Annotated in this window: 59 protein-coding genes, 1 tRNA gene and 1 pseudogene (2 of these 61 cut by a window edge); 24 read left to right on the top strand and 37 right to left on the bottom strand. The window is 29.1% G+C overall.

Annotated features, from left to right (window positions below):
• Positions 1–121: the end of a vWA domain-containing protein gene (locus BTO07_RS14375; protein WP_087521891.1), read on the top strand. 1,010 nt of this gene lie to the left of the window's left edge; 121 of the gene's 1,131 nt are visible here — the last part of the coding sequence; its start codon lies beyond the left edge, outside the window; the stop codon is at positions 119–121.
• Positions 122–193: 72 nt separating this feature from the next.
• Here the strand turns inward: BTO07_RS14375 and BTO07_RS14370 are convergent, their stop codons facing one another.
• Together BTO07_RS14370 and BTO07_RS14365 are read right to left on the bottom strand one after the other, a co-directional pair.
• Positions 194–1,147 carry a carbon-nitrogen hydrolase family protein gene (locus BTO07_RS14370; RefSeq protein ID WP_087521890.1) on the bottom strand — a complete coding sequence of 318 codons (954 nt, stop codon included), beginning with the start codon at positions 1,145–1,147 and terminating at the stop codon, positions 194–196.
• Between the two features lie 68 nt (positions 1,148–1,215).
• Positions 1,216–2,007, bottom strand: coding sequence for a DUF2797 domain-containing protein (locus BTO07_RS14365; RefSeq protein WP_087522662.1), 792 nt, complete (start codon positions 2,005–2,007; stop codon positions 1,216–1,218).
• Positions 2,008–2,090: 83 nt separating this feature from the next.
• Between BTO07_RS14365 and BTO07_RS14360 the strand changes: the two genes are divergently transcribed.
• On the top strand, positions 2,091–3,599 hold the full coding sequence (locus tag BTO07_RS14360) for a GH3 auxin-responsive promoter family protein (RefSeq protein ID WP_087521889.1): 1,509 nt from the start codon (positions 2,091–2,093) through the stop codon (positions 3,597–3,599).
• A gap of 1 nt (position 3,600) precedes the next feature.
• Here the strand turns inward: BTO07_RS14360 and BTO07_RS14355 are convergent, their stop codons facing one another.
• Positions 3,601–5,478, bottom strand: a complete 1,878-nt coding sequence (locus BTO07_RS14355) for a hypothetical protein (protein ID WP_087521888.1) — start codon at positions 5,476–5,478, stop codon at positions 3,601–3,603.
• Positions 5,479–5,540: 62 nt separating this feature from the next.
• A complete protein-coding gene (locus tag BTO07_RS14350) occupies positions 5,541–6,518 on the bottom strand; it encodes a polyprenyl synthetase family protein (protein ID WP_087521887.1) in 978 nt (325 codons plus the stop codon).
• Positions 6,519–6,751: 233 nt separating this feature from the next.
• Between BTO07_RS14350 and BTO07_RS14345 the strand changes: the two genes are divergently transcribed.
• The 4 genes from BTO07_RS14345 to BTO07_RS14330 all read left to right on the top strand — a co-directional run bounded on the left by BTO07_RS14345 (position 6,752) and on the right by BTO07_RS14330 (position 8,849).
• Complete coding sequence (locus BTO07_RS14345) at positions 6,752–7,348, top strand: hypothetical protein (RefSeq protein ID WP_087521886.1); 597 nt, start codon at positions 6,752–6,754, stop codon at positions 7,346–7,348.
• Between the two features lie 104 nt (positions 7,349–7,452).
• Positions 7,453–7,959: a hypothetical protein gene (locus tag BTO07_RS14340; protein WP_087521885.1), complete on the top strand. Its 507-nt coding sequence runs from the start codon at positions 7,453–7,455 to the stop codon at positions 7,957–7,959.
• Positions 7,960–8,140: 181 nt separating this feature from the next.
• Positions 8,141–8,554 (top strand): hypothetical protein, encoded by a 414-nt coding sequence (locus tag BTO07_RS14335; RefSeq protein ID WP_087521884.1) that lies wholly within the window; start codon positions 8,141–8,143, stop codon positions 8,552–8,554.
• Positions 8,555–8,585: 31 nt separating this feature from the next.
• Positions 8,586–8,849 carry a DUF2492 family protein gene (locus BTO07_RS14330; protein WP_087521883.1) on the top strand — a complete coding sequence of 88 codons (264 nt, stop codon included), beginning with the start codon at positions 8,586–8,588 and terminating at the stop codon, positions 8,847–8,849.
• Positions 8,850–8,944: 95 nt separating this feature from the next.
• Here BTO07_RS14330 and rlmN read toward each other — a convergent pair whose 3' ends face one another.
• The 4 genes from rlmN to BTO07_RS14310 all read right to left on the bottom strand — a co-directional run bounded on the left by rlmN (position 8,945) and on the right by BTO07_RS14310 (position 13,391).
• The gene (gene rlmN / locus BTO07_RS14325; protein ID WP_087521882.1) at positions 8,945–9,982 is read right to left on the bottom strand and encodes a 23S rRNA (adenine(2503)-C(2))-methyltransferase RlmN; all 1,038 of its coding nucleotides are present in this window, start codon (positions 9,980–9,982) and stop codon (positions 8,945–8,947) included.
• 245 nt (positions 9,983–10,227) lie between these two features.
• The gene (gene queA, locus BTO07_RS14320) at positions 10,228–11,277 is read right to left on the bottom strand and encodes a tRNA preQ1(34) S-adenosylmethionine ribosyltransferase-isomerase QueA (RefSeq protein WP_087521881.1); all 1,050 of its coding nucleotides are present in this window, start codon (positions 11,275–11,277) and stop codon (positions 10,228–10,230) included.
• A gap of 73 nt (positions 11,278–11,350) precedes the next feature.
• A complete protein-coding gene (locus BTO07_RS14315; RefSeq protein ID WP_087521880.1) occupies positions 11,351–12,580 on the bottom strand; it encodes a 3-phosphoshikimate 1-carboxyvinyltransferase in 1,230 nt (409 codons plus the stop codon).
• Positions 12,581–12,689: 109 nt separating this feature from the next.
• Positions 12,690–13,391, bottom strand: a complete 702-nt coding sequence (locus BTO07_RS14310; RefSeq protein ID WP_087521879.1) for a crotonase/enoyl-CoA hydratase family protein — start codon at positions 13,389–13,391, stop codon at positions 12,690–12,692.
• 302 nt (positions 13,392–13,693) lie between these two features.
• Here BTO07_RS14310 and BTO07_RS14305 point away from each other — a divergent pair, with 302 nt between their 5' ends.
• Both BTO07_RS14305 and BTO07_RS14300 read left to right on the top strand, forming a co-directional pair.
• Positions 13,694–14,995, top strand: coding sequence for a voltage-gated chloride channel family protein (locus BTO07_RS14305; protein WP_087521878.1), 1,302 nt, complete (start codon positions 13,694–13,696; stop codon positions 14,993–14,995).
• 36 nt (positions 14,996–15,031) lie between these two features.
• The gene (locus BTO07_RS14300) at positions 15,032–15,484 is read left to right on the top strand and encodes a hypothetical protein (protein ID WP_087521877.1); all 453 of its coding nucleotides are present in this window, start codon (positions 15,032–15,034) and stop codon (positions 15,482–15,484) included.
• 148 nt (positions 15,485–15,632) lie between these two features.
• Here BTO07_RS14300 and BTO07_RS14295 read toward each other — a convergent pair whose 3' ends face one another.
• Together BTO07_RS14295 and BTO07_RS14290 are read right to left on the bottom strand one after the other, a co-directional pair.
• On the bottom strand, positions 15,633–16,601 hold the full coding sequence (locus BTO07_RS14295) for a MauE/DoxX family redox-associated membrane protein (protein ID WP_087521876.1): 969 nt from the start codon (positions 16,599–16,601) through the stop codon (positions 15,633–15,635).
• A gap of 103 nt (positions 16,602–16,704) precedes the next feature.
• Positions 16,705–17,241: a DUF1599 domain-containing protein gene (locus BTO07_RS14290; RefSeq protein ID WP_087521875.1), complete on the bottom strand. Its 537-nt coding sequence runs from the start codon at positions 17,239–17,241 to the stop codon at positions 16,705–16,707.
• Between the two features lie 83 nt (positions 17,242–17,324).
• Between BTO07_RS14290 and BTO07_RS14285 the strand changes: the two genes are divergently transcribed.
• The 6 genes from BTO07_RS14285 (at position 17,325) to cdaA (ending at position 21,807) form a co-directional block, all read left to right on the top strand.
• Complete coding sequence (locus BTO07_RS14285; RefSeq protein WP_087521874.1) at positions 17,325–17,906, top strand: TIGR00730 family Rossman fold protein; 582 nt, start codon at positions 17,325–17,327, stop codon at positions 17,904–17,906.
• Position 17,907: 1 nt separating this feature from the next.
• Positions 17,908–18,732, top strand: a complete 825-nt coding sequence (gene folP, locus BTO07_RS14280; RefSeq protein WP_087521873.1) for a dihydropteroate synthase — start codon at positions 17,908–17,910, stop codon at positions 18,730–18,732.
• Between the two features lie 411 nt (positions 18,733–19,143).
• Positions 19,144–20,115 carry an IS110 family transposase gene (locus BTO07_RS14275; protein WP_087519708.1) on the top strand — a complete coding sequence of 324 codons (972 nt, stop codon included), beginning with the start codon at positions 19,144–19,146 and terminating at the stop codon, positions 20,113–20,115.
• Positions 20,116–20,372: 257 nt separating this feature from the next.
• Positions 20,373–20,591, top strand: coding sequence for an ExbD/TolR family protein (locus BTO07_RS17600; protein WP_232457042.1), 219 nt, complete (start codon positions 20,373–20,375; stop codon positions 20,589–20,591).
• A 225-nt stretch (positions 20,592–20,816) separates the two neighbouring features.
• The gene (locus BTO07_RS17595; RefSeq protein WP_232457041.1) at positions 20,817–20,978 is read left to right on the top strand and encodes a hypothetical protein; all 162 of its coding nucleotides are present in this window, start codon (positions 20,817–20,819) and stop codon (positions 20,976–20,978) included.
• A gap of 52 nt (positions 20,979–21,030) precedes the next feature.
• A complete protein-coding gene (gene cdaA, locus BTO07_RS14265; protein ID WP_087521872.1) occupies positions 21,031–21,807 on the top strand; it encodes a diadenylate cyclase CdaA in 777 nt (258 codons plus the stop codon).
• A 79-nt stretch (positions 21,808–21,886) separates the two neighbouring features.
• Here the strand turns inward: cdaA and BTO07_RS14260 are convergent, their stop codons facing one another.
• The 3 genes from BTO07_RS14260 to truA all read right to left on the bottom strand — a co-directional run bounded on the left by BTO07_RS14260 (position 21,887) and on the right by truA (position 24,964).
• Positions 21,887–22,354, bottom strand: a complete 468-nt coding sequence (locus tag BTO07_RS14260) for a hypothetical protein (protein WP_087521871.1) — start codon at positions 22,352–22,354, stop codon at positions 21,887–21,889.
• A gap of 114 nt (positions 22,355–22,468) precedes the next feature.
• The gene (locus tag BTO07_RS14255; RefSeq protein WP_087521870.1) at positions 22,469–24,235 is read right to left on the bottom strand and encodes an ABC transporter ATP-binding protein; all 1,767 of its coding nucleotides are present in this window, start codon (positions 24,233–24,235) and stop codon (positions 22,469–22,471) included.
• Positions 24,236–24,238: 3 nt separating this feature from the next.
• Complete coding sequence (gene truA, locus BTO07_RS14250) at positions 24,239–24,964, bottom strand: tRNA pseudouridine(38-40) synthase TruA (protein WP_087521869.1); 726 nt, start codon at positions 24,962–24,964, stop codon at positions 24,239–24,241.
• Positions 24,965–25,127: 163 nt separating this feature from the next.
• On the opposite strand from truA, the gene BTO07_RS14245 reads away from it, so the two are divergent.
• Complete coding sequence (locus tag BTO07_RS14245; protein WP_087521868.1) at positions 25,128–25,625, top strand: metallophosphoesterase family protein; 498 nt, start codon at positions 25,128–25,130, stop codon at positions 25,623–25,625.
• On the opposite strand, the gene BTO07_RS14240 is transcribed toward BTO07_RS14245, so the two are convergent.
• The 4 genes from BTO07_RS14240 to BTO07_RS14225 form a co-directional block, all read right to left on the bottom strand.
• A complete protein-coding gene (locus BTO07_RS14240) occupies positions 25,612–27,411 on the bottom strand; it encodes a tetratricopeptide repeat-containing sensor histidine kinase (protein WP_232457040.1) in 1,800 nt (599 codons plus the stop codon). The two genes, BTO07_RS14245 and BTO07_RS14240, sit on opposite strands and share 14 nt — an antisense overlap.
• 30 nt (positions 27,412–27,441) lie before the next feature.
• Positions 27,442–28,113 carry a hypothetical protein gene (locus BTO07_RS14235; protein WP_087521866.1) on the bottom strand — a complete coding sequence of 224 codons (672 nt, stop codon included), beginning with the start codon at positions 28,111–28,113 and terminating at the stop codon, positions 27,442–27,444.
• A 192-nt stretch (positions 28,114–28,305) separates the two neighbouring features.
• On the bottom strand, positions 28,306–28,971 hold the full coding sequence (locus tag BTO07_RS14230) for a response regulator (protein ID WP_087521865.1): 666 nt from the start codon (positions 28,969–28,971) through the stop codon (positions 28,306–28,308).
• Between the two features lie 288 nt (positions 28,972–29,259).
• On the bottom strand, positions 29,260–29,691 hold the full coding sequence (locus tag BTO07_RS14225) for a DUF4293 domain-containing protein (protein ID WP_087521864.1): 432 nt from the start codon (positions 29,689–29,691) through the stop codon (positions 29,260–29,262).
• A gap of 196 nt (positions 29,692–29,887) precedes the next feature.
• Between BTO07_RS14225 and rho the strand changes: the two genes are divergently transcribed.
• Positions 29,888–31,651, top strand: a complete 1,764-nt coding sequence (gene rho / locus BTO07_RS14220; RefSeq protein ID WP_087521863.1) for a transcription termination factor Rho — start codon at positions 29,888–29,890, stop codon at positions 31,649–31,651.
• Between the two features lie 405 nt (positions 31,652–32,056).
• Here the strand turns inward: rho and BTO07_RS14215 are convergent, their stop codons facing one another.
• The 7 genes from BTO07_RS14215 to BTO07_RS14185 form a co-directional block, all read right to left on the bottom strand.
• Positions 32,057–34,147, bottom strand: coding sequence for a peptidylprolyl isomerase (locus BTO07_RS14215; RefSeq protein ID WP_087521862.1), 2,091 nt, complete (start codon positions 34,145–34,147; stop codon positions 32,057–32,059).
• 122 nt (positions 34,148–34,269) lie between these two features.
• Positions 34,270–35,535 (bottom strand): hemolysin family protein, encoded by a 1,266-nt coding sequence (locus BTO07_RS14210; RefSeq protein WP_087521861.1) that lies wholly within the window; start codon positions 35,533–35,535, stop codon positions 34,270–34,272.
• Positions 35,536–35,550: 15 nt separating this feature from the next.
• Positions 35,551–35,751, bottom strand: coding sequence for a hypothetical protein (locus tag BTO07_RS14205; protein ID WP_087521860.1), 201 nt, complete (start codon positions 35,749–35,751; stop codon positions 35,551–35,553).
• Positions 35,752–35,755: 4 nt separating this feature from the next.
• A complete protein-coding gene (gene lptC, locus BTO07_RS14200; RefSeq protein WP_087522661.1) occupies positions 35,756–36,316 on the bottom strand; it encodes an LPS export ABC transporter periplasmic protein LptC in 561 nt (186 codons plus the stop codon).
• A gap of 4 nt (positions 36,317–36,320) precedes the next feature.
• Positions 36,321–37,661, bottom strand: a complete 1,341-nt coding sequence (locus BTO07_RS14195) for a tetratricopeptide repeat protein (protein WP_087521859.1) — start codon at positions 37,659–37,661, stop codon at positions 36,321–36,323.
• Positions 37,662–37,676: 15 nt separating this feature from the next.
• On the bottom strand, positions 37,677–38,951 hold the full coding sequence (locus BTO07_RS14190; RefSeq protein ID WP_087521858.1) for a hypothetical protein: 1,275 nt from the start codon (positions 38,949–38,951) through the stop codon (positions 37,677–37,679).
• Positions 38,948–39,676 (bottom strand): type III pantothenate kinase, encoded by a 729-nt coding sequence (locus BTO07_RS14185; RefSeq protein ID WP_087521857.1) that lies wholly within the window; start codon positions 39,674–39,676, stop codon positions 38,948–38,950. The genes BTO07_RS14190 and BTO07_RS14185 overlap by 4 nt, the downstream gene beginning before the upstream one ends.
• Before the next feature lie 99 nt (positions 39,677–39,775).
• On the opposite strand from BTO07_RS14185, the gene BTO07_RS14180 reads away from it, so the two are divergent.
• Positions 39,776–39,848: transfer RNA gene (locus BTO07_RS14180), tRNA-Phe, on the top strand.
• A gap of 546 nt (positions 39,849–40,394) precedes the next feature.
• On the opposite strand, the gene BTO07_RS14175 is transcribed toward BTO07_RS14180, so the two are convergent.
• From BTO07_RS14175 to BTO07_RS14145, 7 genes are all read right to left on the bottom strand, one after another.
• Positions 40,395–41,252: a pseudouridine synthase gene (locus tag BTO07_RS14175; protein WP_087521856.1), complete on the bottom strand. Its 858-nt coding sequence runs from the start codon at positions 41,250–41,252 to the stop codon at positions 40,395–40,397.
• A 39-nt stretch (positions 41,253–41,291) separates the two neighbouring features.
• Positions 41,292–42,209 carry a geranylgeranylglycerol-phosphate geranylgeranyltransferase gene (locus BTO07_RS14170; RefSeq protein WP_087521855.1) on the bottom strand — a complete coding sequence of 306 codons (918 nt, stop codon included), beginning with the start codon at positions 42,207–42,209 and terminating at the stop codon, positions 41,292–41,294.
• A gap of 4 nt (positions 42,210–42,213) precedes the next feature.
• Positions 42,214–43,140: a mevalonate kinase family protein gene (locus tag BTO07_RS14165; protein WP_087521854.1), complete on the bottom strand. Its 927-nt coding sequence runs from the start codon at positions 43,138–43,140 to the stop codon at positions 42,214–42,216.
• Between the two features lie 53 nt (positions 43,141–43,193).
• A complete protein-coding gene (locus BTO07_RS14160; RefSeq protein ID WP_087521853.1) occupies positions 43,194–43,589 on the bottom strand; it encodes a hypothetical protein in 396 nt (131 codons plus the stop codon).
• A gap of 25 nt (positions 43,590–43,614) precedes the next feature.
• Positions 43,615–44,694, bottom strand: coding sequence for a diphosphomevalonate/mevalonate 3,5-bisphosphate decarboxylase family protein (locus BTO07_RS14155; protein ID WP_087521852.1), 1,080 nt, complete (start codon positions 44,692–44,694; stop codon positions 43,615–43,617).
• A 27-nt stretch (positions 44,695–44,721) separates the two neighbouring features.
• Complete coding sequence (locus BTO07_RS14150; RefSeq protein WP_087521851.1) at positions 44,722–45,444, bottom strand: LytR/AlgR family response regulator transcription factor; 723 nt, start codon at positions 45,442–45,444, stop codon at positions 44,722–44,724.
• 96 nt (positions 45,445–45,540) lie between these two features.
• Complete coding sequence (locus BTO07_RS14145; RefSeq protein WP_087521850.1) at positions 45,541–46,584, bottom strand: sensor histidine kinase; 1,044 nt, start codon at positions 46,582–46,584, stop codon at positions 45,541–45,543.
• Between the two features lie 204 nt (positions 46,585–46,788).
• Here BTO07_RS14145 and BTO07_RS14140 point away from each other — a divergent pair, with 204 nt between their 5' ends.
• The 5 genes from BTO07_RS14140 to BTO07_RS14120 all read left to right on the top strand — a co-directional run bounded on the left by BTO07_RS14140 (position 46,789) and on the right by BTO07_RS14120 (position 49,278).
• Positions 46,789–47,124, top strand: a complete 336-nt coding sequence (locus BTO07_RS14140; RefSeq protein ID WP_087521849.1) for a MotA/TolQ/ExbB proton channel family protein — start codon at positions 46,789–46,791, stop codon at positions 47,122–47,124.
• A gap of 67 nt (positions 47,125–47,191) precedes the next feature.
• Positions 47,192–47,797: a thiamine diphosphokinase gene (locus BTO07_RS14135; protein ID WP_087521848.1), complete on the top strand. Its 606-nt coding sequence runs from the start codon at positions 47,192–47,194 to the stop codon at positions 47,795–47,797.
• Positions 47,798–47,808: 11 nt separating this feature from the next.
• The gene (locus tag BTO07_RS14130) at positions 47,809–48,042 is read left to right on the top strand and encodes a hypothetical protein (RefSeq protein ID WP_087521847.1); all 234 of its coding nucleotides are present in this window, start codon (positions 47,809–47,811) and stop codon (positions 48,040–48,042) included.
• A 95-nt stretch (positions 48,043–48,137) separates the two neighbouring features.
• Positions 48,138–48,863, top strand: a complete 726-nt coding sequence (locus BTO07_RS14125; protein ID WP_087521846.1) for a hypothetical protein — start codon at positions 48,138–48,140, stop codon at positions 48,861–48,863.
• Between the two features lie 28 nt (positions 48,864–48,891).
• Positions 48,892–49,278, top strand: coding sequence for a VOC family protein (locus BTO07_RS14120; protein WP_087521845.1), 387 nt, complete (start codon positions 48,892–48,894; stop codon positions 49,276–49,278).
• Between the two features lie 10 nt (positions 49,279–49,288).
• On the opposite strand, the gene BTO07_RS14115 is transcribed toward BTO07_RS14120, so the two are convergent.
• The 6 genes and pseudogenes from BTO07_RS14115 to BTO07_RS14095 form a co-directional block, all read right to left on the bottom strand.
• Positions 49,289–49,843: a thioredoxin family protein gene (locus BTO07_RS14115; protein WP_087521844.1), complete on the bottom strand. Its 555-nt coding sequence runs from the start codon at positions 49,841–49,843 to the stop codon at positions 49,289–49,291.
• Positions 49,844–49,992: 149 nt separating this feature from the next.
• On the bottom strand, positions 49,993–50,433 hold the full coding sequence (locus BTO07_RS14110; protein WP_087521843.1) for a hypothetical protein: 441 nt from the start codon (positions 50,431–50,433) through the stop codon (positions 49,993–49,995).
• Between the two features lie 140 nt (positions 50,434–50,573).
• Positions 50,574–51,785 carry an NAD(P)/FAD-dependent oxidoreductase gene (locus BTO07_RS14105; RefSeq protein WP_087521842.1) on the bottom strand — a complete coding sequence of 404 codons (1,212 nt, stop codon included), beginning with the start codon at positions 51,783–51,785 and terminating at the stop codon, positions 50,574–50,576.
• Complete coding sequence (locus BTO07_RS14100) at positions 51,782–52,711, bottom strand: GYDIA family GHMP kinase (protein WP_087521841.1); 930 nt, start codon at positions 52,709–52,711, stop codon at positions 51,782–51,784. The genes BTO07_RS14105 and BTO07_RS14100 overlap by 4 nt, the downstream gene beginning before the upstream one ends.
• A 128-nt stretch (positions 52,712–52,839) precedes the next feature.
• Positions 52,840–53,049: a DUF1569 domain-containing protein gene (locus BTO07_RS17590; RefSeq protein WP_232457123.1), complete on the bottom strand. Its 210-nt coding sequence runs from the start codon at positions 53,047–53,049 to the stop codon at positions 52,840–52,842.
• A 249-nt stretch (positions 53,050–53,298) separates the two neighbouring features.
• Positions 53,299–54,567: pseudogene (locus BTO07_RS14095) on the bottom strand (hydroxymethylglutaryl-CoA reductase, degradative); the annotation flags it as partial.
• 143 nt (positions 54,568–54,710) lie between these two features.
• Between BTO07_RS14095 and BTO07_RS14090 the strand changes: the two are divergent.
• Entirely contained in the window at positions 54,711–56,912 is a 2,202-nt protein-coding gene (locus BTO07_RS14090; RefSeq protein WP_087521839.1) for a S9 family peptidase, read from the top strand.
• Positions 56,913–56,923: 11 nt separating this feature from the next.
• Positions 56,924–57,671: the 5' portion of a peptide MFS transporter gene (locus BTO07_RS14085; RefSeq protein ID WP_087521838.1), read on the top strand. The gene runs 677 nt beyond the window's last position; 748 of the gene's 1,425 nt are visible here — the first part of the coding sequence; the start codon lies at positions 56,924–56,926; its stop codon lies off the right edge, out of view.

Genomic DNA, 57,671 nt, shown 5'->3' with positions numbered 1-57,671 from the left:
TGCAAAAAGAAGGAGTTTTATTACCAAAAAACAAAAAGAAGGCTCAAAAAAAGATGAGCTTAACAACGTAATGATTAACGCTATTAAAAGACAAGCAAAATCAAAAAACTACTCTTGGTAATTATTTAGTTAGTTGATTCTTAAAAGTCCATAAAACTAAGTTTTATGGACTTTTTTATGAATTAAAAAACTTTTAATCGTTGTAAAAAACAGTGCTTTGTCTTTCTCTATTCACCTGTAATTTTGTTACATCTGGTCTCGAATAATGACCAACAACATCAAAATTTTGTCGTTCTTCTAAAACTCTATTAAAATCTAATGTTTCTATAATTAATCCTTCTTTATGTAAAACGGGTTCAACAAGCCATTCTCCATTTGGCGAAGCAATACAAGAACCTCCGTTTGCTAAAACATCTGGAGCATTTTCTACTATTTTATCAAAATGAGGAACGTCTTTTGGGAAATCTGACTTTGCCATTAAACTAGAAACTGAAATCACAAAAGAGCGAGATTCTCTTGCTATAAATCGTGTAATATCTTTGGTATTATGATCAGAACCTGGCCAAACTGCAATGTGTAAATTTTCTCCCAAACCATATAAAGCTGTTCTTGGTAAAGGCATCCAATTTTCCCAACAATTTAAACCACCAACTGTAAATTCTTTTAACGGATGTACTTGTAATCCATTTCCATCTCCAGGCGCCCAAGTTAAACGTTCATCATAAGTTGGTTGTAGTTTTCTATGAACAGATTTTATTTCTCCTTCTTTGTTTATATACACCAAAGAACAATAAATACTATGTCCGCCTCTGTTTTGTGCACGCTCCATAATTCCTAAATAAATAGAAATCTTATGTTCTTTTGCCAATTTACAAACGGAATCTAATTCGCCTTTTTCTAACGTTATAGAATTACGAACATAATGTGCGTGAATTTCTTTTTGAGTTTTAGAATCCCATTCTGCGCCATTTGTTAAAGCAATCCAAAAAGGATAACCTGGTAATAATGCTTCTCCAAAAACAATGAGTTCACAACTTTCTTTTGCAGCATCTACAATTGATTTCTCAATCTTTTCAAGTGTTTTTTCTTTATTCAACCAAACGGGTGAAATTTGCGCTAATGCTACTTTTAGGTTGTTGTTTTTCATTTTTTTTAGTTACAAAGTTTGAAAGTAACAAAGTATCAACGTTGACAATTTATTACTACAAGATTATTTTATATTGTAATTGAAACTACCAAACCTTCGTTACTTCTTACATTAAAAACGGTTTCGTCTTCAAAAATTAAATACTGTCCTTTTATTCCGACTAATGTTCCAGTATAATTTGGCGTTTTAATCAAGTTTAAACTTTTTGGTTTTAAAGGATATTTTAAAACAGGAAAATTTAAATGTGTTTCAACATTATCTTCAATAAAATACTGTTGTGCTTCTTCAGGGATAAATTCTCTTAATCGATCTCTCCATTCCATTAAACATTCATCTTTAACATCATTCTTCAGCATTTTACGCCAATTGGTTTTATCAGCTACATAATCTTTTAAAGCAACCTCCGTAATTCCTGCTAAATAACGATTAGGAACCTCAACAATTTCTATCGCTTCATGCGCTCCTTGATCTATCCAACGTGTTGGCACTTGTTGTTTTCTGGTAACTCCAACCTTTACATTGCTAGAATTTGCCAAATACACAATATGTGGTTTTAATTGCACAGATTGTTCATACGCTAAATCTCTATCTTCAATACCTAAATGTGCCTTACTTAATTCAGGTCGCATAATCCAATCTCCAGCATTTGGAGTATCAAAAAAACAAGATTTACAAAAACCTTGTCTATAAATTTGTTTTTCTAAATGACAATTTAAACATTCATACTTCACAAAACTTAGAGATACTTCTTTGTTTAACAACTGATTCATATTTATAAAATCAGTTTTCATATCTAAATAATACTGAATTTCATCCCCATTTTCAGTCAGCATTTTTTTTAAGACTCCTTGGTACTTCATATAAAATATTTTACTACTTTTAATATTCGATTTTGAAGGTATTTTCATTTTAAAAATCGAACTAAACAAACTTACGAATTTCTATGGCGTTTCAAATTATCAATTCTATAATTTCTTGGTTTTTAAAGAAACGAGAACATCAAATAGAGCTGTTTTTAAAATATCCTATTGATGTACAAGACGAATTACTTCTAAGGCTTTTAAACACAGCTAAAAACACGGAATTTGGTAAAGAAAACGGTTTTTCATCCATTAAAAACCATGAAGACTTTGCAGCAAATGTTCCTATTCAAAAATATGAAACTTTCGAACCTTTAATTGAACGTTGTAGAAAAGGTGAACAAAATTTATTTTGGCCAACAGAAATAAAATGGTTTGCAAAAAGTAGCGGAACCACAAATGCAAAAAGTAAATTTATTCCTGTTTCTGAAGATGCTCTTGAAGATTGCCATATGAAAGCGGGTAAAGACATGTTGTGTAATTACATAAACAACAATCCTGATGCGCAGTTATTTACAGGTAAAGGTTTACGATTAGGTGGAAGCTCTGAAGTGTATCAAGACAATGGTTCTTATTTTGGAGATTTATCTGCAATTATTATAGAAAACATGCCTTTTTGGGCAGATTTTAGTTCGGCTCCAAGTCAAGAAGTTGCTTTAATGAGCGATTGGGAGACAAAAATGGATGCAATTATTGATGAAACTATTGATGAAAACATTACAAGTTTAGCCGGTGTACCAAGTTGGATGTTGGTTTTATTAAATCGTGTTTTAGAAAGAACAGGTAAAGATAATATCTTAGAAGTTTGGCCAAATTTGGAAGTCTATTTTCATGGAGGTGTAAACTTTAATCCTTATAGAGAACAGTACAAAAAAATGATTCCGAATGCAGATTTCAAATACTATGAAATCTACAATGCTTCTGAAGGTTTTTTCGCAATTCAAGACGTAAATAATTCAAAAGAATTGTTGTTAATGTTAGATTACGGAATTTTCTATGAATTTATTCCGATGAGCGAATACAATGGCGAAAACTCAAAAACAATTACACTTGCTGATGTTAAAAAAGGAATCGATTATGCTTTAATTATTACTACAAATGGTGGTTTGTGGCGTTATTTAATTGGTGATACTATTCGTTTTACATCTTTAGATCCTTATCGAATTAAAATTACAGGTCGTACAAAACATTACATAAATGTTTTTGGTGAAGAGTTAAATATTGAAAATGTTGAAGATGCTTTAAAACTTGCTTGTGATAAAACGGAAGCTACAATTTCTGATTATACTGTTGGCCCAATTTTTATGCAAGGAAAAGAAAAAGGCGGACATGAATGGATGATTGAATTCAGTAAAAAACCAGCTTCTATGGGGTATTTTTCTGAAATTTTAGACAATGCTTTAAAATCTATTAATTCAGATTATGAAGCAAAACGTTATTTGAATATTACATTAATGGCACCAAAAGTACATCAAGCTAAAGATGGTTTATTCTATAGTTGGTTAAAGAAAAACAACAAATTAGGTGGCCAACATAAAGTACCTAGATTATCTAATTCAAGAAAATTTATTGAGGAATTATTAGAACTATAAATTACTTATTACAATTCTCACAATACGTTTTTTTCAAATATTTATTTTCTAACAACTGAAAAGTAACTCCATCATTCAAAGAAGAATTAAACAACTTACAAAACCTTTTTTTGTTCATATTAATAGCATTTAACATCACTGTTCTATAATTGCTAGAAGCAACACTGTACTCATCTGTTATTGTTAAATTTAAATAATAAAACAACAAATCTTCATCAATAGTAATTGTTCTTACCTTATCATACAAAACCTCTATTGCCTCATCTTTATTAGAATAAAAATTTAAAAATTGTGCTAAACTTAAATAATCATAATCAGACAAGTTAAAGTTTTCGTACGTATCAATAATGAATTCTATAGATTCGTCTTTTGCGTCATATTTTCTTTCTCTTAAATCTTTTTGAGCTTTAACAATATGAAAATTCACTAACATTCTGTCAATTAAGTTTTGTGTTATTCCAAATGATTTTAATTTTAAAATTTCTGACTTAAAGTCTGACATTTTTATTGGCATCCAATTGTTTTTCCAAATAATAAATTTCACAACAATTAGATTGTATTTAATTCTTTTATTTTTTGGATCTAATTTTTCTAACTTTTTTAACTCATCGAAAGCAGTTTTAGAATACCCCAAACTATACAAGTATTTAAACATACTATTCTCATTCAAGATAGGTACAAACTTAACTTGCTTTGGTATCGTTAAACGCCATAATTTATCTGGAGTTTTTTCTTCTTTTATCTTCTCGAAAAGTGAGTTTTGAACCACTAAAGCTTCTTTAACATTTTCTTCTTTTACCAATTGATTAAAAGTAGATATTAAAGTACTTGTAGTCATATCTTTGTACTTATCTTTCTTTTCTAAACTTAGCGTTATTACTGCCTTTCTATGATTTTTTAAATACATTTCTAATTCTTTAGAAACTGCACCAATAACTTTTTGTTTTACTTCTTTTTTAGAAAGGTTTTTAAGTGCTTTATATTTACTGTTTGTAACATCATTAAAAAACTCAACCCAATTTTCTGAAGATGAAATTTCTGTAACAATATCTGGTTTCTGAAAAGATTGTAAAGATTTTATAATACTATTTGCACGTTTTTCTTGCAACTCTAAATTCCTTTCTAAACTTCCTTCAATAGAAGAATAAGCTTGAATATTAATTTTCTTGATATTAAAATCTGTCAATCTTAATGAGTCATACAAAGGCTTAATATCTTCCGAAGAATATTCTGACTTGTTTTTTTGAAATGGAATTACAAACTTTAATTGCTTGTATTTAGTAATAAATTGATCTGTAGTATTTGTTATTTTCTTTGATTTATAAGTTAAGGAATCTAAATATACTCCCATATCTAGTAATTCCCAAGGATAAGATTCTAAATTATAAATTCTTTGATATCTACAAAGCACTTTATTATTTAAAAAAAGAATATTAAATTCTAATTCGTCCTCTCTTAAGTTCTCTGGAACGCTACCAATAAAGGTTTTAAATCTATTTCCAAGAGAAGGTTTAAATCCTCTTATTAATTGTTGTGCATACACAGGTTTTAAAAGAGTACCTCTTATTTGTACATCTTCAATTTCTTTATCACAATCATATCGAGATTTAGAAACTACGTCTAATGCAATTCCATCTCCAGATTTTTTAAATAACTGAATTGCCCAAGCTTTATCTGTTACTTGAAAATATAATTTGTCTCCTTCTCTTTTAATTGAAAAGCCTATTTCTTTTGGCGTGTTTTTAAAATAATTATCGAAGTAAGTACATTTATTTTCTTGATTAGAATACCTAGTCAAAACAATATCAAAAGCATCTTGTGCTTTTATTGAAGAATAGCAAAAAAAGGAAATTATAATAAAGAATGTGATTCTGTTCATAGCATTGATTTATCACGATTAATAATACATCAAAAATACTAAAAACTATGCGTTAATTATAACTAAATCTTACGTTCTACAACGTAATCTATCATGGTTAATAAAGAACTTTTATATTTAGATTCTGGGTAGTTTTCTAAAATAGCGATCGCTTTATCTTTGTAATCATTCATTTGGGTTGTCGTGTACTCTAACCCTCCGTTTTCTTTTACAAAAGCAATTACTTCTTTTACTCTTTTTTTATCTTTATTATGTTTTTTTATAGAATTGATCAACCAAGATTTCTCTTTTTTAGAACAATTATTTAAAGTATAAATTAAAGGCAACGTCATTTTTTGTTCTTTGATATCAATCCCTGTAGGTTTCCCTATTTTTTCATCAGAATAATCGAACAAATCATCTTTTATTTGAAAAGCAATACCAATATATTCACCAAACTTTCTCATTTGCTGAACAGTATCATTATTTGCACCAACAGAAGCTGCACCAATACCACAACAAGCAGCAATTAAAGTGGCCGTTTTTTTACGAATAATATCAAAATATATTGCTTCTGTAATATCTAATTTTCTTGCTTTTTCTATTTGAAGCAATTCACCTTCACTCATTTCGCGAACAGCAATAGAAATTAATTTTAGCAAATCAAAATCTTCATTATCTATTGATAATAACAAACCTTTAGACAATAAAAAATCACCAACAAGAACTGCAATTTTATTTTTCCAAAGTGCGTTTACAGAGAAAAAACCTCTACGTCTGTTACTTTCATCTACAACATCATCGTGTACTAAAGTTGCTGTATGAATCAATTCTACAACAGAAGCTCCTCTATAAGTTCTTTCATCGAAACCACCATCAGAAACTATTTTTGCAACTAAAAAAACAAACATTGGTCGCATTTGCTTTCCTTTTCTACGAACAATATAATAGGTAATTCTGTTTAAAAGCGGAACTTTAGACAACATAGAATCTTTGAATTTTTCCTCAAAGAGTTCCATCTCATTTTTAATGGGAAGTTTTATAAGTTCTACTGGTTTCATTAACGAATACTTTTCATAATAATTAATCAAAAGTAAAGAAATAAATTAATAAACTTTTAATTGAACTTAGAATCTTTCTAAATGACCATTTTTTAGCGTTTTAAAGCCTTCTTTTTACCAAAACAACACTTAGTTTCTCTATTATTATAATACATTTGAGATGTATTGAATTAGAATATTAACTTCTTTTTTAATCTTAAAAAACTATGAAATTTTAAACTTAATAAATTAAAATGCAAAACATTCATTTCCCCGTTACTTTTGAATTTAACATATCTACTTTTTCTAATGATTTTACAGCAAAAGATAGTAGTGGCAAACCTATTGCTTATGTGCGCCAAAAAATGTTTAAGCTTAAAGAAGATATTAGTATTTATGAGAATGATACCAGATCTAAATTAAACTATAAAATTAAAGCTGATAAATGGTTAGACTTTTCTACTGCTTATTCTTTTTATGATGAAAAAAATAAAGAGTTCGGAAAAGTTGCTAGAAAAGGATGGAAATCTATTTGGAATGCTCATTATGAAATTATTGATGAACATCAAAAACAACAATATGTAATTAACGAGAAAAACCCTTGGGTTAAAGTATTAGATTCTTTACTTGGTGAAATTCCTGTTTTAAGTTTTTTTACAGGATATCTTTTTAACCCAACCTACCTAGTAAAAAACAACGAAGGTAAAACGGTTGTTGAACTTAAAAAATTAAAATCCTTTTTTGGTAAAAACTTTGAAGTTTCTAAAACTGGTGAACTAGATAGTGATGACGACGATAGAGTGATGCTTTCTTTAATGATGTTTGTATTACTAGAAAGAAGAAGAGGTTAATAAAATATAAAAACAAGGAGATAAACTTAAGAAAGGTGAGTTTACCCCCAAGTTGGCAAATATTGTAGGAAAAATTAGTAACTATTAAATTAACTCTGAATAACTTGAAAAAGATAATAACTTTATATTTTATTCTAAATTGTTGGAATTTAGCTTTTGGTCAAAATGAAAAATTTGACTCAATTAATTCAATAATATTAAAAATTGAATCGAACAAAAATCTGAATAAATCTAAATTTGATTATAACAAACTAAATCCTGTTTTAATAACAAAAGGTTCAACATTAGAAGTCTGGAGTAAGAATGGTGAAATATTGAAAACAAAAGAAAGAATGCTTTTATCTTGGGGTATTTTTATTGGAGTAACTTATTTTTCAGAAAATAAACCAATTCAATATTTTGAAATTGAAAAGAATTTTGAAACAGAAGAAAAAAATTATAAAAAAACAATTCAAGTTTTTAAAATGGAATATTACTATTTAAACTGTAATAATCTTTTAAATTGTATAAAAATTGAAGGTCAAAGAAAAAATAGTTTTGGGTATCTAAAATATGCTCCTAAAGCACACATAACTCCTTTAAAATATGCGAAAAAAGCATTGAAAATTTAAAATTTTAATTAAAAACTGAAAAACAACAATTTGCCAACACCATATAAACTTTATTGCTGTTTTTAGCTCACTTGGGAAATTCCTTCGGAATTTCGCCGTTCGCGTTTTATTTAGTAAATTCATTGCTTAAACCATGCAACAAAGCTTATTCAACAACGTTATTTGTGACACATTAAATAAAATGGAAAACAATATTAAAGGAGCATATAAATCACCCAGAAAGACTCATGGATTCGACTTCATATTTGAAGGAGAAATACGATTTGGTCCTGAATATTATAAACTGAAATTAGATGGAATGTTAATTTCTAATAGGATTTTTGGATTTGAATTTAAATGGCAGCCAGAATCAAAGTATTTGGCATTGCAAGAATGGCTAACTACTGATGCCCAAAAAGGACCAATTACTGCTTTGACATTGGTGAACTTAGACACTAGAGAGTTTGCAAGAATCTCAAAAACAGAAAAAGGATTTGTAAAACCATTAAGATTTGAAAAAGAACTCATAATTTTTGAAAAAAAGTATTTGGCTACAGGCAAAACAGTAGAATATGAAATCAACTATCTACAAATCGAAAATTGGAAAAAAATATAAAAATAAAAGATAACAAATAACCCCCAATAAAATGAACGAATTACACATACACGACGTTTTACGCATGATGCAAGACACACAAAAGACTTACAATAGTAGAGACGCTTTTGTTGAAGATATAAAAGAACAATTTGGCTCAGATGTTAGTTTTAATGCTTGTTCTAGTACTAATATGGACGCAAATGAAGCATTTGATTTTTTAATTATGAAAAATAAAATAAGCATCGACACTTCTGAAAACCTGTCTTTAGACCCAAATATGAAAATGTGTGACGAGAATAAGCATAGTCATTAGAAGCTAAAAAAAAGTGATAAACATACATTGGTCCGTTTATCTCTTTTTTTATAAATCTATTTTATGCTCTTATTAAATTTGATACAACAAATTTCTTAAGATTTATTTGCTAATTGTCCGCAAGCAGCGTCGATATCTTTACCTCTACTTCTTCTTACATTTACAGTAATATCGTGCATTTCTAAATTAGAAATATAATTGTTTATTGCTGATGAACTTGCTTGTTGAAACTCACCATCGTCAATTGGGTTGTATTCAATTAAATTAACCTTACAAGGCACAGCCTTACAAAATTCTACTAAAGCCTTTATATCTTCTTTTTTATCGTTAATACCTTTCCAAACAATATATTCGTAAGTAATTTCTCTACTTGTTTTTTCGTACCAATATTCTAATGATTCTCTCAAATCTTTTAAAGGAAAAGTAGCATTAAAGGGCATTACTTTAGTTCTTACCTCATCGATAGCTGAATGCAATGAAACTGCTAAATTAAATTTAGCTTCTTCATCTGCCATCATTTTTATCATTTTTGGAACTCCAGATGTAGAAACTGTAATTCTTTTTGATGACATTCCTAAACCTTCTGGAGAGGTAATCATCTCTATAGATTTCATCATGTTTTTATAGTTCATTAATGGTTCTCCCATTCCCATAAAAACAATGTTGGTTAATTTTCTATCATAATACAATCTACTTTGTTTGTCTATAACAACAACTTGATCGTAAATTTCATCTGGGTTTAGATTACGCATTCTTTTTAAGCGCGAAGTTGCACAGAACAAACAATCTAAACTACAACCAACTTGACTAGAAACACAAGCTGTTGTTCTTTTATCTGTAGGTATTAAAACAGACTCGACAATTAAACCATCGTGTAATTTAATTCCGTTTTTTATGGTTCCGTCTTTACTTTTTTGCATAGAATCTACTTTGATATGATTAATAACAAAGTTTGTTTCTAACATTTCTCTCGTTTCTTTAGAGATGTTTGTCATTGCATCAAAAGTATGTAAAGACTTGCTCCAAAGCCATTCATAAACTTGATTTCCTCTAAAAGCTTTGTCGCCATTTTCTACAAAAAAATCGCGTAATTGGTCTTTTGATAAGGCTCTTATGTCTTTCTTTTTATCCAAAATAAAAATATTAAAAGATTGAAAAATTTAGTAATTAAAAATTACATCTGCAAAAATACACATATAATTTGAGGTTATTCAATTTGCTAGCAAGTAGGTTGCGTTAGCGATTGAAACGGCATCCTTTTTTGTTTTTTCAAAAAAGATATAGTGTAAAGCGCGACCTTTTTAGGGAACGCCCAAATAAAAAAAAAGGTTGACAATTAAATAATTATCAACCTTTAATTTTTAAATTCTTGAATATATTATATGATTAACATAGCGTCTCCGTAAGTAGAGAATCTATATTTTTCTTTGATAGCTACTTGGTACGCTTCCATTACAAAATCGTAACCTCCAAAAGCTGCTGCTTGCATTAACAACGTAGATTTTGGCGTGTGAAAATTCGTAATCATTGCAGTTGCAATACTGAACTCATGAGGAGGGAAAATAAATTTATTTGTCCAACCTGTAAATCCTTTTAATTCACCTTTAGATGAAACAGAAGATTCTATAGTTCTCATTACAGTTGTACCTACAGCACAAACTCTTCTTTTTTCTTTCTTTGCTTTGTTAATTTTATCTGCAGTTGCATCTGAAATATCAATTTGCTCAGAATCCATTTTATGCTTCGATAAATCTTCTACTTCTACAGCGCTAAATGTACCTAAACCAACATGTAATGTAGTTTCTGCAAACTCAACTCCTTTAATTTCTAAACGTTTAATTAAATGTTTAGAAAAGTGCAAACCAGCAGTTGGTGCTGCAACAGCTCCTTCATGTTTTGCATAAATAGTTTGGTAACGTTCATCATCTATAGCTTCTACGTCTCTACCAATTGCTTTTGGTAATGGCGTTTGACCTAATTCTAATAATTTTACTCTAAATTCTTCATAAGAACCATCATATAAGAAACGTAATGTTCTTCCTCTAGATGTTGTGTTGTCTATAACTTCAGCAACTAAACTATCATCTTCTCCGAAAAATAATTTGTTTCCGATTCTAATTTTTCTTGCTGGATCTACTAAAACATCCCACAATCTATTTTCTGCATTTAATTCTCTTAATAAGAAAACCTCGATTCTTGCTCCAGTTTTTTCTTTATTACCAAACATTCTTGCAGGAAACACTTTGGTATTATTCAACATCATAACATCACCTTCGTCGAAGTAATTTATAACGTCTTTAAAAACCTTATGTTCTATAGTTTGTTCTTTTCTGTTTAATACCATTAAACGAGACTCATCTCTATGTTCAGCAGGATATGTTGCTAACAATTCTTCTGGTAACTCAAATTCAAAGTGCGATAATTTCATATGTATATTTGCTTGTAAAGGCGGCAAAGATACGATATCGAGATAGGCGTTGTCAAGTGTTTGACGACTTAATTTATAGTTTATCTATTTTAATACCAATTTGTTGCATGTCATCCCAAAATTTTTGGTATGATTTTGTTACCACTTCTGCTTCTAGTATTTTAATAGGAACTCTTAATGCCAAAGGCGCAAATGCCATTGCCATTCTATGATCTTTATAGGTTTTTATAGAAATATTTGAATTTATTTCTGAAGAAATTTCTAAATGTAAACTTTTATCAGTTACAGAAATTACGGCTCCTAAATTGGTTAACTCGTCATTTAAAGCGACTAATCTGTCTGTTTCTTTAATTTTTAAAGTGTGCAAACCCGTTAGATTACATGCTACTTTTTCTGCAAAACAAGTTACTGCAATTGTTTGTGCAATATCTGGCGCATTTTTTAAATCAATTTCTAAGGTTTCTTTTTTACTTTCTTTTGCCTTTTTTAGGGTGATAAAATTCTGACCGAAAACTGTTTCTACTCCAAAATGTTGATAGATTTCTGCCAAACAAGAATCTCCTTGTAAACTTTCTTTTTTATATGCTGATAATTGAATTTCTGATCCAACATCTGATAATGCAATAATTGAATAAAAATAACTAGCAGAAGACCAGTCTGATTCTACTACTACAAGTTGTTTTTCTATTGATTTCTTAGGATTCACTTTAATGAAGTTTCCTTCAAAATTAGTTTCAATTCCTAATTGATTCAATAAACTTAAAGTCATCTTTATATAAGGAACAGAAGTAATTTTACCCAATAATTCTATTTCTAAACCGTTTTCTAGTTTTGATGCGATCAATAATAAAGAAGAAATATATTGGCTACTTACGTTTCCGTTAATTTGGACTTTATCTGTTGTAATTTTTGTTCCTTTAATTCTAATTGGAGGATACCCAACTTTGTCTTCATAAGAAATAGAAGCGCCAACATCTTTTAATGCGTTCACTAAAATTTCAATTGGTCTGTTTTGCATTCTTTCAGAACCTGTTAAAACAACTTCTCTACCTTCTTTAACTGCAAAATATGAAGTTAAAAAACGCATTGCTGTACCTGCATGACCAATATCTACCGTTTCTTTATCTGTAGAAAGTGCATGTTGCATGTGCACAGAATCGTCTGAATCTGATAAATTTTCTATAGAAATTTCTGGAAATAAATTTTGAAGAATTAACAATCTATTCGATTCACTTTTAGAACCAGAGATTGTAATATTCTCATTAATTTTCTTATTCCCTAAAACATTTAATAATATATCCATTTCTTAAAATCTATAAATCAGTTTTTTTTCAAAGTGCCAAAGTTACTACTCAAAAGAACTCTAACAAAGTTTCTAAGCAAGAATTAAGTGTAAAAATTTGATGCTTTTTTTAAGAATTCAAAGAAATTTCTGCTTTTAAATCTAATTCAATTGCATTTTCTAAATCTAGCAAGTGTTGTTTTCTGACTTTTAACTTCGTTTCAACATGTGCTTTCTTATTTAATTTAGAAAACATACCTGCTACTTTAATTGCAGTTGGTAATAAATGACCTTCTGGAACCAACAAATCTAAAAACCCTGCTTTTACAGCATCTTTCGGATTATAAATCTCTGCATTATTTACACTTCTGTTTAAGTAAACTTCAGATAAACGTGCTTTTGCAATGGCAACTCCTGCATCGTGCATTGTCATACCAATGATAACTTCGTTTAAACCAATTTTAAAATCGCCTTCTGTACCAATTCTATAATCTGAAGAAAGTAATAAAAAAGCCCCTTTTGCAATTGCATGACCAGAACAAGCAACAATTATTGGTTGTGGAAAAGACAACATTCTTAAAGATAATTTAGAACCTTTTGTAACTAATTCTATTGCAGATTTAGGCGACTTCGTCATTATTTTTAAATCAAAACCGGCAGAGAAAATTCCGTTTTGTCCTGTAAGAATTACGACTTTATTTTCTTTTTCTGCTTTATCTAAACCTAAATTTAATCCTTCAATTACTTCAAGAGAAATTGCATTTGCTTTTCCGTTTTGAATTGTAATAATTGCATAATTTTCTTCTGATTGATACTTGACGAATTCGTTCATAATTTTGATTTTAAACCAAGTTACAATAAAAAATAAAAACACAACATAACAATTTACAGTGCATCCTTAATTTTATTTGGGCGTTCCTTTCAGGTCAGGCTTTACGCTACAATCTTTTTTTTCGTACCTCAAAAAAAGGATTTCCACTTCAATCCCTAACGCAACCTACTTGCTAACAATCTAAATTCAATAATTCGTTATTAATTGTTTATTTTTGCCATTTAAAACAAATCAAAGACTTATTAAATTGTTTTTAGACCATAAAATCTAACAATTTCTTTTTTTAAGTGGAAGTAACATCTATGGATAAAATTAAAAAAATATTTCTTTCGTTTGAACAAAGCTTTTCCTTGCTTTTTCTTTTAAAATGGGTTTTTATTTGTTTACTTATTGGAGCATTAACAGGTAGTACTTCTGCTGTTTTTTTATGGACTTTAGAATGGGCTACAAATTATAGAGAAGCTAATTTATGGATTATTGCTTTCTTACCAATTGGTGGTTTAATGATTGGTTTGTCTTATCATTATTATGGAGAAAGTGTTGTAAAAGGAAATAATTTACTACTTGAAGAATTTCATTCTCCTAAAAAAATAATTCCTTTTAAAATGGCTCCGTTAGTATTTATAGGAACTATTCTTACTCATTTATTTGGTGGTTCTGCAGGGCGAGAGGGAACAGCTGTACAAGTTGGTGGTGCAATTGCAGATCAATTTACCAAAATTTTTAAACTGTCTGATTTAGATAGAAAAATTGTATTAATTTCAGGTATAAGTGCAGGTTTCGCTTCTGTTTTTGGTACACCTTTAGCAGGCGCTATTTTTGCGCTAGAAGTTATGATTATTGGAAGAGTGAGATTTGAAGCTATTGTACCAAGTTTTTTAGCAGCGGTTTTCGCAAATTATTTTTGTGATGTTTGGCAAATATCTCATCACACACATTATAATATTCCAACAGTTTCTGACTTAACGCCCGCAACCATTTTATGGTCTTTATTGGCAGGTATTATTTTTGGTTTGGTAAGTATGTTGTTTTCTAAGTCTACTCATTTTTGGGAAAATTTATTTAAAAAACGTATTAAATATCCGCCACTTCGTCCTGTAATTGGTGGAGTAATTTTAGCAGTTGTTGTCTATCTAATGGGAACAACAAAATACATAGGACTTGGTGTACCAACAATTGTAGATGCTTTTAATATCGATTTAAATTCTTACGATTTTTTATTGAAAGTATTATTTACTTCCTTCACTTTAGGTGCGGGATTTAAAGGAGGAGAAGTAACTCCGCTATTTTTTATCGGAGCTACTTTAGGAAATGCTTTAGTCTGGTTTATTCCAATGCCAATGCCTTTATTAGCAGGAATGGGATTTGTAGCTGTCTTTGCAGGAGCAACAAATACACCTATTGCTTGTACAATTATGGGTATAGAATTATTCGGAATTGAATCTGGAATTTTTATCGCTTTAGCTTGTACTACTTCTTATTTATTTTCTGGACATTCAGGTATTTATTCCGCACAAATTGTAGGAAGTCCGAAACATACGTTTTTTATGAAAGAGAAAGGACTAACGCTTACTGAGGTAGATAATCAAAGACATAAAAAGTAGTTGTTATAGATGGTGTAGGTAATATAAAAAAACGAAATGGAATTTAAACCAGAATACATAGTTGGAATAAGTAAAGTTTTGATTTTAACTCTATTGATTTCTATTTTACCGATTTACTTTTTAGAAATCGAGAATCAATATATCCTTTTTATAATATCATTTATTATCTTTTTTGTTGTTCTAATTATGAAAAACAAACAGTGGATTAAAAGTGTGAAAATTGACCCAAAAAAAGCTGAATTTCGAATAGAATACCCAATGAATCTTATTGGAAATAAAAAAACAACTTTTTCTTTTTCTGAAGTCAAAAAAGCTACATATTATGAATATATGTATAGGACACCAGCTCACTATAAAATTGAATTTAATATCGAAAAAACACGATTTGACTGTAGTGGAAATGAGTCTGAAAAAATAAATTTAATACTAGAAAAAGGAGGAATTAAAACAAATTTTTATCACAAAAAAGAAGATTTAGGATATAGATAACACTACCTACAATAACGTTTAAAAAAATTACTTATTTTAGATTAACCTAAAGTTGTTGCATTTTTACTCACTCCCATTTACCTTCGAATGAAATCCGTTCTTAAAACAGCTACTTTCAATACAAAATCCTTTAAAATTGTAACTTATTTTACAACTCTATATCTTCAGTATCTATCCAATTTTTCTTTTCAACGACAGTTCCTTTATCTAAAATAATAACTCCTGGATTTGCTCTAATCACAGTTTTTAAAGTAGTTTCATCACAGAATAAGAAATCGAAAGGTAAATTGTGTTTCTCTTTAGCAAGAATTAAATCATCCGTAAAAGAAGCCGAAACACCATAAACTGTATATCCTTTTTCTTTTGCTCTAGTTGTAACTTCTTTAATTGCAGGAAAACCATTAACATCTACTTTTTCTAAATCATAGATAATAACCAACATTACTTTTTCCTTTTTTAATAACTCTGGCGCTAAATCTGCTTGCTCATTTTCTAACATAAAATCATGAACAGGAGGGATTTCTCCATCATCTTTATACTCCATACCTTCAGAAATATTTTTTCCAATTGCATACGCTCTAAAATCAATTAAAGGCAAATGTGTTAAGACGTGTTGCGTAATAAATAGAAACCCTGCTAATGATAAAAAAGTAATTACTTTTGGTATTTTCCCTTTAAAAATTGGTTTAACATGCTCAACTTTTATCACTAAAATGATGATTAAAGCAATTAAAACAATGTTCTTATAGAAGGTTCCCCATGCAGATAATTTTACAGCATCACCAAAGCAACCACAATCTGTTACTTTATTATAAAAAGCTGAATACCAAGTTAAAAACAAGAAAACTAGTGTTAATAAAAACAAACTCCAAACTGTAACCTTAGGTTTGTAGCCGATTAAAACCATTACTCCTAAGAGAATTTCTGCAATAATTAATAGAATTGCGAATGGCAATGTATAAGGAATTAAAAATTCCATATTTAAAACACCTTCAGAAAAATATTCTTGAAACTTGTATTTAGAACCAATAGGATCTACCAATTTAACAAAGCCTGAAAATATAAATAAGGCTCCAACTAAAACTCTTGCAATTTGTGTGATAATTTTTAATATCATGGCTTTCTGCTTATATAATTATGCTGTTTATCATTTACTGTTAAATAATAAATTGCAAAAAATAATCTTCTTTTTATTCCTTTAAATTCTTCAACTTTAAACCTTACTCAGCCAAATGAATCATTGCAAAAACAGCATAGTTAATCATGTCTTGATAATTTGCATCAATCCCTTCAGACACCAACGTTTTTCCTTTATTATCTTCAATTTGTTTAACACGTAATAATTTTTGTAAAATTAAATCTGTTAAACTAGAAACACGCATTTCTCTCCAAGCTTCACCATAATCATGATTTTTATTCATCATTAATTCTTTAGTAATCTTACTATGTTTATCATATAAAACAGTAGCTTCTTCCGTGTTTAAATCTGGGTTTTCAACAACACCATTCTCTAACTGAATTAACGCCATTATAGAATAATTGATGATTCCAATAAACTCAGATTTTTCACCTTCATCTACTTTACGAACCTCATTTTCTTGCAATTGACGAATTCTTTGCGCCTTAATAAAAATCTGATCTGTTAAAGATGGTAAACGTAGAATTCTCCACGCAGAACCATAGTCAGACATTTTCTTAATAAATAAACTTCTGCATTCTTCAATTACAGCATCGTATTGTTTTGAGGTATCTTGCATTTTTCAGTAAAAGTATTTGTGTAAAAATAGTAAAACTTAAACGCATTTCATTTATTTTTACGATGAATTTATCAACCATTAATATGAAAAGAATTGTTGTTTTTTGTGGATCAAGCTTAGGCTTTAACCCTATTTATAAAGAAGGCGCTATAGAATTAGGTAATTATTTTGCTAACAATAAAATAGGTTTGGTTTATGGTGGTGGAAAAATTGGAATGATGGGTATTCTTGCAGACACAATTCTAGCTCATAATGGCGAAGTTATTGGTGTAATACCTAAGTTATTAGAAAAGGAAGAAGTGGTGCATTCTGGTGTAGAAGAAATGATTGTTTGCAAAAAAATGAGCGAACGAAAAGTAATCATGAGTAAATTAATTGATGGTTACATTACACTTCCTGGTGGTTTTGGAACACTTGATGAACTTTTTGAAGCTTTAACTTTAGGGCAACTACATATAGAACAAAAACCTGTTGGATTACTAAATGTTAATGGCTTTTTTGATGCGGTTTTATTACAATTAGATAAAATGGTAGAAGAAGGTTATTTAAAACAACAAAACAGAGAATTGTTATTAGTTGGAACTTCTGTAGAAGCTTTAATGCAAAAAATGAACAATTACAAAGCACCGGTAATTGAACATGTAATTAATAAAGTAGTAAGTTAAAATGACAATAAATTGCAAAGGTACTTTAGTCGACTTATCATCACCAAAAGTGATGGGAATTTTAAATATTACTCCAGATTCTTTTTTTGACGGAGGAAAATATAAAAACGAAGCAGACATTCTTTCTCAAGTTGAAAAAATGCTTTTCAATGACGCAACTTTTATAGATGTTGGCGCTTATTCTTCTAGACCTGGAGCAAAACACATTTCTGAAGAAGAAGAACTCAACAGAATTGTACCTGTCATTAATTTATTAGTCAAAAACTTTCCAGAAATCATTATTTCTGTAGATACTTTTAGAAGTAAAGTTGCCCAAGAAACTATAAACGCTGGTGCAGCAATTATCAATGATATTTCTGGAGGTAAAATGGATGAAAACATGTTTTCTACTGCTGCCAATTTACAGGTTCCTTATATTTTAATGCATATGTTAGGTACTCCACAAAACATGCAGCAAAACCCTGTTTATAATGATGTAACTAAAGAAATCATTTCCTTTTTTGCAGCACAAATACACAAACTACATCAACTTAAATTAAACGATATTATTATCGATGTTGGTTTTGGTTTTGGTAAAACCATCGATCATAACTTTGAAATTTTAAAGAATTTATCACTTTTTAAAAATTTAGACGCGCCTATTTTAGCAGGAATTTCTCGTAAATCTATGTTGTATAAAACCTTAGACATTTCTGCCCAAGAAGCACTGAATGCAACAACTTCTGCCAACACAATTGCACTTTTAAATGGCGCAAATATTTTGCGTGTTCACGATGTAAAAGAAGCTGTAGAAGCTGTAAAAATTGTAAATCAAATTTCTTATTAGAAGCTATTTCCTGCTTTCACTACTCGCTTTTTTTTTATGCTGAATTTACTTCAGCATCTCTCACTTTTAAAAAGTAATTTCATTATTGCTACAGATACTGAATCGAGTTCAGCATAAAAAAAAGAGATTAAACAGACCGTTCAATCAGGGCTAGACTTGTTTGCCAACTTTCTGTCATCTGTTTATAAAAATAAGGATCTGTTTTTAAAAAGCTTAAATTTAGATTTAATATTTAACAAGAAAAGTAAGGGTAAAGGAAAAGATTATAGTCCGTCATTTGTCATTAAAGACCGTTCGCAATGCTAATCACTTTACCCCTTACTACATAAACTTGAACAGATCATTAGACCATCAAGTCTGTATTTAGGATTGATAAGTAAATGTAGTAATTTTTCTATAAAAACATTTGATATGAGTAAAATTATAGGAATTGATATTAGTAAGCAAACCTTTGATGTTTCTTATTTAGAAAAAGATAAATGGATGCACAAAATTTTTAAGAATCAAAATACAGGTTTTGAGCAATTTATTAAATTGATTAGTGCATCAGACTGGATTGTAATGGAGGCTAGTGGTCCTTATTATGTTCAGTTAGCAACTTTTTTACATGCATCTAGTTTTAATGTATGTGTATTAAATCCTTTGATAATTAGAAGATATAGTCAAACAAGATTATATAGAGCAAAAACAGATAAAAAAGACGCAAAGACAATTGCCGAATATGGTGCTCAATATGAGTTAAAAAGATGGTGTCCAGAGAGTAAACCTAGTATAGAAATTAAACAACTTTACACAGCTTTAGAATTACTAAAAAAACAAAAACATCAAACAAAAAGACAATTAGAATCCTTTGAAGCAACAGGTTTGTTGAGTTCGGATCTTAGAAAAGAATTAAAACAAGTACTAATATTATTAATAAGACGTATTGATAAGTTTGAAAAAAAGATAGAGCAAATAGGAAGATTAGCTTATAAAGACACGGTTGAAAGAATAAAAACGATACCAGGAATCGGGCTAAAAACGGCTATTATGATGAGTGTTATTACAGATAATTTCACAAAATTTGATAACTATAAACAACTGACTGCTTTTGTAGGATTTAGTCCAAGGCTATATCAATCAGGAACAAGTGTAAAAGGTAAAGGACATATTTGTAAAATGGGCAAACCTCAAATTAGAAAACTTTTGTATTTATGTAGTTGGTCTGCAAAAAGAGTAAATAAAAATTGTATCGAAATGTATGAACGACTTAAAGAAAAAGGAAAACCCGAGAGAGTAATTAAAATTGCAATAGCTAATAAATTAATAAAGCAAATTTTTTCTATTGCGACTAACAAACAAATTTACAATGAAAATCATCAAAACTTATATTTTCTGAAATAAAAGAAATTTTAACAATAAATAATAGTTTTTTAACACAGATCATTGCGAGGAACGAAGCAATCTCTTAATTCACCTTTTAAATAAACAGATTGCTTCAGTCATTCTTCCCTCGCAATGACGAGTGAAAATTTTTCTTGGCATCTTTTTTGTTAAATAAATGTTAACGCCAAAAATCCAACTAGTCAAACTTTAATAAATCTTCCGATAATTTTATCGAGAAGAAAACCCATTTTATTAACTTTTAAATACTAGAAATTATGAGCAGAAAAGAATCTCCAGAAATTAATGCTGGTTCAATGGCAGACATCGCATTTTTATTATTAATCTTCTTTTTGGTAACTACAACTATGAATGTTGATGCAGGAATTTCAAGAAAAATTCCGCAGAAACAAGAAATTCCACCAAAATTCGATATTAATGAAAGAAACATTCTAGAAGTAAACATTAATAAAAACAATGATCTATTTGTAGACTGAAAAACAATTCAATTAAAAGAATTAAAGCAAATTGCAATTAATTTTATTGATAATGGTGGTGGTTTAGACATCAACAAAAATAATTGTGATTGGTGTGAAGGAAATAAAGATAAATCATCTTCAGATCACCCAACAAAAGCAATTATATCAATAAAAACAGATAGAACAACTACTTACGAAACTTACATTTCTACCTTAGATGTTTTAAATTCTGCTTACACAAATTTGAGAAATAAACTTTCTATAAAACTATACAACAGAAACTATGTTAGCTTACTAGCAGCATCTCAAAAGTCAAACAGTGTAGATAAAAATATTCAAGAAAAAATAAAATTGATTCGAGAGAAATATCCGTTATTATTATCAGATGCAGAAATCAATAACTGATATTGTAATCAGCGAATTTATTAGTACTTTAGCCTAAAACCTGTCAATTTTCATGTTCGATTTTATTGAATTTTCCTTATTAGATGTTTTAGATATTTTATTAGTAGCTACACTGCTCTATTACATTTACAAATTATTAAAAGGTACTGTTGCTATAAATATAGTAATAGGAATTGCCATTGTATTTGTTATTTGGAAAATAACAGAAGCGTTAAGAATGGAAATGCTAAGTGGTATTTTGGGGACTCTTTTAGGAGGTGGTGTTGTTGCATTAATCATTGTATTTCAACAAGAAATAAGAAAATTCTTATTAATGATTGGTACTACAAACTTCACTAATAAACGAAGTTTTTTAAAACAATTAAAATTTTTACAAACAGAAATTAGTACAGAAATTGAAACTGAAGTTATTTTAGAAGCTTGTAAAAAATTATCAAAAACAAAAACAGGTGCATTAATCGTTATTGAACGTACCAATGCTTTAGATTTTTTGATAAATACTGGCGATACTATGAATGCTTTAGTTAATGTTGCTATTTTAGAAAGTATTTTCTATAAAAACAGCCCTTTACATGATGGAGCATTAATTATTAGAGATAATTTTATTGTAGCTACAAGAGTAGTTTTACCAATTTCTGATAGCACTAAAATTCCTGCTAGGTTTGGCTTAAGACACAGAGCAGCAATTGGAGTTTCAGAAAAAACAGATGCTGTTTGTTTATTAGTTTCTGAAGAAACAGGAGAAATTTCTTATATAAAAGATGGGGAGTTTGAACTCTATTCTGATTATAGTGAACTCAATGAAAAACTTAGAAAAGACTTAATGTAATATTAACTCTTTAAAAAAAATGACAAAAAAAAAGGTTCTCAAAATTGAGAACCTTTTTTATATATAAAAATAACTATCCTTATTTAGAAGGAGCCATTTTAGATTGAATAGCAGATAATACACTTTTGTATTTAGCCATTTCTTTAACGTCTAATTTAGATGCTAATTCTTTTCCTTTTGCTAATAAAGCAGCTCCTTTAGGTGCTAATGCAGAAATCTTAGCTAAATTACCATTTGCAGCAATGTAGTCTTTTGCATAAGCAGCATATTCAGTTAAGTTTTTTGTTACAGCTTCGTTTGCAAAACTAGGAATAGAAACTCCTTCTAATGCAGAACTTACCATTTCTGAAGCTTTATCAACAACAGCGTTTGCTGCGTCTTTTGCTCCATCTGCTACTGCACCTGCAGCGTCAGTTGTTGCATCTACAGCTGAACCAGCTGTTTCTACTGTTGCATCTTTTAAGTCAGTAGCTCCTTTTTTCACTTCTTTACAAGACGTTGCTAATAAAGAACCTGCAACTAATACAGATAATACGATTTTTTTCATTTTTAAACTTGTTTTTGTTTGAGATGCAAATTTCAGTAATTAATCCTAATATTACTATAAATAATAGACGAAATAACCTAATAAATAGGTAGACTAACAAAAATAATAGACAAGCTAAGAAGCAACATCTAAACTAAATTGTTTATCGTATAAATTCTTATAATACCCATTTTCTTTTTCTAACAGCTCAGTATGCGTTCCCTCTTCAACAATAAGACCTTTATCCATCACAATAATTTTGTCCGCTTGTTTAATGGTTGCTAATCGATGGGCAATTACAATAGACGTTCTGCCTTTTGTAATTGTTTCTGTAGCATACTGTATCATTTTTTCTGCATAAGAATCTACAGAAGAAGTAGCTTCATCTAAAATTAAGATACTTGGTTTACTTACATAAGCTCTTAAGAAAGCTATTAATTGTCTTTGACCTGAAGATAACATTGCTCCACGTTCTTTTACATTATATTGATAACCTCCAGGAAGCGTCATAATAAAATCGTGAATACCAATTTGTTTCGCAGCTTCTTCAACTTCTTTTAAAGTGATATTTTCATTTTTTAAAGTAATGTTATTTAATACTGAATCTGAAAACAAAAAGACATCTTGTAAAACTACTGCAACCTGATTTCTTAAACTTTCTAAATCATATTCTTTTACAGAAACACCATCAACACAAATAATACCACTATCAATTTCATAAAAACGGTTTATTAAGTTGATAATTGTAGATTTCCCTGCACCTGTTGCTCCGACAATTGCAACTGTTTGTCCACTTTTTACGTCTAAAGAAATTCCTTTTAAAACTTCTTCATCTTTTATATAACTGAATCTAACATCTTTAAAACTGATATCTCCTTTTAATTTTTTTGCTTTAATTGTTCCATTTTTAACAATACTACTCTGGGTATCAATTACTTTAAAAACACGCTCTCCAGAAACAATTCCCATTTGTAATTGATTAAATTTATCTGCAATCTGACGTAAAGGTCTAAACATCATTTGTGCCATTTGTACAAATGCCATTACAGTTCCAGGACCAGCAACTTCTCCTCCAAGAATTTGTTTACTACCAAACCAAACAATTAAACCAATACCAATTGATGATAAAATTTCTGCAATAGGAAAGAAAATCGAAAAATACCAAATCGTTTTTACATAAGCTTCTTTGTGCTTATCATTGATGTCTTTAAAGTTCTTATATTCTATTTTTTCTCTGTTGAAGAGTTGCACAATTTTCATTCCTGTAACTCTTTCTTGTACAAATCCATTTAAATTTGCGACTTGATTTCTTACTTCTTGAAAAGTTGCTTTTATTGCTTGCTGAAAAACTCGTGTTGCATAAATTAGGATTGGTAATACAGCCAAGGCTATTAGGGCTAATTTCCACTTCATGTAAAACATTAAAGCTGCAATTGCAAACATTTGCAAAACATCACTCACGATTGTAAAAACACCACTACTAAAGAAAGCTGCAATAGTTTCTATATCAGAAACAACTCTTGTAACCAATTTACCAACTGAATTTTTATCAAAATAAGACATCTTAAATTGCAAAATATGTCTAAATATTTTTGCTCTTATATCTCTAATAATATGTTGTCCAACCCAATTTGCAAAATATATAAATGTAAAACGCAGCAATACTTCTAGAAGTACAACTGCAAACATTAAAATAGTATTATTAATTAAACCTTCGTTATCTTTTTCTGTAATGTATTTGTCTACAGTTTCTTTTATTAAAAGAGGATTTAATAATGAAACTAAAGCCAATAATATTGTTGAAGAGGTTGCAATAAAAAACTTAAACTTATAACGTTTTGCAAAAGACATAAGTCTTAAAAAAATCTGTAAATCAAAAGCTTTCCCTGTTTTATCTGCCAAAACCTAATATTTTATCTTTGTTAAAAATAATCCTTTTGCAGGAACCGACAATCCTGCATTGCTTCTACTTTTACTTTCTATAATTTTTCTAAACTCGTCTTTAGTAATTTTTTCCAAACCAACATCAACCAAAGTACCAACAATGGCTCTTACCATATTTCTTAAAAAACGATTTGCTGAAATATAAAATGTAAGTTCTTTTCCATTCTGTTTCCAAACGGCTTCTGTAACGTCGCAGTTATAAGTATACACATCTGTTTTCACTTTAGAAAAAGTTTGAAAATCTGTATATTCTAATAATAGTTTGGCAGCGTCATTCATTAAATCTATATTCAGATTCTGAGAATGGATTTGCCATGAAAAATCTAATAAAAAAGGATTTCTACCCAACCATACTTTATATTCATAACTTCTACTAATTGCACCAAAACGTGCGTGCTTTTCATCATCAACAGAAAAAACATTGTATACAACAATATCTGAAGGCAAAAGCGAATTTAATTTATGAGGAATATCTCCTTTCAATTCTTTATCCAAATCAAAATGAGCAAACATTTGCGATGCATGAACACCTGTATCTGTTCTTCCTGCACCAACAACTTCAATTTTATTTTGAAAGATTGTACTAACAGCTTTGTTTAATTTTTCTTGTACAGAGATAACATCAGGTTGAATTTGCCAACCATGATAATTTTTTCCTTTGTAAGAAAGTTCTATAAAATACCTCAAGAAGATTTGTTTTTTGTAGCCTTCAAAATTACGAAATTTATTTTGTTATCCTTACATTTGGCCACTAAGTGGCTCTAAGTATTTTTACTTTGATCAAAAAGTAAAATAATGTTAGTTTTAGCTACCAATTATTAAACTTAAAGTCCGCTTTTTTAATACTCGAATGAAGAAAATCTTATTATTATCTGATACTCATAGTTTTATTGATGATCAAATTTTAAAGTTTGTTAAACAAGCTGATGAAGTTTGGCACGTAGGTGATATTGGTAATTTAGAAGTTACTGACACTATTAAAAAACTAAAACCTTTACGTGCTGTTTTTGGTAATATTGATGGAGCAGATGCAAGATCTGAATTCCCTTTAGATGCAAAGTTTGAAGTAGAAAAAGTCTCAGTTTGGATGACACACATTGGTGGTTATCCAAATAAATATTATCAAAGAATTCGTGACGAAATAAAATTAAACCCTCCTAAAATATTCATTTCTGGGCATTCTCATATTTTAAAAGTACAATATGATAAGAAACTGAATTTATTGCACTTAAACCCTGGAGCTGCAGGAAACCATGGGTTTCATAAAATAAGAACGATGTTGCGTTTTGAATTAGATAATACTGAAATAAAAAATATGGAAATTATAGAACTTGCTAAGCGAGGTTAATTCCATCTTTTTCTAAAATTGGAAGCACAACTTTAATAACTGTACCTTGCTTTTTAGTTGAATCTATATTAAAAGTCCCTTGCATCATTTGAATTCTTGCATCAATCTGATTTAAACCAAGACCGTCTTTATTTGTTATTTTTGTTTTATCAAAGCCAACACCATCATCTGTAATCTTTAACGACAATTTCCCATTTACTTCGTCTAATCTGATTACCGCTTTTTCGGCTTTACTATGTTTTAGAATATTATTGACAAATTCTTGAGTAATATTATAAACTTTTATTTCAAAATCTTGATGATACCTTCTAGTCTCACCTATTTTTGTATCAATTTCAATTTGAGAATTTGAGTATTTATCTGCCATATCATTTATTGCAAATTTTAATCCAAATTTTAATAAAACTGATGAAACCAAAGTATGTGACAGGTCTCTTATTTTTTGTGAAGCTTCGGTTATTATTTTTTGTGTTTTATCAATTTCAATAGGAGCATCTCCTTTTAATTGACTTCTTGTAGCTTGCAAATGAAGGTTTGCAGAAGATAAAAGTGCACTTACACTATCGTGTAGCGTTTCAGCAATTTGTTTTCTTTCAGTTTCTTTACCATCTATAGTAGCATTCAAAATTCTAACCTGAGATTCTGACCTTACTTTTTCTAAATTCTGATTCTGAATCAATTTTGATTGCGATAATTTAAGCCTTAAATTTTTCTGTTTTAACTTATAAAAATTAACCCAAAATAATAATGAAAGAATAATTATAAAAGCACCAATACCAATCATCCAAAAAATTCTTTGGTCTTTTAATCGTTTGTTTTCTTCTTGTTTTTGAAAAAGCTCTTTTTTATTATCAAAATTATACTTCTCTGTAATTTCAGCAATCATACCTCTAAATTCATTATCTCTCAAACTATCTTTAATAATATAAGATAATTCTTGATAATCGTAGGCCTTGTAATCTTTTAGTTTATATAAATTGTATGCTAAATTAAAATATAATTTCTCTCTTACTAATACTGCTTTATCTGTTTTAATATTTCTTATTAAATCTAATGCATTTATATAAGTTTTTTTAGCTTCTGCAAAATTATTTTCCGATAAATAAATACTTGATAAGGTACCTAATGCTGCTGCTTCATTAACTTTGTTATTTATTTTTTTATGAATACCAATCGACTTTATAGCATAGTATTTTGCTTTTTCATATAAACTATCATTCATATAAATACTTGAAATATTATTATAAGCTTTTGACTTTACCTCTAAAACATTATTTTTAAGAGTGTTAATTTTATCAACTTCATTATAATAATATAAAGCGCTATCTTTATATCTTTTAATATTGTCTCTAATATTTAATCGATAAAAAGCATTACCATAATTTAACAACGTCTCTGACGTTATGTAATCTTTATCAAAATAAGTTATATTATCACTGTTAATTTCATTTTTATCTACAGATAGATTAAATTCTTTTAGATAATTTAAAGTTTTTTTATGATAAACTAAAGCATTCTTATTATTTCGAGTTGCATAATATATATTAGCAATTAAATGATTTAATAAAATTAATTCAACCTCATTTTTAGGATTGTCTGATTCACTAATTTTTAATGCCAATCTCAAAGAATTAGCATAATCTTTATTTTCATAAAATATTTTTGCTTTCTTGTAATTTTCTGATAATGTGTAATTTTGAAAAACAAAAGAAGAAGTTGTGTTAGACACAACTTCTTCTTTTGTAAAACTAAATAAACAACTTGTTGATAGGTGGAAAAAAATCAACAAAATTTTTATATTCAAAATATTAAAATTTTATAAAATAATAACTGCCGGCTTTTTAATAGTTGTAAAAACATCGCTTCGAGAATTAGTACCATTAATGTGATTTACAAAAGTAAACTTTAAAGGCAAACCATATTCCTTTTCTAAAACTCTAGAAAAATTCTTTTCTCCTGTTTTTCCTTCTTCTAAATGAATTTCATAAGTATCTATCTCTTCATTAAAAACAAAATCTACTCTAACCTTATTATTTACAGAAAAATCTAAATTGTACGTTCCATCTTCACTACTAGAAATACTATATTCATTTAACATTTTGTTATCTGAAGTTTTAGCTAATGTTGTTACATTATCATCAATAATAGTAATCTCTGGAGAGTTATTAGAATTTGTGTCAACAAAACCTACTGTAATTTGAGTTCCATCAATAGTTAAATCCTGAGTAACCCTTCTGCTTGATTGACTGTCCGACGAATATAAATAAATATTATTAGTATTTGTATTATTATCAATTACATTTTCTGTTTCAGCATTACCATTTAAACTATAATCTAAAGAATATGCTCCATCTACATCTCTAATAATCGTATAAGTTTTTAATAAATCTAAAGATTGTTCTTCTGGTAAAAGAGTATCATTTGTTGAACAAGAAGATAAAATTAATGTGAATGAAGCTAATAAAGCAAATAAATTGAAATTTTTCATAATTGAGGGAACTGTTTTAATACTATTTTGTTTTGGGTTAATTTGGGGCAGGGTTGTTTTTAATCTTTATTTTATTAGTAAGGTTAGAATGTATGCACAAATAGTGTTTCTGGGGAAATTAACTATAAAGCTTTTTAGGGGACGATTTAAAATAATCAAAGCTTATGAATAGTTGTTTTTTTTGGGGGGGAGCTATACTATTTTGTTTTTCACTGCATACATTGCTAATCCTACTGCATTTTTTACATTTAATTTTTTTAACAAACTCTTTCTATATGTTTCTACTGTATTAGTACTAAGATTCATTAAATCAGCCATTTCTATAGTGCTGTATTCTTTAGTAATTAATTTCAGTACATCAAGCTCTCTTTCTGTTAAACTATCTAACAAGAACTTGTCTGGCATTTCTCCTTGCGGAACCATTTGACCTGATATTGATTTTAGTAACATACTTTGAATATCTGTACTAAAATATTGCTCCCCTTTTGCAACAGTTTTAATTGCATTTACTATATGCTCTCCTGCACTGTTTTTAGAGATGTAACCTTTACAACCGAGATTTAAAACTTCTTGAACAATTTTAAGATCATCATAACTAGATAATATTATAACTTTTTGGTCTATTTTCTTTTTCTTAAAGTGTTTTAAAACATCAAAACCATCTAAAACTGGCATTGTAATATCTAATATTAAAACATCAGCAGAATTTCCTTTTTTACTAAACCAATCAATTACTTCTTGTCCTGTTAAAGAATATCCTTTAATCTCAATTTCTTTATCAGTATTTATTACAGCTATGATACCTTCAATCAATATTTTATGATCATCAGCTACGTGAACGTATATCTTTTCTTTCATTTTTACTTTACAAATTTAGAGTACCTATTAAGATTATGCAACCCCCATTTTCAGTGAAATTTTCGTCTCACTGAAAATGGTGAGACTTCTCACTGTTTTCAGTGAGACGAAATAATTAAACAACTGACTATAAGGTGTTTGAGAATTACAGATTTTTAAATCTATATTGATTAAAAGTACAAATAAAAACTTGTATTCATTTTTATCCTCTAAAGAATATAAAAACAAAAAACCGAGAAGTAAATTCTCGGTTTTTATTTCGCACTAAAATAGACTAATATGATAGGTTTATCGCAATCTATCTACAGATTTCACAAGATCTTCATCCTTTTTAATAGCCTTATTTGCCAAAACAATAAGCAAAACAACTAAAATCGGTAAGAACATCCCAATACCTTTCTCCGAAATCGAAACTTCTCCAGGTAGCGTTAGAGATACATAAATCAATAATCCTAATAAAAAGAGATTGATCAAAATTACTAGGCGCCCAACTACAAATTGTAACTTTCTATTTTTAAATAAAAAAATATCTAAAAATGATACAATAGCAGAAAGCAAAAATAACATAGGAATTACTTTTAAAAGAAAAGATTCTCTCGTAAATAAATCCAATGCAAAAATATCTTCTTTAAGATTGTTCCATAAATTGAACACAAATATTAAACCTCCAGAAACTGCAGTTGCTATTAATAAATAAATACTCTGTATTCTCTGAATCATCTTAAAAAATAGGTTTACAAAAGTAGGACTTTCTTTTTTAAAAAGAAAACCTAAAACTTAAAAATTTTGTATATATTTGTAATATAATAACCGCACATTGAAAATTGTATAGTACTATATACAATACAAAAAATCTAAAAATATTATAATTAATCTTACATAATTAAGGTTTACAATTTAACTTAACATATAACGAATGTTCGAAATCTCAGAACTAAAAGCAAAAACACTTGCTGATTTACAGGTAATTGCAAAATCTATTGGTCTTAAAAAGACGAGTCAACTTAAAAAATTAGATTTAGTGTATCAAATTTTAGATACACAGGCTGCAAACCCTGTAGTAACTTCAACTTCTACTACACCTGAATTGAAACCAAAGACAGAAAAGCCTAAAAGAAAAAGAGTTTCTAAAACTCCTGTAACAACCAATGTAACAAGTGAAGCTACAATTGTAAAAACAATCGTAGAACCAATTACAGAAAAACCTGCAGAAACAATTGCAGAAGAGCCAAAGCAAGAAAAATTACCACAACAAAAACCAAACCCAAGAAAAAAACCAAATCCAAGGAAAGTTGTAGCTAAAGAAGCTGAAGCAAAGACAGACGAAAAGACTGAAGTAGGTAAAGATACTGTAGCACCTATGCCTAGGATTGAAAAGCAAGAACAAAAACCTGCAAACAAACCTAATAAACCGCAACATAAAAATCAGCAGAACAATCAAAATAATTCTCAGCCAAATACCAAGAATAGACCAAAAGAGAATAACCAAAATAGAGAAAAAAGTAACTCTAATAGAAATAATGGTAACAAATCTACCAACAGATATAGAGATCCTGACTTCGAATTTGATGGTATTATTGAAAGTGAAGGTGTTTTAGAAATGATGCCTGATGGTTATGGTTTCTTACGTTCTTCTGATTATAATTATTTATCGTCTCCAGATGATATTTATGTATCTCAATCACAAATTAAATTATTTGGTTTAAAAACTGGTGATACAGTTAGAGGAAATGTTCGTCCACCAAAAGAAGGTGAAAAATATTTTCCTTTAATTAGAGTTTCAAAAATAAACGGATTAAACCCTAACTTAGTTAGAGATCGTGTTGCTTTTGAACATTTAACACCATTATTTCCTCAAGAAAAATTTAATTTAGCAGAAAAAGGAAGTTCTTTATCAACAAGGATTATCGATTTATTTTCTCCTTTAGGAAAAGGGCAACGTGGTATGATTGTAGCACAACCCAAAACTGGTAAAACCATGTTATTAAAGGATGTTGCAAATGCAATTGCAGCAAACCATCCCGAAGTATATCAAATTGTTTTACTAATTGATGAACGTCCGGAAGAGGTTACAGACATGAAACGAAATGTTCGTGGAGAAGTTGTAGCATCTACTTTTGATGAACCTGCAGACAAACATGTAAAAGTGGCAAACATTGTTTTAGAAAAAGCAAAACGTTTGGTAGAATGTGGGCATGATGTTGTTATTCTTTTAGACTCAATTACACGTTTGGCTAGAGCATACAATACAGTTGCACCAGCATCAGGAAAAATACTTTCTGGTGGTATCGATGCAAATGCATTACACAAACCAAAACGGTTCTTTGGAGCTGCAAGAAATATTGAAAACGGTGGTTCTTTAACCATTATTGCAACTGCACTTACAGAAACTGGTTCTAAAATGGACGAAGTAATCTTCGAAGAATTTAAAGGAACAGGTAATATGGAACTTCAATTAGATAGAAATATTTCTAATAGAAGAATTTATCCAGCTATCGATTTAATTAAATCTTCTACAAGACGTGATGATTTATTATTAGACGCTAAAACGGTTCAAAGAATGTGGGTATTACGTAAATATCTTGCAGATATGAATCCTATTGAAGCAATGGAATTTATCAATGATAGAATTAAGTTCTCTAAAAACAATGACGAGTTCTTAATCTCTATGAATGGTTAGAATAACCTTTAGAATATAAATAAAACCTTTTTGAGAAATCAGAAAGGTTTTTTTATTGGTAGCAATTTCCTGCTTTCCGCACTCGCTTTTTTCTTATGCTGTATTTATTTCAGCATCGCTCTCTTTTAAAAAGTAATTTCATTATTGTAACAGATTCTAAATCGAGTTCAGCATAATAAGAAGAGCTCAAACAAATGCTTCAAATGCGAAGCATTCAACCACTCAAAGACAATATTAAAGCCGAGTTAATCAGAGCTAAACTAACCTGCTATTTACATTACTTATAGTAAAAACGATAGATAACTTTAAATTACAATTATGAAAGCACAGTTACCTTAAAATTAGAGCAAAAAAAATCCGTTCAAATAAATTTGAACGGATTTAATATTTTATATAAAACTTAACCTAGTTTCCTACGTATAAATTTGCTCTGTAATCTTGAACATCTAAAGCTTTCTTAATAGCTTCATACATTACAAATGTTTTATTTTTTCTAGTCTTAGAAATTGCTTTTCTAGCAGACTCATAATTTGGTAATGCAGTTGGTAACTCTTTACTTGTTACACTAAAAGCATACACACCTCTATTACCTTCAATATTTTTATATATTTTATTTAATTCTGCATTAAACATTGCTCCTACTACTTTAGGCTCAGATCCTGCTCCAGATAATGTAGGACTTTTTAAAGTAACTCCATTTCCGTTTCTAACAGAGGTTTTATTTTCTGTAGCGATATCTTGTAAAGTACTTCCATTAAATTTATCAGCAATTAGTTTTGCTTTCTTTTGATTCAATAAAATAGGTTTTACAGTACTTGTTGCTTTAGCAGCAGACATTAATCCTTTTTCTGTTTTAGAAGTTACAAAAGCTACAACATGGCTTCCTTCTAAATCAAAACGTTTAAAGTCTCCAGGTTTTGTGTCTTTACCAAAAGCCCAAGAAACAATTTGTCTTTGATTTCCTAAACCAGGTACATTTTCATCTAAAACTTTTAAACCAATAGCTGGTTTAGTTACATATTTATTTTCTTTTGCTAATGCAAAGAACTTTTTATCTTTAGAAGTTGCTAAAGCAAATTGCTCTGCTTTTTGAAAAACTTCGTTTTCTGTTGTTTCAGAAGCCACTATTTGTCTTCCAAATGTTGCTAATTTTAAAGCCGTTTGAATGTTCTTTTGACCATCAATTTTAATTACATGAAAACCAAATGGTGTTTTAACAACTCCAATATCTCCATTTTTACCTTCAAAAACAAAATCTCTAAAAGCAGGAGTCATTCTTGTATAGTTAAACCAGTCATAAAAACCACCTTTTTCAGCAGAGCCTTTATCCGCAGAAAAGTCTTTTGCTAAATTAGCAAACTTACTTTTGTTTCTTATTACAACATTCAAAATACTATCAGCTAATTTCTTAGCCTCATCTTCTGTTCTTGTTACATCTGCAGCAGTTCTTTGAGAACCAACAAAAGGAATTAAAATATGGCTTGCTTTTGCAGAATCTGGCATTTTAGTAACGGCAGTGATTTTAGAAATTTTAAAATAACCTTGTTCTTTATATGGTCCAAAAACATCTCCTTTAGATCCTTTAAAAATATCTGAAGCGATTACTTGATTAACTGTGCTTTCAAATTTAAAGTTATCATCAAGATTCGTATCAGAATCATTTTCACTTAAAAATTCTTTATCATTAGAAGCTGTTTTAAAATCTGTAATAAACTCAGAAACTTCACCTCTAATAGTATTTTCATCATCAGTAGTTGGAGCAATATTAAACTTAACATAAGAGATATCTCTAGATTCGTCAACTTTAAAATTATTTGCATTTTTATTAACATAAGCCTCTACTTCTCCTTTAGAAACAGTAACTAAACTATCTGCTATAGAAGTATAAGGTACATATACAAACTGAGTATTTAACTTACTATTATCTGCGAAATATTGAAACTCTCCTTCTTTTAAAGAAGCACCAAGACCTGCAGCAACTAAGTTATTATAAGTATTTCTTTCAGCATTGTCTCTAATTTGATTCATATAATTAGACCAAGCTGACCACATTTCTGTGTTCTGCTCTTTTGTATCAGCTAAAAATTGTTTAAATTTTGCTTCATCAAATAAACCTGCTTCATTTTGAAACTGAGGACTCCCTTTAACTGAAGGAGCATTAATCAACTCATTCCAAACATCAGCTTCACCTACAGTGATTCCTGCTTCTGTTAATTGATTTTGGTAGATTTTTTTTCTAAGTATATTATCCCAAACAGTTTTACTTGCTTGCATCTCAGAAACTCTACTACCAGCTTGTTGCTTGTAAGCCTCTAATTCTGCAGAAAACTCTTGTCTTGAAATAGATTCTCCATTTATTTCTCCTACTTCATTAACTTTACTTGAATTGAAAAAATCACCTAAAGTAGATGGATCTAATACAAAAGCAAAAAGTGCTAATCCAATTATAATTATTAAGAACATTGAACGTTCTCTAATTTTTGATAAAACTGCCATACGTCGTTTATTTTATTTCAGTTGGCGAATATACGATTTGGGTTTTAATATTGCAACCGATTCTCTACTTATTAGTAGCAAGTAGAAAGGCATAGAGGTAGTTATAAATGAATCGCTTAATTTTAAGCATCTTCATTTATTATTTTTAAACTTACTTCTTCAATTTTAGCACTACTCATTTGTAAGATTTTAATTTCGAAATCCCCAATATCAACCACTTCATTTTCTTTAGGAATACTTTCTAAATGCTCAATAATAAACCCTCCTAAAGTCTCATAGGCTTCAGATTTAGGAATATTTAAACTATATTCTTCATTCAGATAATCAACCTCTAACCTTGCAGAAAAGTTAAATTCATTTTCAGATATTTTCTTTTCTAAAAACTCTTGATTGTCATGTTCATCTTCAATCTCTCCAAATAATTCTTCAACGATATCTTCTACAGTTATCATACCAGATGTCCCTCCATATTCATCAACAACAATAGCAACACTTTTTCTTTTTTTCATTAAACTATTTAAAACATCATTTATCATCATAGATTCTGGCACAATCTCTACAGGTAATAAAATAGATTTAATAGTCTTGGGTTTCTTAAATAACTCAAAAGCGTTTACATAACCAATTACATCATCTAAAGAAGATTTATACACCAAAACTTTAGATAAACCTGTGTCAATAAATATATTTTTTAGATTCGTTACTTTTTCATGTAGTTCTACTGCAACAATTTCTGTTCTAGGAACCATAACTTCCCTAGCTTTTACATCATGAAAATCTAATGCATTTTGAAAAATCTGAATTTCAGAATCTACTTGATCATTATCATTCCCTGTTTCTAATTGTTCAGAAATATAGTTCCCTAATTCTTCCTTACTAAACTCGGTCTGTTGTTCATCTGCATTTGTTTTAAAGAAAACACGCAGAAAAAAATCTGATATAAAAGTGATGAATTCAGAAAAGAAGTGAAATAAAATATAAAAAAGATAAGCAGGAACTGCAAACATTTTTAACACCTCATTTGCATAAATTCTAAAAATAGTTTTTGGTAAAAATTCTGCTGTAATTAATATTACTACAGTAGAAATAATAGTTTGTATCAGAAGTATAGAAAAATCATTATAACTTTTTAGGGGAAGAATATCAACTAAGAATCCTCCCATATAATAACTATAAATTACCAATGAAATATTATTACCAACCAACATTGTGGTAATAAATTTTGATGATTTTTGAGTAATTCTATTTAAAATTTTAGGAATAAAACCTTCACGTTTTTTCTCTAATTCAATATGTAGTTTATTTGCTGAAACAAAAGCAATCTCCATTCCCGAAAAAAATGCGGAAAGGATAATTGAGATACCTATAATTATGACTTCAATTTCCATTAAGGAATTTATAATCTATTTATTTAAGTTATTTCTTTTTTCTACTTTTTTTCTAAAATGTCTTTTAAAGAAAAAAACTAAGGTAATAAAAATAGCAGCACCAAGAAACATATACGCTTTTTCTCTCTCTTCACTCCATCTAACGATACCTTCTATTAAACAGATTACTGCTACTATTAAATAGCCATACTGAAAAAATTTCCAAATTTTAGTCATTTTGTTATTCTTCTATTGTTTCTAATCTTCCTATTGTTTTTTTAGCCAAATGCTGACTTAAATCTTCTTTACTCTCAAACCCTACTCCATAAATAGTATCTTTTAAAGTACTTAAGGTGAATGCTTTTTCTGAAAAGAAGTATTGTGTATTCTGATCCCAAAATAGTTGTTCTGTTTCTAATTTAGAATTTTCTGCGTGATTTATAACCACAACATTTCCTACAAGTTCAGAAATCTGAGTATTTGAATAAGATAATGCATAATTACCAGAAACAGTAACTGAATCTTTTCCTTCAAAATTTATAATTTTCACTCCTTCTGGAAACTCATTGTAAGGATGTTGTTTTCTATTACTAAAATCATTTAATAAAGGTGTAATTAATTTTGAAGTAATCCTACCTGAATCTTTATACACATGAAAAGCGTCTTTTGCAACCCCAATTGGTAAATTTTTTGAAGCTAAAAAATCTCTAACTTCTTGCGTATTATTAGAGCAAGAAAAAAGCATTACTGTAATTGTTAGTACAGTAATGCTCTTTAGTAATATTTTATTTAAGTTTTTCAAAAAATTATTTTGTGGGTACTCTAACAGTTTCCCCAATCCAACATTTTATAGTGTAACTACTACCAGGATTAACACCTGCAGTAAAAATTACTTTTTGACTTGGCAAGTTTGCTTTATAGTTTCTAATATATCTTGCTGCAACAGAAGAAATACTTGGATCAACAGCTGCTGCTTTTTGAGCTTGTCTTAAAGCTGCTGCATAAATCATTCTTTTTTCAAATTCTCCTTTACCACAATCAGTTCCTTTAACACTAGATTGATACAAACTTCCAATTAATAAATATGCTTTACCAAAATTAGGATTATATCTTAACGCCTCTCTAGCTAAACTTCTAGCTCTAGATTTTTGACCTCTAGCTTTAGCAGCATAAGCAAATTTTAATTTATATTTTGCTTTCTTTATAGGGTCCGTTTCTAAATCAAACGCTTCTTGTCTCATTGCAGCTGCTCCACTTGCATCTCCATTTTTCTCTAAAATACCTGCATAAAATGATTTTGAATCAGGAGAAGGTGCAGCTTCAGCATATGCTTTTGCAAGCGTTTCATACATTTGCTCATCTTGACATCCTTTACTAAACATTCTCGATACAGCTCTTCTTAACCAAACAGCATTCTCTTTATTAGCTTCAAAATCTCTTTGATATAATGGAACTAAACGTTCACAAGTAGCTATTTCAGAAATAATTGCATCTAAACCACTTTCTACAGTACCTAACGCTCTAGAGTTTACTGTATAGGCATGTTTATCTCTTTTTTCTCTTTTATCTAAAACCTTTGTAGAATCTGATAAAGGAACTAATTTTTTAGCATACCCTTCTAATTTTGTACTTACATGCTCTAATACATCATCATAAGTATCAAATACTTTTTGAGGATTTGTATCTTTATTTCTATCAGTTACTCCTTGAAAGTAAGAATATAAATTCTTTACTCCCATTTTTGTTGGATCTACATTATATGCTTTTTCTAAAATTGTAAAAACCTCATCATCAGAAGCTAATTTATTTTTAGATAAATAAGTTGCATAATCACTGTGAACTTTTGCTGGGTTCTTTTTAGGAAAATATTGCAATCTTTGTTCGTAAACTCTTTTTGCTAAAGCAGGATCTTTTTTAACATCTTCGGCTAATTCAGATCCGTATTTATAAATATTAACAGATAAATCTTTACAGTCATCCATTAAGACAATCCAATTCTTATAAGCTTCTTCATACTTTTTAGATTGGAAATCTCCTTTAAACAGATTATACTTTATAGTACATTCTCTTTTCGCATCATCTTGCGCATTTGTTTTTGCTGAAACTAATAATATCATTGCAGCTAATAAAAACGTAATTTTCTTCATTTTGTTAGTTTTTTGTTAATCTATCTTTCTTTTCTGAAACCATTTTGAGTCTGTCAAAGATAAACTTAATCTAAAATTAAAATAATTTTCTTGAATTAAATTATTATCAGTAGTTCCTCTCTCACCAAATTCAAATCCCATATTTAATGTGGATAACTGTCTCAGTGGTAAACCTAGACCAAAAGATATGCCAAAGTCGTCTATTGGAGTATAATTCGTATTTAAACCTGAACCATCAACTAATAAACCAGTCTTCTCTAAACGAATACCTGCTCTATAAGTAACTCTTTCCCAATAACTTGATATCGAATTTATTTTAGGTAAATAAAAACCACCTAAAGAAAATCTATTTGATTCACTATATCTATAAGCGTTCGTTGTATTTAAGAACCCTGTAGTTTCAATAGCATCTTGATTTTCATATTCTAAACCTACATACCATTTATCATATTTACCTAAACCTACTCCTAAATTTGTTTTTAAAGGTAATTTATAATTTCCACTTATACTAGATTGAGAAATAGTATCTCTTCCAAACTCTGTACCTGTACTAGCTAAGGTAAGAGAATATAAATACTCATCACCAGTTACTTTTAAATCATTACCTATCTTATAAGTTGTTCCAATACTTAATACAAGATCTTTATTAATTTCTGTTTTATATTGAGCACCTAAAGTTACAGAACCTCCTCTAACTATAGTTGATTCTTTATATTTTGTTGCTAATGTTACATTTGTAACTTGATTTATTACACTATTCTCAATATTACCAAAACTATAATCAGCTTCAACACCTAAAGAAAACCCTTTAAATACCTTTATTCCAAAACTACCATAAACTCGACTGATACCTCCATCTCCAGAAAAAAGAGAAATCTCTGTTTCATCGGCATTCGTATTAGATAAAGAATAACCTACAGATGACACAGGCTGAATACCAAAAGACATACCTGCTTTAGAACCTAAAGGAAATGCCAAAGCGAAATAACTTAAACTTGTAGAGTTTGTACTTTGCGTTTCAGTACCATTATCTATTGTTAACTTATTATTTAACACACCAAAAGAGTATGTTGTATACCTTAAATCTGCATAAGCTGCAGGGTTTGTGAAGTTCAAGTACTTATAGTGGCTAAATGCAACTCCAATACCCCCCATTGCACTCTGCTCTACTGTAACTGGATTAAATTCCTCCCCAATACCAAAAAAAGAATAGGGTGATGAATTTGTTCTTTGAGCTGTTGTAGCTAAAGAAGTTATTAGTAAAAAGACTAATAAGATGTTTCTAATCATTTGTCTATGTTAAATATCAATATTGTATTTAATCCTTGAAGGAGAAAATTTTGATTGGCAAATATGCTACTTTTTAATTGTTTTGCCAAGAAATTTGTGTCCCCTCCTGTTAAAACAACTGTTAAATCTAAATATTTCTTTTTATATTGATTAATAACGCCATCAATTTCTTGAATTACACCATTTACAATACCCGAATTAATGCTTTCTTTTGTGTTTTTCCCGATAAAATCACTTACTTCTTCTTTTTCTAATAAAGGCAAATTTGCTGTAAAGTGATTTAAAGAATTAAATCTCATTTGTACTCCTGGAGATATTGCTCCTCCTAAATACCCTCCTTTTGAGTTTACAAAATCAAAAGTAATACAAGTACCTGCATCTATAACTAAAACATTTTTACCATAAAACTGATTAACTGCACCTGCAACTAATGCAATTCTATCAATTCCTAAAGTTTTTGGAGTTTTATAAAGATTCTCAAAAGGAACCTTAGTAGAAGAAGAAATAACCTTTATTTTAACTAATTTCTGTAATTTTTTCAGCTTCGAATCAGAAATTGAAGCCACATTTGACATGATCACATTAGAAATTACATGTTTTTTTAAAATTTTTTTAATTTCTGATAAAATTTTTGTTTTGTCAAAAACAGTCAACTCTACGAGCTTATCTTTCTCAAAAACAGCAGTTTTAACTCTAGTATTTCCAACATCAATTGTTAAGTTCATCTTTCAAATTTAGATAAATTTTAAAAACACATCAAACTTTTTTATATTTTCTTTAGGAGAAACCAAAAAACATTCTATATTTGCATCCGCTAAGGCAATGGTACCTTAGCTCAGTTGGTAGAGCAAAGGACTGAAAATCCTTGTGTCCCTGGTTCGATTCCTGGAGGTACCACTTACAAACCCAAACTTTTAGTTTGGGTTTTTTTGTGCCCAAAAACTACTTTAGACCATTTATTAAATATTGATTCCTATGCAACTACAAAAACTTTATTGTTTGTTTTTTATTTAAAATAAAAAATAATGGATGCACAAAATATTGATTTTCTTCTAAATCATCAACAATTTCAAAATTCTTAACAACCAATTCTAACTGAATTTCTATTTCTTCTTTTAAAATGACTTCTTGAAGGATTTTTTTTTAAACTTTCGTTTTACCTCTTAGAAAAACACCTAAAGTAAAAACGAATAAACGCAACCAGTTAAAATCTCATTGACATTCTTTAGGGTCTAATGCTTAAAAAGCACTATTAACAACCTTTAACGAACCATCAATATCCAAACCAATATTCGCTTTAGAAGCCTCCGAACACTCTTTATCTATAACATATAAACGCTATCTAATAGAACGAACTTCTTTTTACAACTATTTGGTTCTAATTTTTAATTAATTAAAAATTAGACAAAAAAAATCCAGCTTAAAGCTGGATTTTTAATTATTCTATTTCATTATCTGAAGATTTGTAACTTCTAAATTCGTTAACTCTCTCCATCTACCTCTTGGTAAATTTCTCTTCGTTAACTCAGCAAAAACTACTCTATCTAATTTGCTTACTTTATAACCAACATGTTCAAAAATTTTACGAACAATTCTATTTCTACCAGAATGAATTTCGATACCAATTTCAGATTTTGGCTGACCATCTACATAAGAAATTGCATCAATAAATACTTTTCTCCCTTCAATAATAACATCTCCTCTTAATTTCTCTAAATCTCTTAATTCTAACTTTCTATCTAAAGAAGCGTGGTATAATTTACGAACATTATGTTTTGGATGCGTTAATTTCTTCGCTAAATCTCCATCATTGGTAAACAACAACAAACCCGTTGTGTTTCTATCTAATCTCCCTACAGGATATATTCTTTCTTTTGATGCATTCGCAATCAATTCCATCACCGTTTTTCTACCTCTTTCATCATCCATAGTGGTGATGTAGTTCTTAGGTTTATTTAGTAAAATATATCTTTTTTGTTCTGGCGTAATTGAAGTTCCATCAAAACGAACAATATCGTCTGGCTGAACTTTATACCCCATTTCTGTTACCAACTTACCATTTACTTCAACACTTCCATGCTCAATATAAGTATCTGCTTCTCTACGAGAACATACTCCAGAATTTGCAATGTATTTGTTTAAACGAATCCCTGTTGATTCATCCGATTTTGGTGCATCTTTAATTTTAGTAAAAGTCTTTTTAGGACTTTTTCTACTTAAAGGAGTACTACTTTTTCTACTAAGAGGCGTACTTTTTTTTCCTTCTTGTCGTCCTCTCGACGAGTTTCTATCTGATTTCATTACTTATTATAATTTTTGCAAAAGTAGGTATAAAAAATCTTAATTCAAGCTGTCTATTACTTTTTCTACAATTAGAGAGGTATCAATAAAAATTAAAGAAAAAACACCTATTAAAAGCAACACTTTCAAAACGTTATGCATCATTCTATATTGTTTCGTTTCGGTTGAATTCCATAAATAAAACCCTAGAAAAATAAGAACCATTAAAGCAAAATAAAAGTAATATCTCATATAACTTAACGCAGGATAGCTAAACAAAATCACTACAGGAAAAAGCGTTAATACTAATAAAAAAATTGACAACTGTTTTGTTTTCTTCTCTCCATAAAAAACAGGAAAAGTATCATAATCATTTACAATTGCACCTTTCATATTCTGTAAATCTTTTAGCAATTCTCTAACCATAAGTACTAAAAACAAAAAGACGGCATGCACAAAAATTATCTTTGAAAAATTTTTAAAATATACAAATACTGCAAAAAAAGGAAGAATTGTAAGTACTGTAGCTGAAACCAACCCTGTAAAAGGATACTTTTTTAACTTATGAGAATAAAACCAAATTGCAAAAATATAAACAGCAAAAAACAAGGCTGCTTTTACGGAAATTAGAAGTCCAAAAATAAAACCTAAGAAATTTAAAAGAAAATATAGCTTTAATTTGGTTGATTGTTTTACATAATCATCTAATCTAGCTTTTAATGGTCGATTGATTCGATCTACTTTAACATCATAAAAATTATTGATAATATAACCCGAAGCAACAACACAAATACTTGCTAAAACAATGTAAAATAAGTCGACATCAAGAATAATACTTCTCACATATTTTTTTGGTGAAAAGATAAAAATAGCCGCTAAGTATTGTGCTAAAATTAAAACAAGAATATTATAACCTCTAATAACTGAAAGTAAACTGAAAAATTTAAAAATGATTCTTTTAACTTTAAAGCTAATCATAAGACTAAAATCTATAAACCAACTCTAACTTATAGTCCTTAAGACTTTGTTGTGCTTTTTCATAATCTTCAGTAAAACCTAAAATATAGCCTCCACCACCAGAACCACAAAGTTTTAAGTAATAATCATTACTTTTTATACCGTTTTCCCAAACTTTATGAAAAGCATCAGGAATCATAGGTTTAAAATTCTTTAAAACTATTTTAGATAATGATTTTACGTTACCAAACAACGATTTTACATTACCTCCTAAAAAATCTTCAATACAAGCATCTGTTGTTGTTGAAAATTCTTCACTAATCATTTTTCTAAAACCTTCGTTTTTCATCTTATTCATAAAGATGTTTACCATCGGTTCAGTTTCACCAATTTGTTCAGAATCTAATAAGAAAACTGCGCCTTTTCCTTGTTTTTGAGAAGGAATTCCTGCAGGTTCAATATTTTCTTTAGAATTAATTAAAATAGGTAAACTTAAGTAACTATTTAAAGGATCTAAACCAGAACTTTTACCATGAAAAAAAGATTCCATTAAAGAAAAAACTTGTTTCAATTTCAACAATTTTTCTCTTGTTAAGTTTTCTAAAACAGTAACTTTATCATCAGCGTATTTATCGTAGATTGATGCTACTAAAGCTCCAGAACTACCAACTCCATAACCTTGAGGAATTGAAGAATCGAAATACATTCCGTTTTCAATATCAGTTTTTAAATCGTTTAAATTAAAAGAAACCAATTCTGTATCTAAAGAAGCTAAATGCTTATAAAAACGCACTAAGTTTTCATTGGAAATCTTAGGATCTCCAGATAAATTAGAAGAAGTTTTTAAAGCTCCTCGATATGCGTTAAACGGAATTGCTAAACCTTTAGAATCTTTTATGATTCCATATTCTCCGAAGAGAAGAATTTTAGCATAAAATAATGGTCCTTTCATTTTTCTTTTCAATTTAGTGCAAAAATACAAAATTTAATATTAAAAGGTTTTCCTTAAAAATTCTTATAAAAAGATTTCCAAATACCAACCTTTTCACCCTTTTTATATTTTCCTTTTTCTTTAATTTTCCCGTTTTTATAATATGTTTTCCAAATACCTTCTTCTAAACCGTTTTCATATTTTCCAGAAACTCTTAATTCACCAGTTTCATAAAACTCAGAAAAATTGCCAACGGGTTTTCTCTTTGAATAATTAAACTTTCTAAAGACTTTTCCTCCCTTAAAAAAATACGTCACTTCTTTATTATTAGCAGAAGTTACTTTATAATAAACCGAATTAGATTGGTTTGTTTCTTTTAAATCAACATCTAACCACGTCGTTTTTTGCGCAGAAACAGCTAATGAAAAAAGAAAAACAAGTATTGATATAAACTTAATAAAAGCTTTCATTTAGGAGTTTTTTTGACTGAGAATCTTATAATTGTTTTGCTCCAAAACCCACAGTATCACAAATATACTGATTTTTCTGACAGTATTTAGACAACTCTTTTTCAATAAACTGATTTACAGCCTCTTTTTCTACTTCAGGATATAAAACATGTACATTTGCCCCAGCATCTAGCGTAAAACAAATATTACTATCGTTCTCATTTCTGTATTCCCAAATACGATTGATAATTTCTAACGTATTTGGTTTCATTAAAATAAAATACGGATTACTCGTTAGCATCATTGCATGTAGCGTAAGCGCTTCACTTTCTACTAAACTTATAAATGCTTTGATATCTCCATTTTGAAGAATTTCTGATATTTTAGATAAATTATCATTCGCTTGCGTAAAACGATTTTCTGCATACGGATGATCATGCATTAAATTATGACCAATTGTACTAGAAACTTGTTTTTCGCCTTTATCAACCAAAAGAATTGCGTCTTGATAATTTTCGAAAACAGTATCCAATTTATAAGGAAATTTCACTCCAAATAAATCTGAACTTCCTTCAATTTCTGGGTGATTTCCCCAAACAACCATTGGTCCTTCTATGCTTCTACTTGCGCTTCCAGAACCTAATCTTGCCAAGAAAGAAGCTTTTTTATTGATTTCTTTTTCTGATAAATCAGGATTTAATTCATTTTCTAAACTCATTAAACATCTTGCAATTGCACTTAAACCACTTGCTGAAGAAGCTATTCCACTAGAATGAGGAAAAGAATTCTCTGAATTGATAAGCATTTTATATTCAAAAATATAAGGACAATATTCTTGTATTCTTGTAAAGAACTCTGCAATCTTTGGTTTGAAGGCATCTTTTTGCTTTCCTTCAAAGAATAAGTCGAAATCTACTTTTTCTGATTTCTCTTTTTTATCAAAATCGATCGTTGTAATTGTATGACAATTGTTTAACGTAAAACTAATAGAAGCGTTTTTAGGTATTTGAGGATTGCTCTTTCCCCAATATTTTACCAATGCAATATTACTTGGAGTTTGCCATGTAAAACTTGCTTTTTCTACTGAATTATTACTTGATTTCGATATAAATTGTGCTGTATTCAAATTCTAAAATTTGCTTCAAAGATAAAACTATTTCAAAGAATTTTCGGTTAACTTTTTAAGTACATTTTCTTTGTACGTTCTACTTATAGGAATTGCATTTTTTTCAATTTCAATAAATTCATTCGTATAAGAATCTGTTTTGCTTAAATTAACAATATAAGATCTATGAATTCTTAAAAATTGTTGAGATGGCAATTTCATTTCTAAATTACTAATCGTTTCTCTCGTTACTAAAACGGTATCTATTGTATGAATTTTGATATAATCAGATAAACTCTCAACATATAGAATTTCATCAAAATTTATCTTTACCATTTTACGTTCTGAACGTACAAAAATATAATCGTTCTTTATTGGAGTTTCCTCAACAACAACTTGCTTCACAATAACAGATTGCGTTTCAAAAAATTTATTGACCGCTTGTAAAAAACGATCAAAAGCAATTGGTTTTAGTAAATAATCTACCGCTTGTAAATCGAAACCATCAACAGCATATTCTCTGTAAGCAGTTGTAAAAATAATTTTAGATTTCTTGTTTATTGTTTTAGCTAAAGACAAACCAGAGATGTCTGGCATATTAATATCTAAAAAGAATAGGTCTATATTTTGAGAATTTGCTATTTCGAAAGCTTCCATCGCGTTCTTGCAACTTTTTACCAAATTAAAATTCGGAATTTTAGCCACAAAAGTTTCTAGAATATTTCTAGCAATTGGTTCATCATCAACAATAACACAATTAATGGTATTCATTTTTTAGCAATTTGTTTTCACATTATAAGGAACTTGAGATTTCTCGTCATTCGCAACTCATTCTGTCGAAATAACATTATCCGTCAATAATCATTATTAAAATTCAATTTTTAAATGTACTTTAAAAGTATCATTATTTTCAATTATTTCTAATTGATGTTTCTCTGGATACAACATTTCTAAACGTTTTCTAATATTAGGAAGTCCAATTCCTGTACTCGCTTCTTCTTTTCTTTTGGATGAATTTTCTACCTCAAAAACCAGACAATTATTTACTGTTCTTAGACGAATATCAACATTTAAAACTCCATTTATAATTACACCATGTTTAAAACTATTTTCTACAAAAGGAATTAATAACATTGGCGGAATTTGAAGAGAATCGTTCAATTTCTCTTTATTAAAATTCACTTTTAAAGTATCATGAAAACGCATTTTTTCTAATGAAATATAGTCTTCTAAATGATTTACTTCTTCTATTAAAAGTACTTTTGGTTTCTCTACTTGATATAAAATATAATCTAACAAATTAGATAATTTTAAAATCATTTCTGGCGCTTCATCCGCTTTAGCGATTGCAAAACCATAAATAGTATTTAGAGAATTAAACAAAAAATGCGGATGAATTTGCATCTTTAAAAACTTTAACTCTTGTTCTTTTAACTCTAACTTAGTTTGTAAAAATTTATTTTCTAAAGTTTTCTTTTCTTCTAAAGACTTATAACTGTGTTTTAAAATTTTTAAACCACTTGCCAAAACAACAATTAGTATAACACAAACTAAGATTACAGCAAGACTTTTTGTTAATGCTGGCATTTGTTGATACTCTAAATTGTAGAAAAAGACGAAACCGAAAACAACTGTCATTAAAACTGCACAAACAATAAAAACAAATGCATAAAAAGTATATAAAATAAAAATTTTGTGTTTTTGAGTAATTAAAAATTCAGGAATTAAATAATATACAAAAACGTAAGAAGATAAAATTGAAATAGTACTTAAAATGGTCGAAAACCAAAAAATAAAATTTTCGTTTTTAGAACCAACACTAAAAAAACTAGAAAAGAAAAACCAAACAATCAGCCAAAAAAACAAGTGTAATGAAACTTTTTTAAAAACTTTTAACACCAACTTATTCATCTTACAAATAAACTATTTTTTAACACTATTTAATGTAAAAATAGATGAAATACCAAATTAACAAGTGTTTCAACAATTTTTGCTTTATTTTCATTAAAAATACGACATTTGTTAAAACCGAATCAAAACTGGTTATTGGTCGCTAAATTATTTATCAACTTCTTTTTAAAAATACTTTTACTTTATAATCTTAAAAAATATATTATGAAATTCATTATTGAAGGAGGACCACTATTTATGATTACGTTATTAATCTTATTAATTGTAATTGTTGTTTTATTTATTAAAGGCTTAAAAGACAATACCGAAAAAACCCACAAACTCATTAGTTCTTTAGCCTTATTTTCTTTTGTGTTTGGTGTTTTAGGCTTTGTTATTGGTCTTTTACAAGCATTAGAAATGATAAGTGTAGCAAATAGTGTGTCAAGTCAAGTTTTAGCTGTTGGTTTTAGAGTTGGTTTACTCGCACCTACTTTTGGAATGATAATTTTTTTAATAGGGAAATTATTTACCATTATTTTAACTTGGAAAAAAAAGTAATCATTTAAAATTTCACCTGTTTTTAAATACCCATTTCTTTTAACTAAGAAATGGGTATTTTTGTTTTATGAATAAAGGAACTGTCTTTTTACTTTTAAATGGAGAACCTCCAAAAAACCTTCCCAACATTTCTAATTACGAAGTTATTTGCGCTACAGATGGCGCTTATCACTTTTTAGAAAAAAATGAAATTAAACCCAATTTTATTAGTGGCGATTTTGATTCCATAGAAAACCTACCAAAAAATATTGAAGTAATTCATACTCCGAATCAAGATTTTACTGATTTTGATAAAATACTTCAAATCTTATTTGAAAAAGGTTTTAAAAATGTTGATGTATTTGGCGCAAGTGGAAAAGAACAAGATCATTTTTTAGGAAACCTACACACAACAATTCAGTGGAAAAATAAATTAAGTCTTACTTTTTTTGACAATCATAGTCGTTATTTTCTAGCGGATAAAAATACTAAAATCTTAAACTCTGTTGATAAAACAATTTCTTTAGTTCCTTTTCCTGAAGCAAAAAACATCAATACAAAAGGACTACAATATTCTTTAAATGATGAGAATTTGACTTTCGGACAAAGAATTGGCACAAGAAACAAAGCGATTAAAAACAAGGTGGAAATCAGTTTTAAAACTGGAGAATTGTTTATTTTTATCAATCATTAAGAAATACTAAAATGTCTAGAAAAATAAAATTATTGTGGGATTTTAGAGGTCCAGATGCAAAGAAAACTGCAGAACATCACACCATTCATTTAAAAGAATTTGCAACGATAGAAAACTTAACTTTTCATGAAATTAATATTCAAGAGAAAAACGAAATGTTGTTTTCTGCATTTATAACTGTTGATGAAAAAGATATGAAAATTTATAGAGATGCATTAAAACCTCATCGTGGTGAAGTTGGATAATTTAACTTGATTCTAATCTCATTCTTCATAATAATTAATCACTTTATGAATAGTAATTCATTACGCACAAACAAACTCTCCAAAAAATTACCTTGATGAGAAAATTACTCAACATAGTAGCGCTTATCATCTTTCTTTTAACCACTCAACTTACATTTTCCCAAGAATGGAAAAGTTTAAAAAAGTATAAAAAAGCAACAGGAGAAACTGTTCTTAAAAGTGGTAATTGGTTAAAAAAAGATAGAAAGAGAAATACAGCAATTTGGCAACAAGCCAATAAATTCAATTTATCTTTAGATAATGGAAACTTAAAATATAAAAACATCTGCCAAACACGAGATTTTTATATTTGGTTTGATACCGAAAGAAAAAAACTAGGTCATGAAATAAATGCAGTTGGTGTAGCTGCTGTTGTTGCTGAACAACTCTCCTATTTTGATAACTTTTTTATTAGAACATTTGTCGTTAGAAACAAAGAGGTGATTTGGTTTGGCAACGAAGGTTCTAAAAAAGTACTCGCATTTGCTTTTCCATTAATTAAAGAAGTTTATTTTTCTAAAAATATTTTAAAAGGTCAGAAAGCAAAAGATTGGGATATTAAAAATGGCAAAATAGAACAATGTAAAATTGTAGAACCTATCTATAATCAATTATCCGAAAAAGCGATTAGAAAACTAGAACGCATGGCAAAAGGTAAAGGCATTTATAATTTAGGCGTTAAAAAAGAGTTGAAATTTGAAGGAGATATCAGAGATTGCAAACTAAGATACAAACATGCATTTACAAAACTGTATCAGTATTATTTAGACAAAACGATATAATATATTTAAACATCATAAAATTTTATAAATGAGCTCTTTTTCATTTAATCACATTGCACTTTCCGTAAAAGATGTAGACACATCTATAGACTTTTATCAAAAAGTGTTTCAATTTAAAGAAATAAAAAATACTGCCTCTAACTCTAAAACTAGATGGTTATCTATTGGAGAAGGCAAACAACTTCATCTAATTCCACGTCCTGACTTTGAAATAAAGGTAAATAAAGCTGTTCACTTTGCTTTGTCAACGGTTAATATAGATTCATTTGTAGTACATCTAAAAGAATTAAAAATTGATTATTCTGATTGGATTGGTTCTCAAAATAAAGATTACGTTCGAAAAGATGGTATTAAACAAGTTTACTTTCAAGACCCAAATGGTTATTGGATTGAAATAAATGATGATATTAAATAACTATTAAAAACTATTTCCACTTAATACCACAACCCATACTTGGTTTTTGATTTTCTAAAGCAGGTTTATTTTCCAATAAATTATCAAGAGAATTCCGCAAATCAATTCCAGTAACAGGCATTCCATTTCCAGGTCTTGAATTATCTAATTGCCCATGATAAACTGACTTTAAATCAGCATCAAAAATATAAAAATCTGGAGTACAAGCCGCATTATATGCTTTTGCTACTTCTTGAGTTTCATCATACAAATAAGGAAAAGGGAAATTTTCTTCTATAACCAATTGCTTCATGAATTTAGGAGCATCTTGTGGATAATTTTCTACATCATTAGAACTAATCGCTATAAAACGAATTCCTTTTTGATAATAATCGTTCGCCATTTTAACCAAGGCTGAATTTACATGAATTACAAAAGGGCAATGATTACAAATAAACATAATGACAGTTCCTCTATCACCCTTAATCTCTTCTAAAGAAACAAAAGCACCATTAACTGTATTTATTAAATTAAAACTAGGAGCTTTAGTTCCTATTATAAATTCATTTGATTCTGTTAATGCCATAATTCATATTTAAATTCACTTCAAAAATAAACAATAAAACGATTAACAATAAATTTATAGCTGAAACTAAAAAAGCTTTTTCTATTGATATAGAAAAAGCTAATATAAAAAAGGGGCAATTCTTAAAAACGGTAAACAACAACTATTAATTATTGTTTTTTCATTTTACCAGACCAAGTTCTTCCTCCTAAAGTAGATTTATAATGAACATTCTTACCTTTTACTTTAGTAATTACCATAGATAATTTTGTACCATTACTAAATGGAAAATTTGGCAAATCTGAATCTACAATTGTCATTAAACATTCATTTGTTGACAACCATGAAATTTTAGATTTTATATAATGTCTTTTATTATTATAATATTCTATGTGCTCTGTTTCACTAAAAACAACTAAAACTTTTTCTCCATGAGATTTATACGTGAATGTTTCATTTTCTATTAAAGGAGTTATATCAGAATTATCAACAGATTCAGAAGTATTTTCTAAAGGATTAGTAACAGAACTCATTACATAATCTTGAGCATTTAAAGTAAATGACAACAAAATTGTTAGACTTAAAAAAAAGAAATTTTTGAAAGTTTTCATATTTGGAGGTTTATAAATTTGTTAGAATTATATATCCAAATTTATACCTTTTATAAGCACTTGTCAATCCCCAAAATCAGTGAAGTTTTTACCTCACTGAAAACAGTGAGAAGACTAACTGTTTTCAGTGAGGTGAAAAATTAATCTTCTGCCAAAGCGTTTGCACAGATGTAACCACCTGTCCAAGCATTCTGAAAGTTAAAACCTCCAGTAACTGCATCTATATTTAAAACTTCTCCTACAAAAAAGAGATTTTTATGCTTTCTACTTTCAAAACGTTTAAAATTAATTTCTTTTAAATCGATTCCACCAGCAGTAACAAATTCATCTTTAAAAGTAGTTCTTCCGTTTGCATTAAAAATTCCTTTCGTTAATTGGTTTGCTAAGTTTTCTAACTGAGCATTATTTAAATCCGCCCAATTTTGAGTTGGTGTTATACCTGCAGCAACTACAAAACGTTCCCACAATCTTTTAGATACCTCCGCAAATGGAGATTTTAAAATTGCTGTTTTACGTGGCTCTTTCTTTTTTAAATTGAGAAGTACATTCAATACTTTATCTGTTGGTCTAGACAACCAATTTACCACTACATTATATTGATAATTTTTATCAGCTAAAACTCTTGCTCCAAAAGCAGAAAGTTTTAAAACTGCTGGTCCACTCATTCCCCAATGTGTAATTAACAGAGGCCCTGATGCTTCTAATTTTGTTCCAGAAATAGTTACAGTCGCATTTGGCACAGATGTACCTAATAAATCTACCAATCTTTTATCATTGATATTAAAAGTAAATAATGAAGGAACAGGTTCTATAACAGCGTGATCTAAACTTTCACACAATTCCCATACTTTTTTAGAACTTCCTGCTGCAACAACTAATTTATCTGCTTCAAAAACTTGCTCTTTTGTGTTAACAATCCACTTATCATCTTGTTGAGAAACCGAATTTACACCACAGTTTGTCAACACTTTAATACCTAAGTTATCAACAGCGTTTTGAAAACAATCTATAATTGCTTGACTTGTATTTGCTTCAGGAAAAACACGATTATCATCTTCGATTTTTAAAGGGACACCTTTATTTTCGAACCACTCAAAAGTATCTCCTGTCATAAATTTATGAAAAGGCCCTAACAATTCTTTTTCTCCTCTTGGATAAAATTTCACCAATTCTTTTGGCTCAAAACAAGCATGTGTAACATTACATCTTCCTCCTCCAGAAATTTTTACTTTTTGTAAAACGTCTTTCCCTTTTTCGAGAATCGTAATATCTAATTCAGGGTTATTTTCTTTTGCGTTTATAGCTGTAAAATATCCTGCTGCTCCACCTCCAATAATTATTACTTTACTCATAAAATCATCTCTGAATATGTAAGGATTGTTTCGAATCCTTTATTTTTAAAATAAGCTGGTGTTGATGAATCTCCTGTTACTAGAACAAAATCTCCTCCCCAAGCTCCTAAACTTTTTATTTCTCCAAAATAATCTGGAAATAATCTTTCTTTTACTGGTTTCAGTTTGATAATTGAGCTGATTATGTTTTCATGCTCAACAATTAAACTATTAAAACCTTCTATTGAATCTGCCTTTAAAAACGCATCAGAAATAGCTGAAATTCTTTTTATTTCTTTATCAAAATTGATATTACTTTCTCTAAACTTAGCAATTCCTTCTTTAGAATCTTGCTTTTGATTTAGATGTACAAAAAACAAATTCTCTTTAAAACTTGGGTTGAATGTTACTTGCTCAACAACAGGTTCTTTATTTTCAATTTGATAAAAAACAGGTGTATCATTTTGAGCACAAGCAATATCATAACCACTTCCTTTAAAGGAATTCCACAATAACTTAAAAGCATCTACTTTTGCCCAAGTTGCAATAGAATTTATTAAAGTTGATGAAGTACCTAATCCCCAATTTCTTGGAAAAGTAAGGTTGGTTTTCACCATAAATCCATTTTCACAATTTAAAAAATCAGGATTTAAATCTTTTGCTTCTCTTAAAATCCCTAACAACGTTTCTGCAATAATATCGGCATTCCCTTCTTTATCAGAATTAAATGTACAATTTATCAAACGTAGTTTTTTCAAGTCAAAAACAGCTTCAAACCAACATTCTCCTGTGTGCGTAAAACTTCCCCAAATGATTTCTGGTTCTTTTATTTTTTCAACTACTAAATCTTGACCAAATTTTGTAGGAATCGCTAAAGATTTCGCTCCGTCTAAAACAAGATATTCTCCTGTTAACAAAAGCTTTCCGTTAGAATAATAATTTTTCAAAACTACTTTGTCTGGTCGAGCGCAGTCGAGACCTTTTTATGATAACTACTTTTTTATGACCTCTCGACTGCGCTCGAGGAGACATTTTAATTTTATAATTTCCTGCATTTACAGAAAAGTCAATCTAATTATAATAAGTGGAATTGTTTAAAATGATGTGTAAAATGTTTTACGTGGAATTTCTGCCAATATTCATAATCTAACTCACCAAAAAACGGATGATTTTCTGCTTTTGCAGTTTTAAAATGACTATTGAAATCATCTATTTGAATAAATAAATCATTTATTGCAGCGCCAACGGAACTAAATTTTAATTCATTTGGTTCTTCAGATAACATTGGTGCTTTAAAACCAACTTGCAACTCCCCTTCTGTATTTAAAAAAGGTTTTCTTCTTGCGGATTTCTCATCAGAAACATAATAATCAGCATCCACCTTACCATTAGAAATCTGTAATAAAAAGCTTAAATGTTCAATCATTTGTTGCCCATTCATCTTTCCAAAAACAGGTTTTGAATTTTTATCAATCATCGACAATTTAGACCTTACTAAGTTTTTATCTAAAAAATCAATCCAACTAATTGTTGGTTCTCTTAAAGAATCTATTTTATCTACAACTGCAGAATGTGTCACGGTTCTTTTATCAAAATAAGCAGTAATTATTGCTTTTTCTTCATCATTTGCATTAAATTGATTTAAAATATTCTGCAAATGCATTTTCATATGTCCGTGCTGAATTCCCTTTGTTGTTAGGGCTCTTAAAGCTGCAAAATTCTGTGCCAATCCTGCTGCTGCCATCACTTGCATTAATGTTCTTGCAGTTGGTTTTTGTAACATCTCTAAAGACAATTTTGCCATTGGATGTAAACCTGTTAAACCACCAACGGTTCCTAAAGCTAAAGGAATTTCAATCCAAAACTTAAAAATTCCGTCATCAATAGAACAATGAGACAAACTCGAATATTGTCCAGATCTTGAAGCATATGCATGCGCACCAGCTTCTACAGCTCTAAAATCGTTACCAGTTGCTAAAACAACAGCGTCAATTCCATTCATAATTCCTTTATTATGAGTTACAGCTCTGTAAGGTTCTACTTCTGCAATTTTTACTGCTTGATAAAATTTCTCTGCAAACTTCTGTGGGTTTTCTCCTCCTAATTCATCAATTTTACAACTCACTTCTGCCCTTACCAAACATTCTGGAACATAGTTAGAAAGAATACTCATTACGATTTCTATATCTTCTCTTTCAAATGTTTTAGCAATTGCTTCTAAACAAGAATTTATAAAATTTGCACCCATTGAATCTTTCGTTTCAAAAGTTACATGCAATTGGTAATAGTTTTCTAATTTATCCGTTTTGTCGACTAATTCTATATCTAAAATTCCGCCACCACGTTTTTCCATATTCTTTGTAATGGAAGCTGTAGCTGCGAATAATTCAGTTTTATTTTTAAGAAAGTACTTTTCAATTTCAGTTTTATCTCCTGCAAACATAAAATGGACTTGCCCAATTTTTGTTGTGCCAATTACTTTCGTTTTAAAACCACCTCTTGTGCTCCAGTATTTCCCAACCAAAGAAGCTGCTGCAACCACAGAACTTTCTTCTACAACCATAGGAACCACGTAAGCTCTATCATTTATCACAAAGTTTGGAGCAATACCAAAAGGCATGTAAAAATTAGAAATTGTGTTTTCTATAAAATCATCATGCAATTGTTGTAAATCAATATTGCTATTCCAATATTGTTTAATAACATCTTTAGTTTCTGATTGATTATGGAAATAATTTTCTGTTAACCATGTAATCTTTTCATCTTTAGTTAACTTAGAAAAACCGGAAATAAGTTTACTCATTTATTTAGGTATAAAAGTGTCAAGAACAAAGATAAGTGAAACTGTTAAAACATTAAGATATAATCAAGATTTCTGTTTTTAAAATGCTTTTTTTGCTGATTTTTCCGTAAACTTGGCAAAGTTTTATTAAATACAAAGTCTGAATGAAGCATATATATTTTTTAGTAGCAATTATACTTCTTACTAATTGCAAAATAGAAGCACAAACAAACGCTAAACATTCCTCAAGCACCAAAGAAATTACCTTAGAAAAAATCTGGAACGGAACATTTTCTGCAGAAAGAATGAATTCTTTAAATTCTATGAATGGTGATTTTTATGCTGTATTGGATTATGATAGAAAATCAAGAACTGTATCAGTAGACAAATACAGTTACAAAACACTAGAAAAAGTAGCAACTATTGTTAATAGTGGAGATTTAGAAGGTTTAAAAAGTTTTTCTTCTTACAGTTTTAATAATGATGAAACAAAGTTAATTTTAGGAACAAACTTCCAACAGATATTTCGTCATTCAAAAAAAGGAACTTATTATGCTTATGATATTGCTTCTAAAAAACTAACCTTAATTGGTGAAGAAATTCAAGAACCTGTATTTTCTCCGGATAATAAAAATGTAGCGTACGCTAAAGACAATAACATTTTCATAAAAAATGTAGCGTCAAATAAAATTACACAGGTTACAAGTGATGGAAAAAAGAACAGTATTATTAATGGTATTACAGATTGGGTTTACGAAGAAGAATTTGCTTTTGTAAGAGCTTTCGAATGGAACAGTACAGGTGCTTATTTAGCTTTTTTACGTTTTGATGAAACTGAAGTTCCTACTTTTTCTATGGATATTGTTGGTAAAGAATTGTATCCTAATCAACAAGTTTTTAAATATCCAAAAGCAGGAGAGAAAAATGCAGATGTAACTTTGCACATGTTTACGCTTTCTTCTAAAAACACAAAGAAGATTTCTTTAGGTGATTACGAATACATTCCAAGAATTAAATGGTCTAATGCTGCTGATGTTTTAGTTGCAACTACTTTAAATCGTCATCAAAATAATTTAAATCTACATAAAGTAAATGCTTTAAAAAGTAGTGCTACTTTATTATTGAATGAAACAGACAAGGCATATATTGATATTACTGATAACCTTACTTTTTTAGCTGATAATAGTTTTATATGGACAAGCGAAAAGGATGGTTACAACCATGTTTATCATTATAACTTTAGTGGAAAACTAATCAATCAAATTACACAAGGAAATTGGGAAGTAACGAAATACTATGGTTTTAATGAAAAGAAGAAGACCATTTATTATCAATCTGTAGAAAACGGATCCATTAACAGAGGTGTTTATTCTATCGATTTAAAAGGAAGAAATAAAAAGTTATTAAGTAATAATAATGGACAAAATACTGCTGCCTTCAGTAAAAACTTAAACTACTTTATAAACACATTTTCATCAGCTGAAACCCCACCAATTTATTCACTTTTTTCTAGTAAAGGAAAATTATTAAAAGTGATAAAAGACAATGCTCTTTTAAAAAAGGAAATAGCTGAATACAAAATGAGTCAGAAAGAATTTTCAACAATTCACATTAATGGAAATGACTTAAACATGTGGATGGTGAAACCTGTAGATTTTGATGAGAACAAGAAATATCCACTATTAATGTTTCAATATTCTGGACCTGGTTCTCAACAAGTAGCAAACAAATGGAATGGAGCCAATGATTACTGGCATAATATGTTAGCACAAAAAGGAATTATTGTTGTTTGTGTAGATGGACGTGGAACTGGTTTTAAAGGCGCACAATTTAAAAAAGTTACTCAAAAAGAATTAGGTAAATATGAAGTTGAAGATCAAATTTCAACAGCAAAAAAACTAGCAAAACTTCCTTATATCGATAACAATAATATCGGAATCTGGGGTTGGTCTTACGGTGGTTTTATGAGTACAAACTGTTTGTTAAAAGGAAATGATATCTTTACAACAGCAATTGCAGTTGCACCTGTTACTTCTTGGCGTTTTTACGATTCTGTTTATACAGAACGTTATATGCAAACTCCTCAAGAAAATGCGAGTGGTTATGATGATAACTCTCCAATAAATTATGCAGGAAAATTGAAAGGAAAATACTTGTTAGTTCATGGTACAGGAGATGATAATGTGCATGTGCAAAATAGTTTTAGAATGATAAATTCTTTAATTGAAGCGAACAAACAATTTGATATGTTTATTGTTCCAGATAGAACACACGGAATTTATAAAGGAAGAAATACACGATTAAATTTGTTTACTAAAATGACAAATTTTATCGAAGAAAATTTAAATAACGAATCAACTAAATAAAAGATAAATTTATGAACGACCTAGTAAAACAACCACATGAAAAAGAATTATTTGGGCATCCTGTAGGATTGTATGTATTGTTTTTTGTGGAAATGTGGGAACGTTTTTCATATTATGGAATGCGAGCTATATTAACATTATATCTTGCCGCTCCAATTATAATGGGAGATCCTCAATCTGGTTTTGGATGGTCTAATGGAGAAACTCTTTCTTTCTATGGAACTTATACAATGTTTGTTTATCTAACTTCAATTCCAGGAGGTTGGATTGCCGATAAGTTTATCGGACAGAAGAAAGCTGTAATGTTAGGTGGTATTTTACTTTGCATAGGACATGGAATTTTAGCTATAAATACAGAATGGGCTTTTTTTACTGGTCTTATATTTATTGTTATTGGTGTTGGTTTCTTAAAACCAAACATATCAACTATGGTTGGTGGACTATATAAACAAGGTGATGACAGAAGAGATAGAGGCTTTTATGTTTTCTATATCGGAATTAATTTAGGAGCCTTTTTAGGAGCCCTAATTGTTGGTGCTGTAGCAGCGAAATATGGTTGGCATTATGGATTTGGTTTAGCTGGAATTGGAATGGCTTTAGGTCAAATTGTATACATGTATGGTATTAGATATTTAGGAAGTGTAGGTGATTTTATTGGAAAAGCAGACTCTCCAAATAAAGACATCTTAAAGAAACCTTTAAATAAAGTTGAAAAAGATAGAATGCTAGTAATGTTTTTATCTTTTCTCATTATTATTG

It is taken from the genome of Polaribacter sp. SA4-12 (genome assembly GCF_002163675.1).
Lineage (GTDB): Bacteria > Bacteroidota > Bacteroidia > Flavobacteriales > Flavobacteriaceae > Polaribacter.
Note: the sequence above shows the minus strand (reverse complement) of the source record. Positions and strands in the feature narration are given on the sequence as shown.

Excerpts from the sequence above, each read along its gene's own strand:
- BTO07_RS14275 (WP_087519708.1), top strand. The coding sequence starts at position 19,144 with ATGAGTAAAATTATAGGAATTGATATTAGTAAGCAAACCTTTGATGTT.
- BTO07_RS14165 (WP_087521854.1), bottom strand. The coding sequence starts at position 43,140 with ATGAAAGGACCATTATTTTATGCTAAAATTCTTCTCTTCGGAGAATAT.
- BTO07_RS14330 (WP_087521883.1), top strand. The coding sequence starts at position 8,586 with ATGAACGAATTACACATACACGACGTTTTACGCATGATGCAAGACACA.
- BTO07_RS14290 (WP_087521875.1), bottom strand. The coding sequence starts at position 17,241 with ATGCAAGATACCTCAAAACAATACGATGCTGTAATTGAAGAATGCAGA.
- BTO07_RS14245 (WP_087521868.1), top strand. The coding sequence starts at position 25,128 with ATGAAGAAAATCTTATTATTATCTGATACTCATAGTTTTATTGATGAT.
- BTO07_RS14150 (WP_087521851.1), bottom strand. The coding sequence starts at position 45,444 with ATGAATACCATTAATTGTGTTATTGTTGATGATGAACCAATTGCTAGA.
- BTO07_RS14235 (WP_087521866.1), bottom strand. The coding sequence starts at position 28,113 with ATGAAAAATTTCAATTTATTTGCTTTATTAGCTTCATTCACATTAATT.
- BTO07_RS14215 (WP_087521862.1), bottom strand. The coding sequence starts at position 34,147 with ATGGCAGTTTTATCAAAAATTAGAGAACGTTCAATGTTCTTAATAATT.
- rho (WP_087521863.1), top strand. The coding sequence starts at position 29,888 with ATGTTCGAAATCTCAGAACTAAAAGCAAAAACACTTGCTGATTTACAG.
- BTO07_RS14145 (WP_087521850.1), bottom strand. The coding sequence starts at position 46,584 with ATGAATAAGTTGGTGTTAAAAGTTTTTAAAAAAGTTTCATTACACTTG.
- BTO07_RS14310 (WP_087521879.1), bottom strand. The coding sequence starts at position 13,391 with ATGAACGAATTCGTCAAGTATCAATCAGAAGAAAATTATGCAATTATT.
- BTO07_RS14345 (WP_087521886.1), top strand. The coding sequence starts at position 6,752 with ATGCAAAACATTCATTTCCCCGTTACTTTTGAATTTAACATATCTACT.
- BTO07_RS14285 (WP_087521874.1), top strand. The coding sequence starts at position 17,325 with ATGAAAAGAATTGTTGTTTTTTGTGGATCAAGCTTAGGCTTTAACCCT.
- BTO07_RS17590 (WP_232457123.1), bottom strand. The coding sequence starts at position 53,049 with ATGTTATCTGAAGAACCAAATGAATTAAAATTTAGTTCCGTTGGCGCT.
- BTO07_RS14135 (WP_087521848.1), top strand. The coding sequence starts at position 47,192 with ATGAATAAAGGAACTGTCTTTTTACTTTTAAATGGAGAACCTCCAAAA.
- BTO07_RS14120 (WP_087521845.1), top strand. The coding sequence starts at position 48,892 with ATGAGCTCTTTTTCATTTAATCACATTGCACTTTCCGTAAAAGATGTA.
- BTO07_RS14185 (WP_087521857.1), bottom strand. The coding sequence starts at position 39,676 with ATGAACTTAACAATTGATGTTGGAAATACTAGAGTTAAAACTGCTGTT.
- cdaA (WP_087521872.1), top strand. The coding sequence starts at position 21,031 with ATGTTCGATTTTATTGAATTTTCCTTATTAGATGTTTTAGATATTTTA.
- BTO07_RS14230 (WP_087521865.1), bottom strand. The coding sequence starts at position 28,971 with ATGAAAGAAAAGATATACGTTCACGTAGCTGATGATCATAAAATATTG.
- BTO07_RS17600 (WP_232457042.1), top strand. The coding sequence starts at position 20,373 with ATGAGCAGAAAAGAATCTCCAGAAATTAATGCTGGTTCAATGGCAGAC.
- BTO07_RS14105 (WP_087521842.1), bottom strand. The coding sequence starts at position 51,785 with ATGAGTAAAGTAATAATTATTGGAGGTGGAGCAGCAGGATATTTTACA.
- BTO07_RS14175 (WP_087521856.1), bottom strand. The coding sequence starts at position 41,252 with ATGAAATCAGATAGAAACTCGTCGAGAGGACGACAAGAAGGAAAAAAA.
- BTO07_RS14355 (WP_087521888.1), bottom strand. The coding sequence starts at position 5,478 with ATGAACAGAATCACATTCTTTATTATAATTTCCTTTTTTTGCTATTCT.
- BTO07_RS14115 (WP_087521844.1), bottom strand. The coding sequence starts at position 49,843 with ATGGCATTAACAGAATCAAATGAATTTATAATAGGAACTAAAGCTCCT.
- BTO07_RS14295 (WP_087521876.1), bottom strand. The coding sequence starts at position 16,601 with ATGATATTAAAAATTATCACACAAATTGCAAGAGTTTTAGTTGGAGCC.
- BTO07_RS14350 (WP_087521887.1), bottom strand. The coding sequence starts at position 6,518 with ATGAAACCAGTAGAACTTATAAAACTTCCCATTAAAAATGAGATGGAA.
- BTO07_RS14125 (WP_087521846.1), top strand. The coding sequence starts at position 48,138 with ATGAGAAAATTACTCAACATAGTAGCGCTTATCATCTTTCTTTTAACC.
- BTO07_RS14110 (WP_087521843.1), bottom strand. The coding sequence starts at position 50,433 with ATGAAAACTTTCAAAAATTTCTTTTTTTTAAGTCTAACAATTTTGTTG.
- BTO07_RS14335 (WP_087521884.1), top strand. The coding sequence starts at position 8,141 with ATGGAAAACAATATTAAAGGAGCATATAAATCACCCAGAAAGACTCAT.
- BTO07_RS14190 (WP_087521858.1), bottom strand. The coding sequence starts at position 38,951 with ATGATTAGAAACATCTTATTAGTCTTTTTACTAATAACTTCTTTAGCT.
- BTO07_RS14305 (WP_087521878.1), top strand. The coding sequence starts at position 13,694 with ATGGATAAAATTAAAAAAATATTTCTTTCGTTTGAACAAAGCTTTTCC.
- BTO07_RS14370 (WP_087521890.1), bottom strand. The coding sequence starts at position 1,147 with ATGAAAAACAACAACCTAAAAGTAGCATTAGCGCAAATTTCACCCGTT.
- BTO07_RS14205 (WP_087521860.1), bottom strand. The coding sequence starts at position 35,751 with ATGACTAAAATTTGGAAATTTTTTCAGTATGGCTATTTAATAGTAGCA.
- BTO07_RS14225 (WP_087521864.1), bottom strand. The coding sequence starts at position 29,691 with ATGATTCAGAGAATACAGAGTATTTATTTATTAATAGCAACTGCAGTT.
- BTO07_RS14090 (WP_087521839.1), top strand. The coding sequence starts at position 54,711 with ATGAAGCATATATATTTTTTAGTAGCAATTATACTTCTTACTAATTGC.
- BTO07_RS14300 (WP_087521877.1), top strand. The coding sequence starts at position 15,032 with ATGGAATTTAAACCAGAATACATAGTTGGAATAAGTAAAGTTTTGATT.
- BTO07_RS14360 (WP_087521889.1), top strand. The coding sequence starts at position 2,091 with ATGGCGTTTCAAATTATCAATTCTATAATTTCTTGGTTTTTAAAGAAA.
- BTO07_RS14195 (WP_087521859.1), bottom strand. The coding sequence starts at position 37,661 with ATGAAGAAAATTACGTTTTTATTAGCTGCAATGATATTATTAGTTTCA.
- BTO07_RS14130 (WP_087521847.1), top strand. The coding sequence starts at position 47,809 with ATGTCTAGAAAAATAAAATTATTGTGGGATTTTAGAGGTCCAGATGCA.
- queA (WP_087521881.1), bottom strand. The coding sequence starts at position 11,277 with ATGAAATTATCGCACTTTGAATTTGAGTTACCAGAAGAATTGTTAGCA.
- BTO07_RS14365 (WP_087522662.1), bottom strand. The coding sequence starts at position 2,007 with ATGAAGTACCAAGGAGTCTTAAAAAAAATGCTGACTGAAAATGGGGAT.
- BTO07_RS14210 (WP_087521861.1), bottom strand. The coding sequence starts at position 35,535 with ATGGAAATTGAAGTCATAATTATAGGTATCTCAATTATCCTTTCCGCA.
- BTO07_RS14160 (WP_087521853.1), bottom strand. The coding sequence starts at position 43,589 with ATGAAAGCTTTTATTAAGTTTATATCAATACTTGTTTTTCTTTTTTCA.
- folP (WP_087521873.1), top strand. The coding sequence starts at position 17,908 with ATGACAATAAATTGCAAAGGTACTTTAGTCGACTTATCATCACCAAAA.
- BTO07_RS14140 (WP_087521849.1), top strand. The coding sequence starts at position 46,789 with ATGAAATTCATTATTGAAGGAGGACCACTATTTATGATTACGTTATTA.
- BTO07_RS14260 (WP_087521871.1), bottom strand. The coding sequence starts at position 22,354 with ATGAAAAAAATCGTATTATCTGTATTAGTTGCAGGTTCTTTATTAGCA.
- BTO07_RS14170 (WP_087521855.1), bottom strand. The coding sequence starts at position 42,209 with ATGATTAGCTTTAAAGTTAAAAGAATCATTTTTAAATTTTTCAGTTTA.
- BTO07_RS14315 (WP_087521880.1), bottom strand. The coding sequence starts at position 12,580 with ATGGATATATTATTAAATGTTTTAGGGAATAAGAAAATTAATGAGAAT.